The 56,143-nt window shown below is 48.0% G+C and carries 50 protein-coding genes and 5 pseudogenes; 27 read left to right on the top strand and 28 right to left on the bottom strand.

The window, feature by feature from the left end:
* Positions 1 to 362: 362 nt before the first annotated feature.
* On the top strand, positions 363 to 1,592 hold the full coding sequence (locus TW89_RS02730; RefSeq protein ID WP_128580475.1) for a tetratricopeptide repeat protein: 1,230 nt from the start codon (positions 363 to 365) through the stop codon (positions 1,590 to 1,592).
* A gap of 44 nt (positions 1,593 to 1,636) precedes the next feature.
* Positions 1,637 to 2,827: pseudogene (gene coaBC, locus TW89_RS02735) on the top strand (bifunctional phosphopantothenoylcysteine decarboxylase/phosphopantothenate--cysteine ligase CoaBC).
* A gap of 66 nt (positions 2,828 to 2,893) precedes the next feature.
* Here the strand turns inward: coaBC and era are convergent.
* Positions 2,894 to 3,823, bottom strand: a complete 930-nt coding sequence (gene era / locus TW89_RS02740) for a GTPase Era (protein WP_128580476.1) — start codon at positions 3,821 to 3,823, stop codon at positions 2,894 to 2,896.
* Positions 3,824 to 3,887: 64 nt separating this feature from the next.
* On the bottom strand, positions 3,888 to 4,607 hold the full coding sequence (rnc, locus tag TW89_RS02745; protein WP_003683027.1) for a ribonuclease III: 720 nt from the start codon (positions 4,605 to 4,607) through the stop codon (positions 3,888 to 3,890).
* Positions 4,608 to 4,861: 254 nt separating this feature from the next.
* Here rnc and TW89_RS02750 point away from each other — a divergent pair, with 254 nt between their 5' ends.
* The 3 genes from TW89_RS02750 (at position 4,862) to nusB (ending at position 6,308) form a co-directional block, all read left to right on the top strand.
* Positions 4,862 to 5,185: a DUF2185 domain-containing protein gene (locus tag TW89_RS02750; protein WP_003748560.1), complete on the top strand. Its 324-nt coding sequence runs from the start codon at positions 4,862 to 4,864 to the stop codon at positions 5,183 to 5,185.
* 93 nt (positions 5,186 to 5,278) lie between these two features.
* Complete coding sequence (ribH, locus tag TW89_RS02755; RefSeq protein ID WP_128580477.1) at positions 5,279 to 5,758, top strand: 6,7-dimethyl-8-ribityllumazine synthase; 480 nt, start codon at positions 5,279 to 5,281, stop codon at positions 5,756 to 5,758.
* A 121-nt stretch (positions 5,759 to 5,879) separates the two neighbouring features.
* Positions 5,880 to 6,308: a transcription antitermination factor NusB gene (nusB, locus tag TW89_RS02760; RefSeq protein ID WP_049350952.1), complete on the top strand. Its 429-nt coding sequence runs from the start codon at positions 5,880 to 5,882 to the stop codon at positions 6,306 to 6,308.
* 108 nt (positions 6,309 to 6,416) lie between these two features.
* Here the strand turns inward: nusB and TW89_RS02765 are convergent, their stop codons facing one another.
* Positions 6,417 to 6,830: a type IV pilin protein gene (locus tag TW89_RS02765; RefSeq protein ID WP_128580478.1), complete on the bottom strand. Its 414-nt coding sequence runs from the start codon at positions 6,828 to 6,830 to the stop codon at positions 6,417 to 6,419.
* 287 nt (positions 6,831 to 7,117) lie between these two features.
* On the opposite strand from TW89_RS02765, the gene TW89_RS02770 reads away from it, so the two are divergent.
* From TW89_RS02770 to nagZ, 10 genes and pseudogenes are all read left to right on the top strand, one after another.
* Positions 7,118 to 8,299 (top strand): efflux RND transporter periplasmic adaptor subunit, encoded by a 1,182-nt coding sequence (locus tag TW89_RS02770; RefSeq protein WP_128580479.1) that lies wholly within the window; start codon positions 7,118 to 7,120, stop codon positions 8,297 to 8,299.
* Between the two features lie 81 nt (positions 8,300 to 8,380).
* On the top strand, positions 8,381 to 10,318 hold the full coding sequence (locus TW89_RS02775) for a MacB family efflux pump subunit (RefSeq protein ID WP_128580480.1): 1,938 nt from the start codon (positions 8,381 to 8,383) through the stop codon (positions 10,316 to 10,318).
* Positions 10,319 to 10,381: 63 nt separating this feature from the next.
* Complete coding sequence (locus TW89_RS02780) at positions 10,382 to 11,764, top strand: TolC family protein (RefSeq protein ID WP_128580481.1); 1,383 nt, start codon at positions 10,382 to 10,384, stop codon at positions 11,762 to 11,764.
* A 112-nt stretch (positions 11,765 to 11,876) separates the two neighbouring features.
* Positions 11,877 to 12,743: a DUF808 domain-containing protein gene (locus tag TW89_RS02785; protein ID WP_128580482.1), complete on the top strand. Its 867-nt coding sequence runs from the start codon at positions 11,877 to 11,879 to the stop codon at positions 12,741 to 12,743.
* 55 nt (positions 12,744 to 12,798) lie between these two features.
* Positions 12,799 to 14,346 (top strand): apolipoprotein N-acyltransferase, encoded by a 1,548-nt coding sequence (gene lnt / locus TW89_RS02790; RefSeq protein WP_128580483.1) that lies wholly within the window; start codon positions 12,799 to 12,801, stop codon positions 14,344 to 14,346.
* A 280-nt stretch (positions 14,347 to 14,626) separates the two neighbouring features.
* Positions 14,627 to 15,490, top strand: a complete 864-nt coding sequence (rpoH, locus tag TW89_RS02795; RefSeq protein WP_128580484.1) for an RNA polymerase sigma factor RpoH — start codon at positions 14,627 to 14,629, stop codon at positions 15,488 to 15,490.
* Positions 15,491 to 15,638: 148 nt separating this feature from the next.
* Positions 15,639 to 16,891 (top strand): annotated as a pseudogene (hemA, locus tag TW89_RS02800) (glutamyl-tRNA reductase).
* A gap of 246 nt (positions 16,892 to 17,137) precedes the next feature.
* Positions 17,138 to 18,637 (top strand): DegQ family serine endoprotease, encoded by a 1,500-nt coding sequence (locus TW89_RS02805; RefSeq protein ID WP_128580485.1) that lies wholly within the window; start codon positions 17,138 to 17,140, stop codon positions 18,635 to 18,637.
* Positions 18,638 to 18,770: 133 nt separating this feature from the next.
* Positions 18,771 to 20,291 (top strand): Na+/H+ antiporter NhaC family protein, encoded by a 1,521-nt coding sequence (locus TW89_RS02810; RefSeq protein WP_128580486.1) that lies wholly within the window; start codon positions 18,771 to 18,773, stop codon positions 20,289 to 20,291.
* A gap of 97 nt (positions 20,292 to 20,388) precedes the next feature.
* Complete coding sequence (nagZ, locus tag TW89_RS02815) at positions 20,389 to 21,474, top strand: beta-N-acetylhexosaminidase (RefSeq protein ID WP_128580487.1); 1,086 nt, start codon at positions 20,389 to 20,391, stop codon at positions 21,472 to 21,474.
* Positions 21,475 to 21,553: 79 nt separating this feature from the next.
* On the opposite strand, the gene TW89_RS02820 is transcribed toward nagZ, so the two are convergent.
* Positions 21,554 to 22,300, bottom strand: a complete 747-nt coding sequence (locus TW89_RS02820; RefSeq protein ID WP_128580488.1) for an amino acid ABC transporter permease — start codon at positions 22,298 to 22,300, stop codon at positions 21,554 to 21,556.
* Between the two features lie 327 nt (positions 22,301 to 22,627).
* Between TW89_RS02820 and yegQ the strand changes: the two genes are divergently transcribed.
* Positions 22,628 to 23,983, top strand: a complete 1,356-nt coding sequence (yegQ, locus tag TW89_RS02825; protein ID WP_003679384.1) for a tRNA 5-hydroxyuridine modification protein YegQ — start codon at positions 22,628 to 22,630, stop codon at positions 23,981 to 23,983.
* A gap of 62 nt (positions 23,984 to 24,045) precedes the next feature.
* Here the strand turns inward: yegQ and hemC are convergent, their stop codons facing one another.
* Positions 24,046 to 24,981, bottom strand: a complete 936-nt coding sequence (gene hemC / locus TW89_RS02830) for a hydroxymethylbilane synthase (RefSeq protein WP_128580489.1) — start codon at positions 24,979 to 24,981, stop codon at positions 24,046 to 24,048.
* Between the two features lie 118 nt (positions 24,982 to 25,099).
* Here hemC and ybeY point away from each other — a divergent pair, with 118 nt between their 5' ends.
* The 5 genes from ybeY to TW89_RS02855 all read left to right on the top strand — a co-directional run bounded on the left by ybeY (position 25,100) and on the right by TW89_RS02855 (position 28,990).
* Complete coding sequence (gene ybeY / locus TW89_RS02835; protein WP_128580490.1) at positions 25,100 to 25,615, top strand: rRNA maturation RNase YbeY; 516 nt, start codon at positions 25,100 to 25,102, stop codon at positions 25,613 to 25,615.
* A gap of 1 nt (position 25,616) precedes the next feature.
* A complete protein-coding gene (locus tag TW89_RS02840) occupies positions 25,617 to 26,459 on the top strand; it encodes an HlyC/CorC family transporter (RefSeq protein ID WP_128580491.1) in 843 nt (280 codons plus the stop codon).
* A complete protein-coding gene (locus TW89_RS02845; RefSeq protein ID WP_128580492.1) occupies positions 26,456 to 27,193 on the top strand; it encodes a methionine ABC transporter ATP-binding protein in 738 nt (245 codons plus the stop codon). Before TW89_RS02840 ends, TW89_RS02845 begins: the two co-directional genes overlap by 4 nt.
* Position 27,194: 1 nt before the next feature.
* Complete coding sequence (locus TW89_RS02850; RefSeq protein ID WP_128580493.1) at positions 27,195 to 27,881, top strand: methionine ABC transporter permease; 687 nt, start codon at positions 27,195 to 27,197, stop codon at positions 27,879 to 27,881.
* Between the two features lie 197 nt (positions 27,882 to 28,078).
* On the top strand, positions 28,079 to 28,990 hold the full coding sequence (locus TW89_RS02855) for a MetQ/NlpA family ABC transporter substrate-binding protein (protein ID WP_070606802.1): 912 nt from the start codon (positions 28,079 to 28,081) through the stop codon (positions 28,988 to 28,990).
* A gap of 309 nt (positions 28,991 to 29,299) precedes the next feature.
* Here TW89_RS02855 and TW89_RS02860 read toward each other — a convergent pair whose 3' ends face one another.
* The 11 genes from TW89_RS02860 to TW89_RS02915 form a co-directional block, all read right to left on the bottom strand.
* Positions 29,300 to 29,527 carry a hypothetical protein gene (locus TW89_RS02860; protein WP_128580494.1) on the bottom strand — a complete coding sequence of 76 codons (228 nt, stop codon included), beginning with the start codon at positions 29,525 to 29,527 and terminating at the stop codon, positions 29,300 to 29,302.
* Positions 29,528 to 29,581: 54 nt separating this feature from the next.
* Entirely contained in the window at positions 29,582 to 30,607 is a 1,026-nt protein-coding gene (locus TW89_RS02865) for an FAD:protein FMN transferase (protein ID WP_128580495.1), read from the bottom strand.
* Between the two features lie 118 nt (positions 30,608 to 30,725).
* Positions 30,726 to 31,220 carry a nitrous oxide reductase accessory protein NosL gene (locus TW89_RS02870; protein WP_004519674.1) on the bottom strand — a complete coding sequence of 165 codons (495 nt, stop codon included), beginning with the start codon at positions 31,218 to 31,220 and terminating at the stop codon, positions 30,726 to 30,728.
* Positions 31,217 to 32,047: an ABC transporter permease gene (locus tag TW89_RS02875; RefSeq protein WP_004519673.1), complete on the bottom strand. Its 831-nt coding sequence runs from the start codon at positions 32,045 to 32,047 to the stop codon at positions 31,217 to 31,219. Before TW89_RS02875 ends, TW89_RS02870 begins: the two co-directional genes overlap by 4 nt.
* Positions 32,044 to 32,943: an ABC transporter ATP-binding protein gene (locus TW89_RS02880; protein ID WP_049331188.1), complete on the bottom strand. Its 900-nt coding sequence runs from the start codon at positions 32,941 to 32,943 to the stop codon at positions 32,044 to 32,046. The genes TW89_RS02875 and TW89_RS02880 overlap by 4 nt, the downstream gene beginning before the upstream one ends.
* 56 nt (positions 32,944 to 32,999) lie before the next feature.
* The gene (locus TW89_RS02885) at positions 33,000 to 34,379 is read right to left on the bottom strand and encodes a nitrous oxide reductase family maturation protein NosD (RefSeq protein ID WP_432757668.1); all 1,380 of its coding nucleotides are present in this window, start codon (positions 34,377 to 34,379) and stop codon (positions 33,000 to 33,002) included.
* Positions 34,380 to 34,577: 198 nt separating this feature from the next.
* Positions 34,578 to 36,545 carry a TAT-dependent nitrous-oxide reductase gene (gene nosZ, locus TW89_RS02890; RefSeq protein WP_036493194.1) on the bottom strand — a complete coding sequence of 656 codons (1,968 nt, stop codon included), beginning with the start codon at positions 36,543 to 36,545 and terminating at the stop codon, positions 34,578 to 34,580.
* Between the two features lie 106 nt (positions 36,546 to 36,651).
* A complete protein-coding gene (locus tag TW89_RS02895; RefSeq protein WP_283114355.1) occupies positions 36,652 to 38,925 on the bottom strand; it encodes a NosR/NirI family protein in 2,274 nt (757 codons plus the stop codon).
* Between the two features lie 488 nt (positions 38,926 to 39,413).
* Positions 39,414 to 40,475, bottom strand: a complete 1,062-nt coding sequence (gene porB, locus TW89_RS02900; protein WP_128580497.1) for a trimeric porin PorB — start codon at positions 40,473 to 40,475, stop codon at positions 39,414 to 39,416.
* 313 nt (positions 40,476 to 40,788) lie between these two features.
* Complete coding sequence (gene truA, locus TW89_RS02910; protein ID WP_128580498.1) at positions 40,789 to 41,634, bottom strand: tRNA pseudouridine(38-40) synthase TruA; 846 nt, start codon at positions 41,632 to 41,634, stop codon at positions 40,789 to 40,791.
* Positions 41,635 to 41,861: 227 nt separating this feature from the next.
* Entirely contained in the window at positions 41,862 to 43,847 is a 1,986-nt protein-coding gene (locus TW89_RS02915; RefSeq protein WP_128580507.1) for a FimV/HubP family polar landmark protein, read from the bottom strand.
* A 353-nt stretch (positions 43,848 to 44,200) separates the two neighbouring features.
* Here TW89_RS02915 and TW89_RS02920 point away from each other — a divergent pair, with 353 nt between their 5' ends.
* The 6 genes and pseudogenes from TW89_RS02920 to dtd all read left to right on the top strand — a co-directional run bounded on the left by TW89_RS02920 (position 44,201) and on the right by dtd (position 47,584).
* Positions 44,201 to 44,734 (top strand): septation protein A, encoded by a 534-nt coding sequence (locus tag TW89_RS02920; protein ID WP_049350972.1) that lies wholly within the window; start codon positions 44,201 to 44,203, stop codon positions 44,732 to 44,734.
* A complete protein-coding gene (locus TW89_RS02925) occupies positions 44,734 to 45,024 on the top strand; it encodes a YciI family protein (RefSeq protein ID WP_004519663.1) in 291 nt (96 codons plus the stop codon). Before TW89_RS02920 ends, TW89_RS02925 begins: the two co-directional genes overlap by 1 nt.
* Entirely contained in the window at positions 45,021 to 45,293 is a 273-nt protein-coding gene (locus TW89_RS02930; protein ID WP_070460214.1) for a BolA family protein, read from the top strand. Before TW89_RS02925 ends, TW89_RS02930 begins: the two co-directional genes overlap by 4 nt.
* A gap of 51 nt (positions 45,294 to 45,344) precedes the next feature.
* A pseudogene (locus tag TW89_RS02935) lies at positions 45,345 to 46,216 on the top strand (peptidyl-prolyl cis-trans isomerase).
* Between the two features lie 44 nt (positions 46,217 to 46,260).
* Complete coding sequence (locus TW89_RS02940) at positions 46,261 to 47,025, top strand: peptidyl-prolyl cis-trans isomerase (RefSeq protein WP_128580499.1); 765 nt, start codon at positions 46,261 to 46,263, stop codon at positions 47,023 to 47,025.
* A gap of 97 nt (positions 47,026 to 47,122) precedes the next feature.
* The gene (gene dtd / locus TW89_RS02945) at positions 47,123 to 47,584 is read left to right on the top strand and encodes a D-aminoacyl-tRNA deacylase (RefSeq protein WP_128580500.1); all 462 of its coding nucleotides are present in this window, start codon (positions 47,123 to 47,125) and stop codon (positions 47,582 to 47,584) included.
* Positions 47,585 to 47,644: 60 nt separating this feature from the next.
* On the opposite strand, the gene TW89_RS02950 is transcribed toward dtd, so the two are convergent.
* From TW89_RS02950 to hisH, 12 genes and pseudogenes are all read right to left on the bottom strand, one after another.
* Positions 47,645 to 48,163 (bottom strand): gluconokinase, GntK/IdnK-type, encoded by a 519-nt coding sequence (locus TW89_RS02950; RefSeq protein WP_049336727.1) that lies wholly within the window; start codon positions 48,161 to 48,163, stop codon positions 47,645 to 47,647.
* Positions 48,164 to 48,253: 90 nt separating this feature from the next.
* Positions 48,254 to 49,659 (bottom strand): annotated as a pseudogene (locus tag TW89_RS02955) (GntP family permease).
* Between the two features lie 542 nt (positions 49,660 to 50,201).
* Positions 50,202 to 50,978: a twin-arginine translocase subunit TatC gene (tatC, locus tag TW89_RS02960; protein WP_128580501.1), complete on the bottom strand. Its 777-nt coding sequence runs from the start codon at positions 50,976 to 50,978 to the stop codon at positions 50,202 to 50,204.
* Between the two features lie 15 nt (positions 50,979 to 50,993).
* Positions 50,994 to 51,656, bottom strand: a complete 663-nt coding sequence (gene tatB, locus TW89_RS02965; RefSeq protein ID WP_128580502.1) for a Sec-independent protein translocase protein TatB — start codon at positions 51,654 to 51,656, stop codon at positions 50,994 to 50,996.
* Positions 51,657 to 51,659: 3 nt separating this feature from the next.
* On the bottom strand, positions 51,660 to 51,863 hold the full coding sequence (tatA, locus tag TW89_RS02970) for a Sec-independent protein translocase subunit TatA (protein WP_003679438.1): 204 nt from the start codon (positions 51,861 to 51,863) through the stop codon (positions 51,660 to 51,662).
* A 35-nt stretch (positions 51,864 to 51,898) separates the two neighbouring features.
* Positions 51,899 to 52,222: a histidine triad nucleotide-binding protein gene (locus tag TW89_RS02975; RefSeq protein WP_128580503.1), complete on the bottom strand. Its 324-nt coding sequence runs from the start codon at positions 52,220 to 52,222 to the stop codon at positions 51,899 to 51,901.
* A gap of 118 nt (positions 52,223 to 52,340) precedes the next feature.
* A complete protein-coding gene (locus TW89_RS02980; protein ID WP_003679440.1) occupies positions 52,341 to 52,664 on the bottom strand; it encodes a phosphoribosyl-ATP diphosphatase in 324 nt (107 codons plus the stop codon).
* A gap of 32 nt (positions 52,665 to 52,696) precedes the next feature.
* Positions 52,697 to 53,104 carry a phosphoribosyl-AMP cyclohydrolase gene (gene hisI / locus TW89_RS02985; RefSeq protein WP_063075327.1) on the bottom strand — a complete coding sequence of 136 codons (408 nt, stop codon included), beginning with the start codon at positions 53,102 to 53,104 and terminating at the stop codon, positions 52,697 to 52,699.
* Positions 53,105 to 53,148: 44 nt separating this feature from the next.
* Positions 53,149 to 53,915 (bottom strand): annotated as a pseudogene (hisF, locus tag TW89_RS02990) (imidazole glycerol phosphate synthase subunit HisF).
* Positions 53,916 to 53,955: 40 nt separating this feature from the next.
* Positions 53,956 to 54,273: a hypothetical protein gene (locus tag TW89_RS02995; RefSeq protein ID WP_004519651.1), complete on the bottom strand. Its 318-nt coding sequence runs from the start codon at positions 54,271 to 54,273 to the stop codon at positions 53,956 to 53,958.
* Positions 54,274 to 54,450: 177 nt separating this feature from the next.
* Positions 54,451 to 55,188, bottom strand: a complete 738-nt coding sequence (gene hisA, locus TW89_RS03000; RefSeq protein ID WP_128580504.1) for a 1-(5-phosphoribosyl)-5-[(5-phosphoribosylamino)methylideneamino]imidazole-4-carboxamide isomerase — start codon at positions 55,186 to 55,188, stop codon at positions 54,451 to 54,453.
* Positions 55,189 to 55,261: 73 nt separating this feature from the next.
* Positions 55,262 to 55,906 carry an imidazole glycerol phosphate synthase subunit HisH gene (hisH, locus tag TW89_RS03005; protein ID WP_128580505.1) on the bottom strand — a complete coding sequence of 215 codons (645 nt, stop codon included), beginning with the start codon at positions 55,904 to 55,906 and terminating at the stop codon, positions 55,262 to 55,264.
* Positions 55,907 to 56,143 lie beyond the last annotated feature (237 nt).

The raw sequence follows: 56,143 nt of genomic DNA on the forward strand, positions 1-56,143 counted from the left end.
TTAGCAAATGTCAACTAAAATTATCGAAAATTTTAACCAACTGTGTTATACTGTCTGCTTCGTTTTCTTCACCGCGTCAGCAGCGAAGAACCGAACTATACGCCCCCAAACAAAACCAGTCAACACCCAATTTCAAAAAAATTAAATTTTTCACAACTATCTGTATTTAAATAATTTAAAATTTATTGAATTTTATCGTTCGATAGAACAGATACCCTAAAGATAAATAGTCCTGCAGCTTTGCTCTTATTTGCCACATTCAAACACTCTATATCTCTATATTACTGGCGCTTTAGTCCCATCTACTCTTACAATCTCTACTTTCTCCAATAAAACAATTATAAATTTAGAATGTCCCTATTATGAGTAACGAAAAGATTCAACAAAAATTTGAACAAGCATATCACTCTTTTATTGAAGAGGAAAATTACGAGGAAGCTCTAAAACGTGCCGAGATTCTTTGCCTTCTCAATCCACAATCTGTCGAATTTCATCATAAAGTTGCTTATGCCTATCTGAAGCAATTGAAATGGGAAAAAGCCATTGAGGCTGAAATGAAAACGCTAGAGCTGGATAGTACCTATATTCCTGCTTTGGATTTACTTGCGCATGCTTATGGCGCTCTAGATAATTGGGAAAAAACCGGGTTTTACGGTCATCAGGCTTTGGTTCTAAAAGACAAAGCCATCCTAGATCTAGAACATGAAATCATTCCGACACCAGCTCCAAAAAACGGCAAACGGATTATCTCCTTTTCTTTATTTGGCAATAATTCCAAATATATTGAGCCTGCCGTCTTGAATACCCAGCTTGCGCCTGTGCTTTTCCCCGGTTGGACATGTCGTTTTTATGTTGACGATTCTGTATCGGCTGAAGCTATTCAACGATTTAGAAATAACGGTGCAGAAGTGATTAAAGTTGGCGCTCCATTGGACAACTGGCCGGGTACAATGTGGCGTTTTCTTGCCATTAATGATCCCGAGGTTGAATACGTTATTTTCCGTGATGCAGATTCTATTATTTGTTATCGTGATGCAGCGGCCGTATCCGAATGGATAAAAAGTGGCACCCTATTCCACACTATTCGCGACTCAGGCTCGCATACTGCCCTGATTCTTGCGGGTATGTGGGGGGCTAAAGCGGGTGCAGTCCCAGATATGCAGGAAAGGATTCAAAACTTTGTCGACGAGGGCTATCCTTCCAGACATTTTGCCGACCAAGATTTTCTAGAAAAAGAATTGTGGGCCTATATCCGTCAGAATCTGTTTGCACATGACAGATTATTTGATTTCTGTAATGCACACGAAATTCCCGGCGAGTTCTACTCTAATTATCAAATCGCTTTCAGCGAAGGGGTTACCAGCTTTAATGCAACGACTGATTATGAAGACGGCAGTCTGGCAAGATGGACGCTGTACTCCAGTGCTTCGCCTTTGGTCAATCCGGACTACTCGCTCAATGTTGTTCCTGAATTTAAAGTCTGCAGTTATGTGACTGAAGTGAAAAACGGGGTGGTTTCAGCGTTCTTGCCGAAGAGATATGGCAATGCAATTAAAGCAAAACTGGCCAGAATCAACATCGAACAAATCTAATTTGATTTGATTCCTATATCTCTCATTTCATGAACCCATTATTTATGAGCAAACACATTCTCCTCGGCATTACCGGCGGTATTGCGGCATATAAATCTTGCGAACTGGTCAGACTACTGAAAAAGCAAGGACATTCTGTATCAGTGGTAATGACAGATTCTGCGACAGAATTTATCTCCCCGCTGACTTTCCAAGCTTTAACCGGCAATCCTGTTTTATCGGATACCTATTCAGGTGCTTCCAATAATGGCATGGCACACATCAACCTGACGCGTGAAGCTGACGCATTTCTTATTGCACCTGCAACTGCCAATACAATTGCCAAAATTGCCAACGGATTGGCTGATAATCTACTGACCAACTTGGTAGCAGCCAGGAAATGCCCTTTGGCTGTTGCTCCTGCAATGAATGTCGAAATGTGGAACAACCCTGCCAATCTGCGCAATATTGAGCAGTTGGTTTCAGACGGCATTACCGTGTTTTACCCAAACAGTGGTGAACAGGCTTGCGGAGAAACAGGCACTGGCAGAATGGTCGAAGCGGTCGATCTGGCAGATTTGCTAGAGGATTTATGGACACCCAAGCTACTGAGCGGCAAAAAAGTTCTGATTACAGCCGGTGCAACGTTTGAAGCCATCGATCCTGTCCGCGGCATTACCAATATTTCCAGCGGACAAATGGGCATGGCTTTAGCACGTGCGTGCCGTGCTGCCGGAGCGAAAGTCACGCTGATTTACGGTCAAATTCAGACGGCCTTGCCAGCAGGCTTGGCTCATTCCGAACAAGCTGTCAGCGCAGAAGCCATGTATCAGACGGTTCATCGCCATATTCCGGAACAAGATGTCTTTATTTCCGTTGCAGCTGTTGCAGACTATAAAGTCAAAAACAGCAGCAACGAGAAACTGAAGAAAAACGGCAATCAGCCCCCGGTTATCGAACTGGCGGAAAATCCGGATATTCTTGCATCCGTTGCCGCCCTACCTTCTCCACCGTTCTGCGTCGGCTTTGCAGCGGAAAGCCATCAGGTTTTGGAATTTGCTCGGGCAAAACGTTTGCGCAAAAACGTTCCAATGCTGGTAGCCAACCAAGTTTCCGTTTCCAGTAGGGTAACGCCAACCAATACAAATCACCATTATTGATCGACCTTGCTAGAAACCTCTACTTTCCGGAAACATACCAAACGCCAAGCAGCGGATAGAAATCGTACAAACGTCTGGCTAGAATTGTTGGCTTAGAATAAAAACAAAAAACAAAGGCCGTCTAGTAAATTTTCAGACGGCCTTTTGTTTGAATACATTAAATTACAGCCCCAATTCGCGCAGAAAACGAATATCGTCTGCCCAACCGGATTTCACTTTCACCCAAATCTTCAAAAAGATTTTGGTATCAAACAATTTTTCCATATCAAGGCGGGCTTCAGTAGAAATTTTCTTCAATTTCTCCCCACCCTTGCCAATCAAAATCGCCTTTTGGCTGTCTTTATCGACCAACACCGCGATATAAATGCGGAACAGTCCGCTTTCCTCTTCCTCAAACTGCTCCACTTCAACATTCATCGCATACGGCAACTCTTCGCCCAAATAGCGGAACAATTTTTCGCGCACAATCTCCATCGCTAGGAATCGGCTGGATTTATCCGTCACCATATCTTCCGGATACATCGGGATACTTTCCGGCAGATACGGCTTGAGCAGTTCCAACAGATTGGCAATACGCAGGCCATGTTTCGCGCTGACTGCCTCACTGGCAGCAAATTCAAACTCTTGGCGCACTTCATTGATAAAAGCCTCAAGCGCAAATTTGTCTTTAGCTTTATCTTTATCGATTTTATTGACCACCAATACCACAGGCGTATGTTTAGGTAATTGCTTCAACACCACGCGGTCGGCATCGGTAAAGCGCATGGCTTCCACCACAAAAACCACCACGTCCACGCCGCTCAGCGCTTCGGTTACGTTTTGATTAAGACGGTCATTCAAGGCATTGCGGTGATTGGTTTGAAAACCCGGCGTATCGACAAACACAAATTGCGCCGTGTCGTCGGTGTAAATACCTGTTACACGGTTGCGCGTGGTTTGTGCTTTTTTACTGGTAATACTGATTTTCTGACCGATTAAATGGTTCATCAGCGTGGATTTGCCGACATTAGGACGACCTACGATGGCCACAAAGCCGCAACGATAATCCGTCGGGTGTTGCGACTCGTTTTGCAAAAAGGTTTCGATATCCATTTATATATGACTTTCATGATTGTTTCAGACGGCCTTTGCATTTTCTCAAAGGCCGTCTGAAATATTATTTTTTAGCTTTTTTCAAAGGAAACTTCTGTTCCAACCACTCCAAGGCTTCACATGCCGCTTTTTGCTCGGCCACTTTCCGACTGCTGCCGCGTGCATTGCAGATAAAACCGAGTTCGCCCAAATCACAGGAAATCACAAACATCGCATCAGCCGTCTGCTCCGCCTGCTCTTCGATTCGGTATTTCGGCAGGGCAAAGCGGCGTGCCTGCAAGGCTTCCTGCAAAGCGGTTTTACTGTCTTTCTTGCCGATATTCAAATCCGCACGCTTCACGCGTTCCGCAAACAAATGGCGAACCACTTTTTCCGCCGCAGAAAAATCCGCATCAAAGCTGACCGCCGCAAACATCGCCTCCATCGCATCCGCCAAAATCGAAGGCCGTCTGAAACCGCCGCTTTTCAACTCTCCGGCACCCAAATACAAACCGTCGCCGACATTCATTTCCAACGCGATTTCAGCCAACACGCCTTCATTTACCAAAGCCGCGCGCATCCGCGACAGCTCGCCTTCCGACAATTTCGGAAACGCGTCAAACAACATCCGCGCCACGGAATAGTTCAAAATCGAATCACCGACAAATTCAAAACGCTCATTGTGTTTGGCATTGTAGCTGCGGTGGGTCAAAGCCTGCTGAAGCAGCTCCATATTGCGGAACTCATAGCCCAGACGCTTTTGAATCGCTCGATGCGCCTGCTGTTTGAGCAAATCAGGTTTCATTCCATACTTTCAAAAAAACAGCCGGAAAGCACGCTTCATCCGCAGTGAAACAAAATAAAAAGGCTACACCGGCAACTTTTTTATTTTGGCTCATTGTTTCTTGCGTCCCTCAAGCCGATAAACAATCAAAAGCCGTCATGTTCAAACCTGACGGCACTTACCGACATTGTACCATCAAACCGCCCCTGCACACATCCGTGCGGAAAAGCAGCGAATCGTGTAAAATCATGCCAAATCATCTCTTTGTCAACTCCATGAACAAATTTGCCCAAGCATTGGCCGCAGCGCTCGACCGCTGCATCGTTACCAACACCGTTGCCGAACAAGGCGAGCCCGTCGGCTTCCTCTACCGCGAAGCCCCCGTATTTGAAAACGACAGTGGCTGGCGTATTTTCAGCGGCGACGAAACCGACGAATACACCGACAATCCCGACAATTTCAGCATTGTCAGTCTCTCCGCCATTACCGCAGACAATCCCGACATCGCGCCCCTGCTAACTCAAGCAGAAGGCAGCGCGTGGGAATTGAACGAAGACGGCGAGTTCCAAGCCGTTGCCGATTGGCAGCCGCAAGAATAACCCATCCCAATTTCATTTCAGACGGCCTTCTTTATAACAAGGCCGTCTGAAACCGAGCCGAATCCCTATTTCACAAATATTGAAGGAATCATCATGAACATTATCGAACCACGCCTCGATGGCACCAACCTGCGCATCGGCATCGTTCAAGCCCGTTTTACCAACGAAATCGGCAGCGAAATGGTCAAAGTTTGCTGCCGCACCTTAAAAGAATTGGGTGTATCCGAAGACAACATCACGCTTGCCTCCGTTCCCGGCGCGCTTGAAGTGCCTATCGCGCTGATGAACCTTGCTTCATCCGAACAATTCGATGCCCTGATTGCTATCGGCATTGTCATTCGTGGTGAAACTTACCACTTTGAATTGGTATCCAATGAGTCCGGCGCAGGTGTCAGCCGCGTTGCCCTTGACTACAACATCCCTATCGCCAACGCCATCCTGACGACTGAAAACGACGAACAAGCCGTTGCACGCATCGAAGAAAAAGCCTCCGATGCTGCCAAAGTTGCCGTAGAATGTGCCAACTTGGTCAACCATCTTTTGTCAGAACAATACGAAGACGACGAAGAATAAGCTTCTCCCCGTATTGAATACCGCATATTTTCAGACGGCCTCTCAATCATGATATTGAGGCCGTCTGAATCATTCAATATTCAGCCGATAACCATCGGCTCTCTCTTCACAAGGAATACCCATGAAAAGCCCACGCCGCCGCGCACGCGAGCTTGCCGTACAAGCCATTTATCAAGCAGGCATCAACAAAACTGCCGCTCCCGAAATCGCCAAAAACATCCACGAACTGTCCCAAACATCCAATATGGATGAAGAGCTGTTCAACAAACTGTTTTTCGGCGCACAAACCCATGCCGAAGAATACATGGAAAAAATCAGCCCCCTGCTCGACCGCGACGAAAAAGACCTCAGCCCTATCGAACGCGCCGTTTTGCTGGTTGCCTGCCACGAATTGAGCACCATGCCTGAAACCCCTTACCCTGTCATCATCAACGAAGCCATCGAAGTCACCAAAACTTTCGGCGGCACCGATGGCCATAAATTCGTCAACGGCATCCTCGACCAACTGGCTTCCCGCATCCGCCCTGACGAACCACGCCGCAAAGGCTAAGCTGGGCTTCACATCGGGTTGAGATTACCAATCTTTGCCCTGTATAAGCTAATGTACTTATGCAGCCAAACCATCAAAAAGGCCGTCTGAAATTCAGACGGCCTTTGTTTATTTCTCATCTGGGAGCGTTTCATAACCGGGGCAGTTTTGTTTATCGCTGTTTGCCCAAATGATACCGCTGTCGTTGTAATAAACAGTACAAGTTTCATCGGCATTGGTTTCTTTATTGGGTACAGCCTTCAAAATATAACCTGAATCAGAAGGATCTGCACCTTTGGAAAAACTAATATCGAAATATTGATTTTGCTGCAAATTTTCGGCAGGAAAATCCTTAAAAGTACTTTTTTGAGTATAGTAGCGTTCAAGTTGTTGGGCATTATGCAGCATCTGTGTGCGGACGGATGCGAGACGCGTTTGGCGGATGTAGTTTTGATAAGACGGATATGCGATGGTAGCAAGAATGGCTGCAATCAAAACGACTATCAGCAGCTCGATAAGCGTGAAGCCTTGTTGGTGTTTCATTTTATTTGTGTCGTTAATAATTGGAATAAGACATGAATATTATAGTCGTTTTCTTGCGGCTTAAATGTTCAGATTCGGAGGGAGTTTGGGAATTTATGTAAACGAGGTACAAGTTCTGAAAAATATTTTTATTCTTTTATTTTTATTTCAATAAGTTAAACTTCAATTTGAGCCGACCGTCTCTTGGTTGGCCTTGGTCTTTACAGTAAAATCCAGTTGTTTTTTGTTTCTATCAATACATTTGTTGCTTGTCTGCGACGTTATTTTATTGAATTGGTTCCTTTTATATGTCTAAAGTTTTCAAGTGGGCGGCCGGTACGGCTGTTGTGGTAGCAGCGGCTTTCGGCGGCTGGTCTTTGATGAAGCCTGAGCCTCAGTCTTCTTTTATTACAGAAGTGGTCAAACGCGGCGATATCCGTCAAACCGTGTCGGCAACCGGCGAAATCTCTCCTTCCAATTTGGTATCCGTGGGCGCAGAAGCTTCAGGTCAGATTAAAAAACTGTATGTGAAACTGGGCCAACAAGTGAAAAAAGGCGATCTGATTGCAGAAATCGACTCAACCAATCAGATCAATACCTTAAATACCGAGAAATCCAAACTGGAAACCTATCAGGCAAAATTGGTTTCTGCAGAAATCACGCTTTCCAGTGCGGAGAAAAAATATAAACGCGAACTTGCCTTATGGAAAGAACAGGCAACTTCCAAGGAAGACTTGGAATCTGCACAAGACTCTTTAGCCGCAGCCAAAGCGAATGTCGCCGAACTGAAGGCCGCCATCAAACAATCAAAAATCTCCATCAATACGGCCGAATCCGAACTGGGCCACACGCGGATTACCGCCACCATGGATGGCACCGTGGTCGCCATTCCTGTTGAAGAAGGCCAATCCGTCAATGCGGCGCAATCTACGCCGACCATTATCCAGCTGGCAAATCTGGAAACCATGTTAAACAAAATGCAGATTGCAGAGGGCGACATCACGAAAGTTAAAGCCGGTCAGGATATTTCGTTCACCATTTTGTCCGAGCCGGACACCCCGATTAAAGCGAAATTAGACAGTGTCGACCCCGGCCTGACCACCATGTCTTTGGGCAACTACACCAGCAGCACGGACACGACTTCCAATGCGATTTACTACTATGCCCGCGCACTTGTACCGAATCCCGAAGGCAAACTTTCTATCGGTATGACCACTCAAAACACGATCGAAATCAACGGCGTGAAGAATGTTTTACTGGTACCGACGCTGACCGTGAAAAAACATAACGGCAAATCCTATGTCAGCATTTTGGGCGCAGACAATAAAGCGGTAGAACGCGAAGTAACCGTCGGCTTGAAAGACAGCATGAATACCGAAATCAAAAGCGGCTTGAAAGAAGGCGAAAAAGTGATCGTTTCTGAAATGAGCGCAGATGAAAAGAATAAGAGCAGCGAACGCGCGATGATGGGTGGCGGCCCTCCTCGCTGATTGATTAAGGCCGTCTGAAAGGTTTGGCTGTGTTTCAGACGGCCTTAGTTCCTGTATTTCTATTTTTCGCCCGGAAAGATTATGAGTTTAATCGAATGTAAGAATGTTAACCGTTTTTTCGGTAGCGGTGAAAACCGTGTACACGTATTGAAAGATGTCAGCCTTTCTATTGAGAAAGGCGACTTTGTAGCGATTATCGGACAGTCCGGCTCAGGCAAATCGACGCTGATGAATATCTTGGGCTGTCTGGATACCGCCACCTCCGGCTCTTATCAAATCGACGGCATCGAAACATCGCAAATGCAGCCGGATGAGCTGGCGGCTTTGCGCCGTGAGCGTTTCGGCTTTATTTTCCAGCGTTACAACCTGTTAAGCTCGTTGACCGCCCGAGACAACGTTGCCCTGCCTGCCGTCTATATGGGCATGGACAGCAAAGAACGCGCAGAACGTGCGGAAAAACTGTTGGGCGATTTGGGCTTGCAAAATAAAGAAGGCAACAAACCCAGCGAACTTTCCGGCGGTCAGCAACAACGCGTTTCGATTGCCCGCGCGTTGATGAACGGCGGCGAAATTATCTTTGCCGACGAGCCGACCGGCGCATTGGATACCGCCAGCGGTAAAAATGTGATGGAAATCATCCACAAGCTGCACGAAGACGGGCATACCGTGATTATGGTTACCCACGATCCGGGCATTGCGGCAAACGCAAACCGCGTCATCGAAATCCGCGACGGTCAGATTATTTCGGATACGTCTAAAAATCCCGATATTCCGCCAAGCAAAGTAGAGAGGATTAAAGAAAAAGCTTCCTGGTCGTTTTATTACGATCAATTTATGGAAGCATTCAAAATGTCTGTGCAGGCGATTATGGCGCACAAAATGCGTTCGCTGCTGACCATGCTGGGGATTATCATCGGTATCGCCTCGGTGGTATCGGTAGTGGCCTTGGGTAATGGCTCGCAACAAAAAATCTTGGAAGACATCAACTCGATGGGCACAAACACCATCAGTATCTTCCCCGGCCGTGGTTTTGGCGACCGCCGCAGCGGACGAATCAAGACACTGACGATTAATGACGCAAAAGCCATCAGCCAACAAAGCTACGTCGCCTCTGCCACCCCTCAAACCAACTCCAGCGGCACCTTAACCTACCGCAACACCGACCTGACCGCCTCACTTTACGGCGTAGGCGAACAATATTTCGACGTGCGCGGTTTGAAATTGGAAGAAGGCCGTCTGTTTGATGATGACGATGTAAAAACCGATGCCCAAGTCGTCGTCATCGACCAAAACACCAAAACCAAACTCTTCGGCGAAGGTGTCAATCCTTTAGGCAAAACCATCCTTTTCAAAAAACGCCCGTTAACCGTCATCGGCATTATGAAAAAGGATGACAACTCATTCGGCAATTCCGACTCGCTGATGCTTTGGTCGCCGTATACAACGGTCATGCACCAAATTACCGGCGAGAGCTATACCAACTCCATCGTTGTCAAAATCAAAGACGATGCCAACACGCAAGTTGCCGAAAAAAGCCTGACCGAGCTGCTGAAAGCACGCCACGGTACAGAAGACTTCTTTATGAACAACAGCGACAGCATCAAAGAAATGGTTGAAAGCACGACCGGCACCATGACACTGCTGATTTCTTCCATTGCGGTCATCTCTTTGGTGGTCGGCGGTATCGGCGTGATGAACATCATGCTGGTTTCCGTTACCGAGCGCACCAAAGAAATCGGCGTCCGCATGGCAATCGGCGCACGCCGCAACAATATTTTGCAACAGTTCCTAATTGAGGCAGTCTTAATCTGTATCATCGGCGGCCTGTCAGGCGTATTGTTGTCCGCAAGCATCAGCCTGGTATTCAACTACTTTGTTACTAACTTCCCGATGAGCATTTCCATGACTTCCGTCATCGGTGCAGTTGTCTGCTCTACTGCCATCGGCGTCGCGTTCGGCTTTATGCCCGCCAACAAAGCTTCCAAGCTTAACCCGATTGATGCGCTGGCTCAGGATTGATTATGTTTCAGACGGCCTATTATTTTAGGGCCGTCTGAAATGCTGTTACCCGAAAGATTTTTTATGAAGACGAAACCTTTTTCCCAAGCTGCCTTATCCTTGGCTGTTGCCCTTGCCTTAAGTGCGTGCGCCGCACCTAAAGCCAATCCGAATCTGACGCTGGAAGCGACCGGCCAAGTCATGAGCGCGGCGGAAACTGCCGAACGCTACGATGTAAACGGCAACTGGTGGGAAATCTACCAAAGCCAGCAGCTCAACGCGCTGATGGAGCAGGCGCTGGCGAACAATGTCGATTTGAAACAGGCAGCCATCAGCGTCAACAAGGCTTTGTATCAAGCCAATATTTTGGGTGCGGATTTGGTGCCTTCGTTCAGCGGCTCGTTGGGCGCGAACGCTTCTAAAAACCTGAAAACCGGCAGCCACGGCAATACCTTCAGCAGCCAGCTTGGCTTGAGCTATGAATTGGATTTGTGGCGCAAACTCAGTGCCACTGCCGATGCGCAGGTATGGGAATACCAAGCCACGCATGAAGACATGGCCAACACACGCCTGACTTTGATTAATAATATTGCCGATGCGTATTTCAATATCGCCTACCTGAACGAAGCCATCGAGTTAGCGCAAAAATCGTTAAAGCAATATCAGGAAATCAACCGCATTGCGAATGCCAAGTTCCGCTATGGCCGGGCCGATTCAAGCCAGCCGACGCAAGCCAAACAGTCATTACTGAGTGCGGAAAACAGCCTGTTGTCTTTGCAAAACAATTTGGATACGCAAAAACAGGTTTTGCGTAATTTGTTGAATTTAAGGCCGTCTGAAAACATGGCCGCCGATCCGGCACAATTCCGCCTACTGCCAGTCAAAGGCGTGAACTTGGATGTACCGATTACCGTTTTAGCCAACCGCCCCGACCTGCGCGCCGCCGAATACCGCCTTCAAGCGTCGCAACAATCGGTCAATGCGCAAAAACGCAGTTGGTATCCGTCGATTACTTTAGGCGCAAGTTTGAGTACGTCTTCCGATAAAGCGAAAAGTACGTTCAATATCCCCATGTTGGGCGGTTCGGCCACCATCAATCTGCCTTTTCTTAATTGGCAGACCATGAAATGGAAAGACAAAACCGTACAGGCGGAGATGGACAGTGCCAAGCTGAATTTTGAAAAAGCCCTGACCACCGCGCTCAACGAGGTCAACACCAACTACCTTGCCTACAAAAACGCGCAGGCCAGCCTTGCCAATCAAGAACAGCGTTATCAGTTGGACAAGAAAAACAGCCATTACTATCAAGTACGCTACCAACACGGTAAAAACGAACTGAAAGACTGGCTGGAGGCTTTGAATTCGGAATACAGCTCGGCTCAAAACCTGCTGAACCAACGCTATGAAGCCTTAAAATACGAAAATATGGTGTATAAAGCCATGGCGGGACGTTATACGCCGAAATAGCATTTTCAGACGGCCTTTGGTTAATTTCCGTCAACGGCCGTCTGAAAAACATTCAAGCAACTGAATTTTCATATATAATCGCGCGTTTATTTGATTTTATCCGGACAACATTATGGCCTTCGCCTCTCTCTTTACGCTTTTGGACGACATCACCGCCGTTTTGGACGATGTAGCGATGATGACCAAAGTCGCCGCCAAAAAAACCGCCGGCGTGGTCGGTGACGATTTGGCGCTCAATGCCAATCAAGTAACCGGCGTATCCGCCGAGCGCGAATTGCCGATCATTTGGGCGGTGGCAAAAGGCTCTTTGGTCAACAAGCTGATTCTGGTGCCGCTTGCGCTGTTGCTTTCCGCTTTCGTTCCTGCGCTGATTACGCCCTTGCTGATGATCGGCGGTGTTTATTTGTGTTTTGAAGGCGTGGAAAAACTGTTGCACAAATTTCTACACCGCAATGAACACGAAGACGGACATGATGCCGAGCCTGAAGTCACAGACGAAAAAACAAAAGTTAAAGGCGCGGTCCGTACAGATTTCATCCTCTCAGCCGAAATCATCATTATCGCGCTGGGCGTTGTTGAAAAATATGACCTGATGACGCGTTCTTTGGTTATGGCCGCCATCGGTGTCGGCATGACGGCATTGGTCTATGGTTTGGTCGGCATTATCGTCAAACTTGACGACCTCGGCATGATGTTGATGCGCCAAAAAAGCGTTGCTGTGCAAGGTATCGGACGCGGTTTGATTTCATTTATGCCTTGGTTTATGCGCGGCTTGAGCATTGTCGGCACGCTGGCGATGTTCTTGGTTGGCGGCGGACTGATCGCCCACAACCTTGGCTTTTTGCACGATTTCCTCCACGCGCAACATTGGGACAGCGGCATGATGGAACATATCGCCAACTTGGTGGTCGGAGTAGCCGCCGGTGCATTGGCTTGCGCAATCGTCCTGCCTGCAATGAAATTGTTTCAAAAAGACTGATTTTGTTTCCCTGCCGTCTGAAAATTTTTCAGACGGCCTCAATACCATTTAAAGCATGAATATTTTCCGTAAACTCGAACAATATTGGCAACATCCGCTGCTTTACTGGCCGCTGGTTATCTTGATTGCCGCCGCGACACCGTTCACTTTCGCCCCGTATTATCATTTCTGGCTGATGCCGCTGTTGTTTGGCGCGCTAATACGCCTGATTGAGTTACGTCCGCGCTTTGCCGTCATGACAGCCTATCTGTTCGGATTAATCGGTTATACGGCGCAGTTTTATTGGATACACACTGCCTTGCATGATATTTCGGGTTTGCCGGATTCATACGCTATCCCCCTCACCTTCCTGCTGCCGGCTTTTCTCGCGCTTTATCCGGCCATCTGTTTTTGGGTGTGGAAAAAATGCAACCTGGCGCGCTGGGCCAAAACCGGCCTCCTGCTGCCGATTTTGTGGACGCTGGCAGAATTTGCCCGCGAACGTTTCCTGACAGGATTCGGCTGGGGTGCAATCGGCTATTCTCAAATCATCAAAGACAGCCCGTTGGCAGGCTTCGCGCCTTTGGGCGGCATTCATATGGTCACGCTGGCAACCGCTTTCCTCAGCGCATGGCTGGTGTTGCTGATTGACAACCACGGCCGTCTGAAACACCGCCTCCTGCCCTTATTCCTTATCGTTGCACTCTGCTCCGTCGGCTACATTTCCCAACAAACCGAATACACCCGCCCTGACGGCAGCACCAGCACGGTTGCCCTGATTCAAGGCAATATCGAGCAAAATCTGAAATGGAAAGAAGAACAAATCATTCCGACCATTCAGAAATACTACGAACAAATCAGCAAAACCAGTGCCGACATCGTCATCCTGCCCGAGACCGCTCTGCCACTGATGCGCCAAGACCTGCCCGAAGGCATCTTGGAACAATTCGCCGAACAGGCGCAAAGCAACGGCAGTGCATTGGCCATCGGCATCAGCCAATATACGCCCGACGGCAACGGCTACGAAAATGCCGTCATCAATTTGAGCGACTATCACAACAGCACTTCCGATACCATCCCCTACTACGCCAAGAACCACCTCGTTCCCTTTGGCGAATACAAGCCCTTGCCCGCCATTACCGAGCGTCTCTATAAAATGATGGATATGCCTTTGGCCGACTTTCAAAAAGGCGGCGACAACCAGGCGCCTTTGGTGATGAAAGATCAAAAAGTCGCCTTCAATATCTGCTATGAAGACGGCTTCGGCGACGAACTCATTGCAACGGCGAAACGCTCCACCCTGCTCGCCAACATCAGCAATATGGCGTGGTACGGCAAATCCAATGCCATGTATCAGCAGCTTCAACAATCCCAAGCGCGTGCAATGGAACTGGGCCGCTACATGGTTCGCGCCACCAATACCGGTGCGACCGCCATTATTTCCCCTAAAGGTACGATTGTTGCCGAAGCCCAACCGGACACAGAAACCGTCCTCGAAGGCCACGTCAAAGGCTATATCGGCGAAACGCCTTATATGAAAGCAGGCGGCTCAACATGGCTTATCAGCATTTTGGCCGTTATCGGCGTATTCCTTATCCTGATTGGCCGGAAGAAACCAGAATAAAAAATTTTAAGACCTTGTTATACAAGGTCTTTTTTTATTGATAAAACTATTTACATACAGAAATGTTTGTAATATACTTACCCAAAACCTAGCAAATCACTCAAATTTTTTAAAACAATCAAACCTTGCAATTTAAGCAGTAAAAACTATTGAATCTATCGTTAATTTACAGAAAAAATCCAACCCATAACAAAACAAACCACAGGCAGTGTTATACTGCTTGTCACACAATAAACAAAAAGCCGTTTTCAGACGGCCCAATCAAGGAGAGTATCCTTTTATGAATAAAGCTTTTGCATTACCCGTTATCCACAGCGGCAACGGTAGCCTCGAGCAATACATTCATACTGTCAACAGCATTCCCATGCTGACTGCCGAAGAAGAAACACAACTGGCCGAACGTCAACAAAAAGGCGATCTCAATGCCGCCAAACAGCTTATTCTGTCCCATCTTCGCGTCGTCGTATCCATTGCACGCGGCTACGACGGCTACGGCCTCAACCAAGCCGACCTGATTCAAGAAGGCAATATCGGCCTGATGAAAGCCGTCAAACGCTACGAACCAAGTCGCGGCGCGCGCCTGTTTTCGTTTGCCGTGCATTGGATTAAAGCCGAAATCCACGAATTCATTTTGCGCAACTGGCGTTTGGTTCGCGTTGCCACAACCAAACCGCAACGCAAACTGTTCTTCAACCTGCGCAGCATGCGTAAAAACCTGAATGCCTTGTCTCCAAAAGAAGCGCAAGAAATCGCCGACGATTTGGGCGTTAAATTGTCCGAAGTCTTGGAAATGGAGCAACGCATGACCGGTCACGATATCGGCATCATGGCAGAAAACAACGATGACGAAGACAACTTCGCCCCTATCGACTGGTTGGCCGATCACGATGCAGAGCCTAGCCGTCAGTTGTCCAAACAAGCCCACTACGCCCTGCAAACCGAAGGTCTGCAAAACGCCTTGGCGCAACTGGACGACCGCAGCCGCCATATCGTTGAAAGCCGCTGGTTGCAAGACGATGGCGGTTTGACCCTGCACGAATTGGCTGCCGAATACGGCGTATCTGCCGAACGCATCCGCCAAATCGAAGCCAAAGCCATGCAAAAATTGCGCGGTTTCTTGGCAGAAGAAGCGGAAGTCGTTTAAGCCTTTCTTGATAAAAAGGCCGTCTGAATCTTTTCAGACGGCCTTTTCGATGGCAAACCTCATTGTATCTTCTCCCCCAACACATTCATTTTAAAGCCCACTTAAGCTATAATACCCACCACGCACACTACCCAGTCATACCATAACCATGCAACTTACCGTCGTCGGACTTAATCACCAAACCGCGCCCTTGAGCATACGCGAAAAACTGGCATTTGCAGCTGCAAATCTGCCGGATGCCGTGTCCAACCTTGCGCGCAGTGAGGCGGCGGAAGAAGCAGTTATTCTTTCTACCTGCAACCGCACCGAGCTTTACTGCGTCGGTGAAACCGAAAAATCATCGACTGGTTGGCGCAATATCACGACCTGCCTGCCGAAGAAATCCGCCCTTACCTCTATACCTTGGATAACAATGAAACCGTCCGCCACGCCTTCCGCGTCGCCTGCGGTTTGGACTCCATGGTCTTAGGTGAACCGCAAATTCTCGGTCAAATCAAAGATGCTGTCCGCGTTGCACAAGAACAGGAAAGCATCAACACCCACTTAAACGCCCTGTTTCAAAAAACCTTTGCCGTTGCCAAAGAAGTGCGTACCGACACTGCTGTCGGCGAAAACTCCGTATCCATGGCCTCTGCATCGGTCAAAATGGCAGAGCAAATTTTCCCTTCCATTTCCGATCTGAACGTCCTCTTTATCGGCGCAGGCGAAATGATTGAACTGGTGGCAACTTATTTTGCTGCCAAAAATCCCAAGCTCATTACCGTTGCCAACCGCACACACCAGCGTGCGCAGGAATTGTGCGACAAACTCGGTGTCAACGCCGAAGCCTGCCTGCTGAACGAATTACCCGATATTCTTCACGATTACGACGTGGTTGTTTCTTCCACTGCCAGCCAACTGCCCCTCGTCGGCAAAGGCATGATCGAGCGCGCATTGAAAAAACGCCACAACATGCCTGTTTTCCTGCTGGATTTGGCCGTTCCGCGCGATATCGAAGCCGAAGTCGGCGAATTGGAAGACGCATATCTCTATACTGTAGACGACATGATGGACATCGTCCAAAGCGGTAAAGATGCGCGCAAAAAAGCAGCGGCGGCGGCTGAAAGCATGGTGGAAGAAAAAGTCAGTGAATTTATCCGCCTGCAGAAAAACCGTCAAAGCGTTCCGCTTATTCGCGCCTTGCGCGACGAAGGCGAACGTGCGCGCCGCCAAGTATTGGAAAATGCCATGAAGCAACTGGCAAAAGGCGTATCCGCCGAGGATGTCCTCGAACGCCTCTCCATTCAGTTGACCAACAAACTGCTCCACTCTCCGACACGCACGCTCAATAAAGCCGGCTCGGACAACAGCGAATTAATCGATGCCGTGGCGCAGATCTACCATTTGGATCAACACGACTAACCACAATTTAAAGGCCGTCTGAAAGAAGCGAACCGACCGACAGGTCATATTCCAAAGCTTTCAGACGGCCTTAAAACAATAAAATCCCAATCATCATTTTTTCATTTAAAATGAAATGCTTGAAAAAAAACCGTTAAAAATGTAAAAATCCTATTTTATACATTTTAACAGCATTCAAACAATAAAACTGCCTGCCGGCTCAAACTCATGCCGACAATACGATAGGCACCGGCAAAAGGAACTTTCGTGAATATTAAAACAAACACATATCTGGCCCTTGCTGTTCTCTCAGCTTCCCTTCTTTCAGGTTGCGACAAAGTCAGCACCTTTTTCGGCAAAGACGAAAACAAAGAACTCGTTCAACGCATAGAAACCAATACCGATGACGGAAAAGTCGGCATGTTGTTGCCCGACTTCGCCCAACTGGTGCAAAACGAAGGACAGGCCGTCGTCAATATTCAAGCGACACCGGCGAAACGCACTGCGACACCGGATGACGACCACAGCATGGACCTGAGCCAATTCCCCGACAACGATCCGTTTTACGAGTTCTTCAAGCGCCTTGTTCCCAATATGCCCGATATGCCGCAAGAAGATACTGAAAGCGACGATTTGAATTTCGGTTCCGGCTTCATCATCAGCAAAGACGGCTATATCCTGACCAATACCCACGTGGTTGCCGGCATGGGCAATATCAAAGTCCTGCTCAACGACAAACGCGAATACACGGCCAAACTGGTCGGCTCAGACGCCCAATCCGACGTTGCCCTCTTAAAAATTGAGCCGCAAGAAGACTTGCCGGTTGTCAAAATCGGCAACCCGAAAGATTTGAAACCGGGCGAATGGGTAGCCGCCATCGGCGCACCTTTCGGCTTTGACAACAGCGTAACTTCAGGCATCGTCTCCGCCAAAGGCCGCAGCCTGCCGAATGAAAACTACACGCCGTTCATCCAAACCGACGTTGCCATCAACCCCGGCAACTCAGGCGGCCCGTTATTCAACCTCCGCGGCCAAGTAGTCGGCATCAACTCGCAAATTTACAGCCGAAGCGGCGGTTTCATGGGCATTTCGTTTGCCATTCCGATTGATGTTGCCATGAATGTGGCCGATCAATTAAAAGCCAACGGCAAAGTCCAACGCGGTCAATTAGGCGTGGTTATCCAAGAAGTTTCTTACGATTTGGCCAAATCTTTCGGTTTGGACAAAGCAAGCGGCGCGCTGATTGCCAAAATCATGCCGAACAGCGCAGCGCAACAAGCCGGGTTGCAAGTCGGCGATATTGTCCGCAGCGTAAACGGAGAAGAAGTCCGCGCCTCCAGCGATTTGCCGGTCATGGTCGGCTCGATGATGCCGGGAAAAGAAGTGACTTTGAGCATTTGGCGCGGTGGCAAACAAACCGATGTCAAAGTCAAACTTGGCAGCGCAGCCGAACAAACGGAAACTTCTGCAAAAGAAGCCGAACACCCGCAACACGAAGGCGGCCATGACGGATTTACCGTTGAAAATGCAGGCGTTACCCTGCAGGTTGAAAACGCAGACGGCAAACAACGCTTAATCGTTCTGCGCGTTAGCGGTGCGGCCGAACGTGCCGGCCTCAAACGCGGCGACGAAATCATTGCCGTCAGCCAAATCAGCGTCAATGACGAATCAACTTTCCGCAGCGCATTGGAAAGCGCAGGCAAAAACGTACCGCTTTTGGTACAACGCGAAGGCAATACTTTGTTCCTTGCGTTAAATCTGCAGTAGTCCGATTTTTCAGACGGCATGATGATGTGTTAGATGATAAAATACCCATCTGTCAGAGGCGGTGGGTATTTTGTTATCCGTCTTCCAGTTTAGGCCGTCTGAAAATATTTCACCGCTTATATACAATATAATTATGCAACTTATTAATTATTCAAATTCTATTTTATCCATCGTCCCGGCAGCCATTGCGCTCGCTTTGGCCATTGCCACGCGCCGTGTATTGCTGTCCCTAGGTGTCGGCATTATCGTCGGCTCATTCCTGCTGGTAGGCGGTAATCCACTTGATGCCTTGGTTCACTTAAAAGACATGGCTGTCAGCCTGACTTGGTCGGATGGCGATTGGTCTTTGGGCAAACCAAAAATCCTGCTCTTTTTGGTGCTTTTGGGGATTTTCACTTCCCTGCTGACACATTCCGGCAGTAACCAAGCATTTGCCGATTGGGCAAAACAGCACATCAAAGGCCGCCGCGGTGCGAAGCTGCTGACCGCCTGTCTGGTATTCGTTACCTTTATTGACGACTATTTCCACAGTCTTGCCGTCGGTGCGATTGCCCGCCCTGTAACCGACAAATTCAAAGTTTCCCGCGCCAAACTGGCTTATATCCTAGACTCCACTGCCGCACCGATGTGCGTTTTGATGCCGGTATCAAGCTGGGGCGCATCGATTATCGCTACTTTGGCCGGCCTTTTGGTAACTTACAACATTACAGACTACACGCCAATGGGCGCATTCGTGGCCATGAGCCTGATGAATTACTACGCCGTCTTCGCATTGATTATGGTGTTTGTCGTGGCTTGGTTCTCCTTCGATATCGGCTCCATGGCCAGTTTGGAACGCGCCGCTTTGAATGAAATTCATGATGAAACCGTTGAAACAGGCCATCCCAACGGCCGTGTATTCGCACTGATTGTGCCGGTTTTGGTACTGATCGTCACCACTGTTTCCGCCATGATTTACACTGGCGCACAAGCTTCTGAAACCTTCTCTTTGCTCAGCGCGTTTGAAAATACCGACGTGAACACTTCCCTCGTGTTCGGCGGTACTTGCGGTGTATTGGCCGTCATCCTCTGCACCATCGGCACCATCAAAACTAACGATTACCCTAAAGCCATTTGGCAGGGCATCATCTCTATGCGCGGTGCCATTACCATCTTGATTTTGGCATGGATCATCAGCACCGTTGTCAGCGAGATGCACACCGGCGAATACCTCTCCACTTTGGTGGCAGGCAATATCCACGCAGGCTTCCTGCCCGTGATTTTGTTTATGCTCGCAGGCGTGATGGCCTTCGCTACCGGCACAAGCTGGGGTACATTCGGCATCATGTTGCCGATTGCCGCCGCCATGGCCGTCAAAGTCGAACCATCGCTGATTATCCCTTGCATGTCTGCCGTAATGGCCGGTGCCGTATTTGGCGACCACTGCTCGCCGATTTCCGACACCACCATCCTCTCTTCTACCGGCGCACACTGTAACCACATCGACCACGTTACCTCGCAATTCCCTTACGCGCTGACCGTAGCCGCGTCTGCCGCCTCAGGCTACCTCGTGCTGGGCATGACTGGCTCTGCACCTTTAGGTTTTGTGGTAACCGGTATCGTGATGGTTGTGTTGATTTTGATCTTAAAAGACAAGAAAAAAGCAACTGCCTAATTCAAAACCAATATTCAGACGGCCTGAGATATTCCTACACTCTCAGGCCGTCTGAACATAACGATTATCCAATATATACATTATTCAGGACAAAACAATGAATACGCCTCATCTTCCACGCGGCCCAGTCATGGCCGACGTCGCTGCCTATCATCTGACCGAAGAAGAAAAACAACGCCTGCTCGACCCTGCCATCGGTGGCGTTATTTTGTTCCGCCGCAACTTTGAAAACGTTTCCCAGCTCAAAGCTTTGGTTCAAGAAATCAAAGCCGTCCGTACACCTGAACTCATCATCGCCGTCGACCACGAAGGCGGACGGGTTCAACGTTTTATTGACGGCTTTACCCGCCTGCCGGCCATGAACGTATTGGGCGAAATTTGGGACAACGAAGGCAAAGAAGCCGCCTGCGCCCAAGCAGAACAAGTCGGCTGGGTTTTGGCAACCGAACTCTCCGCCTGCGGTATCGACCTATCCTTTACACCTGTATTGGATTTGGACTGGGGTCAATGCGCCGTCATCGGCAACCGCAGTTTCCACCGCGACGCCAACATCGTGACCCAGCTTGCCCTTGCCCTGCAAAAAGGCCTGAACAAAGGCGGCATGAAATCTTGCGGCAAACACTTCCCCGGCCACGGCTTTGTCGAAGGCGACAGCCATCACGTCCTGCCTTGCGACGAACGCAGCCGCGAAGCGCTCGAAGCCGCCGACCTTATCCCCTTCCGCGCACTGAGCCAAGCAGGCATGGCCGCAGTCATGCCTGCCCACGTCGTATACCCGCAAATCGACAGCCAACCTGCCGGCTTCTCCGAAAAATGGCTGAAACAAATCCTGCGCCAAGAAATCGGATTTAACGGCGTTATCTTTTCAGACGACCTGACCATGGAAGGCGCATGTGGTGTCGGCGGTATTAAAGAACGCGCCCACCTTTCTTTTGAAGCAGGCTGCGATATTGTACTGGTGTGCAACCGCCCTGACTTGGTAGATGAATTGCGAGACGGCTTCCACGCACCGGCAAACGCCGACTTGGCAGCACGTTGGCAATACATGGCCAATACATTGACCGTACAAGAAGCTGCCGACATCATGGCAACCGAAGCATTCCAAGCCACCCAACAAGCAACTGCCAAACTGGCAACGCCTAAAGACATCGCAGGCGGTGTCAAAGTAGGCGAAGCATTCTGATTCAAGGCCGTCTGAAACATTGACGGCAAATAAAAAAAGGAAGACTTGAAAAAGTCTCCTTTTTTTTGATTTAAAGCGATTAGCGGTGTTGCGGATTGTAACGGCTTTCCAATCGCAGGAATACCCAACCCAAAAAGCTTGTCAGCACCAAATAAATCAACGCGATTGTATAAAGCGGCTCTTCATAAACAGAATAGCGGCCGGTAATCGTGCTTTGTACATAAGCCAACTCTGCCACGCCGATGACAGAAAGCAATGAGCTGTCTTTCAACAACGTAATAAACTCACTGGCCAATGGCGGCAACATACGGCGCAAAGCTTGCGGCAAAATCACATAACGCATCGCCTGAGTATAGGTCAGACCCAAAGAACGCGCAGCTTCCATTTGACCCTTATCAATCGATTGAATACCGGCACGGAAAATTTCACAAATATACGCACCCGAGTTCGCAACCAAAGCCAAAGAGCCGGCAATCAGCGCACCATAAGAACGGCGCAGATCAACAGCTGCTTCGCCGCTAATCAGCACACCATCGGCCGGGTGAACGAAAAATGGGAACCAAACATAAGCCCAAATCACAATTTGTACAAACAATGGCGTACCGCGAAACAACGTCACATACCAAAAGGAAATCTTACGCAAAACCCAAGCCAAGGCACGCATCGGTGCACCGGCTTTTTCCGGATTGATCAAACGCGCCAATGCCAGCAGCAAACCCAAAACCGAGCCACCTGCCGTTGCAACCACCGTCAGTCCCAGCGTTGTCAACACGCCGTATAAAAACATCCAGCGGTATTCATAAATAATGTCAAAACGAAAATCCATAACCCTTCCGTCGGTCAAAATCGGTAACTAATCCGAATATTTTTTAAAATGAAGCTTGATATTTTACAAGAAAATACATTGCTTGAACGGTTTTTTGTTAAATTATTCCGCCCAACCCTGCTTTTTTTACATTTCCAATGAATTGCAGCCCCTTTTTGCCTTTGCCCATACAGGACATTTTCCGTATAAAAAACAAAGCGCAAACCCGACACAAAATTGACCGAAACACAAAAACAGCGGATAATCCGCCCATTCTTCAAACATCTTTCAGACGGCCTTCCCTCTTCCCTTAAAGGCCGTCTGAAAACATTTTAAAAAGCATAAAACATGAAAGCACCCGAACTCTTATTACCGGCAGGCGGCCTCGAACGTATGCGCGCCGCCTACGATTACGGCGCAGATGCCGTTTACGCCGGCAGCCCGCGTTACTCCCTGCGTGCCCGCAACAACGAATTTGCCAAACTCGACGTCCTCGAACAAGGCATTAAAGAAGCACACGAGCGCAACAAAAAATTCTTCCTGACCGTCAATACGCTGCCGCACAACTCCAAACTCAAAACCTTCGTTTCCGATATGGAACCCTTGATTGCCATGAAACCCGACGCGCTGATTATGGCGGATCCAGGTTTGATCATGACCGTGCGCGAAAAATGGCCGGAAATGCCGATCCACCTGTCCGTTCAGGCAAACACCACCAACTACTGGGGCGTAAAATTCTGGCAAAACATCGGTGTCGAACGCATTATTCTGTCACGCGAATTGAGCATGGAAGAAATCGCTGAAATCCGCCAAGAATGCCCCGATATCGAACTCGAAGTCTTCATTCACGGCGCGTTGTGCATCGCCTACTCCGGCCGCTGCCTGCTCTCCGGTTATTTCAACCACCGCGACCCCAACCAAGGCACCTGCACCAACTCCTGCCGTTGGGACTACAAGGTTCACAACGCCACTGAAAGCGATGCGGGCGACGCCCAGCTTCTGCAAGGTTTCAACTTTGAAAAAGCCCAAGAAGAAGCCAACCAAAACTTTGAAGGCATCAACGGTCAAAAACGCCACCCCTACGCCGACAAAGTTTTCCTGATTGAAGAGTCCAACCGCCCGGGCGAAATGATGCCGATTATGGAAGACGAACACGGCACCTACATCATGAACTCCAAAGACCTTCGCGGCATTGAAGTGGTTGAGAAACTGGCCAAAATCGGCGTGGACAGCCTCAAAGTCGAAGGCCGTACCAAGTCGCTCTATTATGTTGCACGCGTGGCTCAGTCCTACCGCAAAGCGATTGACGATGCCGTTGCAGGCCGTCCGTTTGATTACAGCCTGTTGAGCGAACTCGAAGGCCTCGCCAACCGCGGCTACACCAGCGGCTTCCTTGAGCGCCACCAAACTCAGGATTACCAAAACTACCTGACCGGCCACTCCATCGCCAAACAAAGCCAATATGTCGGCCACGTTACCGAAATCGATGAAAACGGCTGGGCGACCATCGAAGTCAAAAACCGCTTTGCCATCGGCGATTCACTCGAAATCATCCACCCGAGCGGCAACCAAACCATCAAATTGGAACAAATGACCCGCAAAGGCCAGCCTGTCGATGTTGCCCCAGGCAACGGCATTCAGGTCAAAATCCCGAATATGCAAGGCAAAGAAAAAGCTTTGGTTGCTCGGATTATGAATCCTTAAGCATCAACAAAATAAAGGCCATCTGAAAGTTTCAGACGGCCTTTTAAATGATCTATGTTGTTTTAAGCCTGTTCTTGCAATACGACGGCAATCAATTCTTCCGCACCATCATCCGCCAGTTTTTTGGCGATCGCGCGACCCAAAGCATCGGCGTATTCGGCTGGGGCTTGCGCGTCTGCCTGCAAAATAACCGAACCGTCAGGATGACCGACCAAGCCGCGCAAGGTCAGCAAACCGTTTTCTTCAGTGCAATATGCGGCCAGCGGCACTTGGCAGCTTCCGCCCAAAGCGCGCGCCAACGCGCGTTCGGCAGTCACGCAGGCGTGTGTGGTATCGTGGTTCAAAGGCTTCAAGACTTCGTACAAATCTTCGCGATGCGCTGCAATTTCAATACCCAATGCGCCTTGTCCGGCGGCAGGCAGGCTGTCGGATTCCGACAAAATCATGCGGATGCGTTCGTCCAATTCCAGACGCTGCAAACCGGCGGCAGCCAAAATAATCGCGTCGTATTCGCCGTTATCGAGTTTAGACAAACGGGTTTGCACATTGCCGCGCAAAGGTTTGATGACCAAATGCGGATAGCGCGCGCGCAACTGGGCTTCGCGGCGCAGGCTGGATGTGCCTACGACAGCGCCTTTGGGCATTTCTTCCAAACGCGCGTATTGGTTGGACACAAACGCGTCAAACGGATTGGCGCGTTCGCCGATGGCTGCGAGCGCGAAACCTTCAGGCAAATCCATCGGTACGTCTTTAATCGAATGTACGGCCAAGTCGGCCCTGCCGTCATACAAAGCCTGTTCCAACTCTTTGACAAACAAGCCTTTACCGCCGACTTTTGACAAAGTTCTGTCCAAAATCTGGTCGCCGCGCGTGGTCATGCCCAAAATCTCGACTTCGCAATCGGGATACAGGGCTTTCAGACGGCCTTGGATATGTTTTGCCTGCCACATGGCAAGCAGGCTTTCGCGACTGGCGATAACGAGTTTTTTCGGGTTCATAATGGTTGCCTGAAAGATAGAAAACGGCATGAAGTCTATCATATTTTGGGCGGTTTTTCAGACGGCATGGAGGTGAATATGTTATATTTACGCCTAAAAACCAAATTTTCCGGACAACATGAAACGCGCCAAACAATATCCTTTTTTATCCTTACAGCAGCAACGTTTTCATCTGAACTTTGAAAACGCCTCTTCCGCCGCCGGCCTTCCGAGCGAACGCGATTTTTACCGCTGGGCATGGTCTGCCTTGAAAAACGAATACCACCGCGCAGACATCAGCCTGATTCTTCTAGACGAAGAAGAAGCCCGAGCTTACAACCGCGACTACCGCGGCAAAGATTACGCCACCAATGTATTGAGTTTCGCGCTCAACGAAGGCGAAATCCTGCCTGACCAGTTTTCAGACGGCCTGTATGGCGATTTGGTGATTTGCCCGCAAGTGGTTTTGAAAGAAGCCGCCGAACAAGGCAAAACACCCGAGCAGCATTTTGCCCACCTGACCATGCACGGTACTTTACACCTGATGGGCTACGACCATATCGAAGACGATGAAGCCGAAATAATGGAAGCCGAAGAAATCCGCCTGATGCTGGCGGCAGGCTTCCCCAACCCCTACCAAGAGGACGAATATTAAAATGGACGGTACGCAGTCGAAACCCAAGTTTTTCGAACGCCTGATCTCCCGACTTGCCGGCGAGCCCGACTCCGCCGAAGACGTATTGACCCTGCTGCGCCAAGCGCACGAGCAGGAAGTTTTTGACGCCGATACACTGACCCGGCTGGAAAAAGTATTGGACTTTGCCGAGCTGGAAGTTCGCGACGCCATGATTACGCGCAGCCGCATGAACGTATTGAAAGAGAACGACAGCATCGAGCGCATCACGGCCTACGTCATCGAAACCGCCCATTCGCGTTTCCCCGTCATCGGCGAAGACAAAGACGAAGTTTTGGGTATTTTGCACGCCAAAGACCTGCTCAAATATATGTTCAACCCCGAGCAGTTCCACCTGAAATCCGTCTTGCGCCCTGCCGTTTTCGTTCCCGAAGGCAAATCACTGACCTCCCTTTTAAAAGAATTCCGCGAACAACGCAACCACATGGCGATTGTCATTGACGAATACGGCGGCACATCCGGCCTGGTAACCTTTGAAGACATCATCGAGCAAATCGTCGGCGACATCGAAGACGAGTTTGACGAAGACGACAGCGCCGACAATATCCACGCCGTTTCTTCCGAACGCTGGCGCATCCACGCGGCTACCGAAATCGAAGACATCAACACCTTCTTCGGCACGGAATACAGCAGCGAAGAAGCCGACACCATCGGCGGCCTGGTCATTCAAGAGTTGGGACACCTGCCCGTACGCGGCGAAAAAGTCATCATCGGCAGCCTGCAATTTACCGTCGCACGCGCCGACAACCGCCGTCTGCACACCCTGATGGCCACACGAATTAAAGAAAACACGGATAAACCATGATTATTCTGGATCACGTCTCCAAACACTATCAAACACGCGACAAAAAAGACTTTGTCGCCGTCGAGCCGACCAGCCTCGAAATCAAACAGGGTGAAATCTTCGGCCTGATGGGCTACTCCGGTGCAGGCAAATCCACCCTACTGCGCCTGATTAACTTATTGGAACGTCCGGATACAGGTACCGTCAACGTATGCGGCCAAGAACTAACCGCGCTCAACGCTACGCAACTGCGCCACGCCCGACAAAACATCGGCATGGTATTCCAACAGTTCAATCTTTTAAGCAACCGTACCGTTGCCGAAAATGTCGCTTTTCCTTTAGAAATTGCCAAATGGCCGTCTAAAAAAATCCAAGCGCGTGTTGAAGAATGTTTGGAAATCGTTGATTTACAAGACCGTGCCAACCATTACCCTTCCCAACTTTCCGGCGGTCAAAAACAACGTGTCGGCATTGCCCGTGCGCTGGCACCGCAACCTCAAGTCATCCTCGCCGACGAACCCACTTCCGCCCTCGACCCCGCCACTACGCGCAGCGTTTTGAAGTGTTTGGAAGACATCAACCGACGTTTCAACGTAACCATCGTCATCGTTACCCACGAAATGAGCGTTATCCGCCGCCTGTGCGACCGTGCCGCCCTCTTGGACAAAGGCCGTCTGCTGGAAATCGTTGAAGTACACGGCAACCAAATCCATGCCCAATCCGAAATCGGGCAAGAGCTGATTCGAGAGGACTAATATGGCAAATTTGACATTTGAACGTGCTGTTGAGACTATCGTCGGCATGAAGGGCGAAATTATCCAAGCCTTGGGCGAAACCTTTATTATGGTCGGCCTATCGACTACTTTCGCCGTTATCTTCGGTACGATTTTGGGCGTATTGCTGTTTGTGACATCTAGCCATCAGTTGCACTACAACAAACAGCTGAATTTGTTTTTGAACAACATTGTCAATCTGGTGCGTGCCTTCCCTTTCGTCATCCTGATGATTGCCATGATTCCTATTACACGCGCCATCATTGGCACGAGCATCGGCCCGATTGCCGCCTCATTGGTATTGAGCATATCCGGCCTGTTCTACTTCGCCCGTCTGGTCGAGCAAAATCTACGCGAAGTGCCCAGAGGCGTGATTGAAGCGGCCTCCGCAATGGGTGCCTCGCCCATGAGCATCATCTACAAAGTGCTTTTGAATGAAGCGCGCGCAGGTATGGTTTCCAGCATTACCGTACTGTCTATCAGCCTTCTGTCGTACAGCGCGGCGGCAGGTATGATTGGCGGCGGCGGCTTGGGCGACTTTGCCATCCGTTACGGCTACTACCGCTCTCAAACGGAAGTTATCATCTTTCTTGTCGCCATCCTGGTTTTACTCGTTATCCTGATTCAAGGTATCGGCAACAGATTGGCACGCAAACTGGACAAACGTTAAGCAAACAGGCCGTCTGAAATGGACTTACTATTTTTCAGACGGCCTGTTATCTGTTTAGAACATATTAGGATATATATTCCAAATAAATTTACAAAAAACATCCTCATATTCCTAAAATAGATTTACAATCCCTCTTTTTTTAACGGCGGCAGCTTGAGGCCGTCTGAAACCGTTTTATCATCCATCAGGAGAAAAATATGAAAACCAACACATTCTTCAAAACCCTTTCAGCCGCTGCGCTCGCCATCGTACTGGCTGCCTGCGGTGGTCAAAAAGACAGCGCTCCTGCTGCTTCTGCCGCTTCTTCTGCCGACAACGGTGCAGAGAAAAAAGAAATCGTCTTCGGTACAACTGCCGGCGACTTCGGCGATATGGTAAAAGACCAAATCCAACCGGCTTTGGAGAAAAAAGGCTATAAAGTCAAACTGATCGAGTTCACCGACTATGTGCGCCCCAACCTTGCTTTGGCTGAAGGCGAATTGGACATCAACATCTTCCAACACAAACCTTATCTGGACGACTTCAAAAAAGAACACAAGTTGGACATCGTTGAAGCCTTCCAAGTACCGACTGCACCTTTGGGCCTGTATCCTGGCAAATTGAAATCTTTGGACGAAGTGAAAGACGGTGTCAGCGTTTCTGCACCTAACGACCCATCTAACTTTGCCCGTGCATTGGTTATGTTGAACGAATTGGGCTGGATTAAACTGAAAGCCGACGTTAATCCGCTGACTGCTTCTAAAAACGATATTGCCGAAAACCCAAAAAACATCCAAATCGTAGAACTTGAAGCCGCCCAACTGCCACGCAGCCGTGCCGACGTTGACTTTGCCGTCGTTAACGGCAACTACGCCATGAGCAGCGGCATGAAACTGACTGAAGCCCTGTTCCAAGAGCCAAGCTTTGCCTACGTTAACTGGTCTGCCGTCCGCACCGCCGACAAAGACAGCCAATGGCTGAAAGATGTAACCGAAGCCTACAACTCTGACGAGTTCAAAGCCTACTCACAAAAACGCTTTGCCGGTTACAAATATCCTGCTGCATGGGGTGAAAACGCAGCTGCAGGTGCTCAAGCCGAAGCTGCTTCTACTGCTTCTGCAACCAAATAAGTAACTTTTTGAAAAAAGGCCGTCTGAACATTCAGACGGCCTTTTTCTATTGATTATCTCTTCTCAAAGCTCAAAACAAGTTTTTTTATTAACACCAAATACTTACGTAATTCCCTTTTTAAAACCAAATCAATATGTTGTAAAAAAGTTCAATAAGAAATCATGTTTTTATTCAATATAATCAATCACTAAATGAATTATTCTACTTTTTTATAATATTCACTAGTAATGCTCCGCTTATCCTGATATTATACCGTTCATCTAAAGACATCCGGTTATCTGAATTACAGACCGTTCATCTGAATTGCTTCAAACCACTTTGTCGGATTTTTCCATATATGTTGTGTTTCTCCGTATCGAAGGGGTTTGAGCGGTCGAAATACCGTTTTGCTTAGATATTAAAGCTTCGTGCTTTGAAATGAGTGAATTTTTGTTTAAGTGTCGTAATCTCTTGCTAATTACTCCCAGCTGCAAGAGTTTCAGGGTTGCCCCCTTGGGCAGCCCTTCTTTTTTATCCTCCATTTTTTCAGCAATCAAGCCTTCCCTGCCCTATACACATAGTCAAAATCACAGGCAAGGCCGCCCTTCTCCTCAACTTCCAATCTTCTTCAATTCATTATTCGGCATCACCAGCCAAACCTGTGCCTTTTTAACTTGGGCCGCTGCTCGGATGGCCGCTTCATCCATAATAGAAAATGCGGTAGAAAAAGCATCGGCAACTGCCGCACTTTCCGCCATGACGCTCATGCTTTTATAGCGCGGCTGGCTTCCGCCTGTACGCGGATCAAAAAGATGGGTAAATTTACCAGCTTCGTCCATTACCGTGCCATAGCCGCCCGATGTGGCAAAGGCTTGGTTTTTCATGGCGATGGTGGTCAGGATTTGGTCTTCTTGGTCGGGATTGCGAATGCTGACATTCCACTCGCGCTGGTTGGCATTATCAAAGCCGTAAATCTCCCCCATATCAATCAATGCCTGGGTAACGCCTTGCTGCTTCAACAATTCAGCTACTTTGTCGGTGATATAGCCTTGGGCAATGCCGTTAAGCGACAAGCCCATGCCTTTTTGGGCAAAACGGATTTCTTTGGTATCAAAATCGACTTTGTTGAAATCCACTAATTTGAGCGTGTCTTTGATACTGCGCTCAGATGGTGGCGTTTCGGTTTTTGGGTTTCGCCTGAAATGATCGGCATACAGATTCCACAATGGCTGAATGCTGGGATCAAACGCACCCTGCGTCAGCTGATGGATATCTCGGCTGGTACTGAGCAGCTGCAAAAAATCGGATGGCGGATTTTTCAGACGGCCTTCTCGGTTTAAACGGCTGATCAGGCTGTCGTCCCGATACAGGCTGAAGATTTTTTCCAACCGTAAAACTTCCGCCAATACTTTGTTGACCAATATTTCTGCCTGCTTGCGCTCAACGCCGAACAAACGCAACTCCGCGCCCGAACCCAATGCAATGCCTCTCCAAATAACTGGCTGCTCTTCTTGATTTGGGCTGGCCGGATGAGTCGGTTGATTGGTTTTGCGGCTGATGGCAAAGGGAATGCCGGCACCGGCGGCAAGTGTGGTGGCGATGGCAATGAAGCGGCGACGCGTTAAAGGGGTGGACATAAAGTATTCCTTAGATTTTTTATCTTTATATTGAAAGCAGCATTCATTAAATCAGCAATCGGCAGCTTCCAACACAAAGGCCGTCTGAAACTGTTTCAGACGGCCTTTATTGGTTGTTTTATTTGAAAATGTATTCGTCGGGCATCTCTGCAAAACCGACTACTCTGCCGCCTTTTTCTTTGGCGAATTTTTCAGCCTGAGCCTTGTCGGCAAACGGAAGCGCATCTTCCGCACCCATGCCGCCGATAAAGCTGCTTTCAATAACGTAATAGGCCTTTTTCGCATCTATCCATTCAGTGTCGGCATTGGGTTTTTCCCAATCTTTGACTTTACCCATATCGGTAACATAGATGGCATGAATGCCTTTAGGCTCTTCGGGCAGTTTGGTGTAACCGAACATCTGCTTGATAGTGGAAAACCAAACCGGTTTGTCAGGTTTGCCGTTCAAGAAGATTTGCGCTTTAGGGCCGTTGTGTTCAGTCAAATTCATGCTGCAGTAATGACCGACTGCGCTGTCGCTGATTTGTTGGGGCGCAGGCGGAGGGCTGTTATCCTGCTTGCTGCAGGCTGCCAATGCGATGAGTGTGAAGGTTGTCAATAATATTTTTCTCATATTTGTCGCTTTCCGAAAATCCAGGCGGCTAAAATCAAAGGAATGATAACCCATAATACCTGAGCCGTCAGCAAAATAGGCATACTCAGGCTGATTTGTTCGCTCAAACCTGCCATGCCGGCATACATGGCTGTATTTTCGTAACCCGTCAGATTCAGCAGACGGTAAATGTCTGCGGGGTTGAACAAAAGAACGGTTTCCACTACAGGCGCGGTAATGACTTGTTCGGTATCGGCAACCAAAACACCCAAAAGCGCCATATCGAAAATAACGACAAAAAACAGCCATACGCCGATGGCGATACCGGCGGCGGTACCGCGTTCTTTAACTTTTGCGCTGATCAAATAGCCCATGGACAAAAAGGCTGCGCCAAGAATCACGCTGGCAGCAATCAAAAGAGCGAAAGGCTGCCATGCGGCAATATCAAAACCGCCGTTGGCAAGCTGAAGGGTAATACCTGCCAATCCGTAGCCTGCCGTGGTAGCAAGGGCAAGAATGATGAGATGGCCGATAAATTTACCGGCAAGGATTTGGTTGCGCGAGATGGGGTAACTTAGCAGCAACGCCATTGTACCACGCTCGATTTCGCCAATCAGTGCATCATAAGAGAGCAACATCGCAATCAGCGGGATCAAGAAGATAGACAGGCTGGACAGACTGACTACGGTTACCGTCAAGGGATCAACCTTGACCGAACCGGTAGGCGAGCTGCCGAGAAAGCCTAATGACAGTGCCAATGCGGCAAGCAAAAGTGCGGCGGCAAGAACCCAACGGTTGCGCAGGCTGTCTCGGACTTCTTTGCCGGTAATAATCCAAACGGGGTTCATACGTCTTCCCTCTTCAAGAATTGCGCGTACATATCGTCAAGTGTAGGCGTGTGGATATCGATGTAGGCAAGACTGCCCAAATCACCCAATTCGCTCAAAAGAGCCATGCGCTCTTCTGCTTTACATTGTGCTTGGTATGACAGGCCGTCTGAAAGCGGATGCCAACGCTCGCTCAACGGGCGCGCTTCTTTCAAGCGGACGTTGACGGTCAGCGGCAGGCCGCTTTGAACATGTAACTCATCCATGCTGCCGTCGGCAACTTTCACGCCGTTTTTCATAACGATGATGCGGTCGGCGTGGCCGTCAAGCTCGGCCAGTGCATGGGTGCTGAGCAATACGGTTGCACCGCGCCCATTGAGTTCGCGCACAACTTCGTAAAACATTTGACGCGAAGCCGGATCAAGGCCGGTAGTCGGCTCGTCAAACAATAAAACTTTAGGCTCGCCCAACAAGGCTTGTGCCAAAGCGAGGCGTTGACGCATACCTTTAGAGTAAGTGCCGACACGGCGGCGTGCGGCCTGGGAAATGCCGACACGCTCGAGCAATTCGCGGTTTTTACTCAGGGGCTGTTTTTTCAGCTTGGCATAGAAATCCATGGTTTCGATACCGGTCAATGAAGGGTGCAATGCAACCGTTTCAGGCAGGTAACCGATTTGGCTGCGACGCTGCGCCCCTGCTTTACTGCCGGTCGGCTCTCCCAAAAGCATCACTTCGCCCTTGGTCGGCGTAATCAGGCCGAGTATCAGCTTCATAATGGTAGATTTGCCTGCACCGTTGTGTCCTGCCATGCCGACGCTCTCGCCAGCCTTGAGAACTAGATCGACTTGGTTGACGGCCTTTTGGCTGCCAAACTGCTTGGTCACGTTTCTTAATTCAACGTGGTTGGTACTGCTCATGGATATTCCTCTAGTGAATGTTTCAGACGGCCTTTGATATTGGGCCGTCTGAAAGGTTACATATTGGCATTTCCGCCTGTCAGCGCACCGTTTTCGGCATTACCCCATTCGGATTGGTGCGTTTTTGCTTCATGCAGCAATTCGTCCTTCATGGCTTCGTATTTGGTTGTCGTTTTATTGCGGACGGGGTTCATCAAAGGCTTGCTGTCAATTACGCCGCCAGGCAGGATGGCGGGAAATTGCGATTGCGCCCATTTGACAATGCTGATGGCAGGGCTGTTCATCAATAACCGGGCGACAGGTGCGCGCCAGATGATTTGGTCGATAATCCCGTTGGGACGGTAGGCACTGTCGCCGAAGCCGTCGCCGTCAAGGTCAAAGGCGCTGTTATCACTCCAATAGTTGCCGCGACCACCCTCGCCCCAATCAAGGAAACGGGTGCTGACGTATTTGACTTGGCTTTCGTTGTTGATAAACGAATTATTGAACAGGCTTGTGCCTTCAATGGCCGCGGTAAAGTGAATACCGATTTGACAGTTTTCAAAATGGTTGTCGAAAATTTTATTGTAGTTGGCATTGTAGGCAAACACGCATTTGCCTGCCTTGTTGATCACATTATCGTGAATTTCGGAATAATTGACGTAGTTGAGCATAATGCCTTGGTCGCGGCTGCCAACGGCAATGTTGCCATACACTTTCAGGCGTTCGGAAAACATCAGCACATAACCCATGTTGTTGCCGACGGAGATATTGTTGCTGACTTCGCTGTCATTGGTGTACATATAATGGACGGCAAAGCGCAAGTCGCTAAAACGGTTGCCTTTGTAGGTATTATGAGTACTGGTATTTGAAAAAATACCGTCACGGCCTTTGGAAATATCGTTATCGACCACTTGCGCACCGGGCGCATTCCAGACGGTTACGCCGTTGCCGCGTTCGTTGACGCGCAGGTTTGCATCGCCGATGATTTTATTTTCCCGCACCATGGATTCTGCCGCACCGTGAATATACACGCCGACGGAATTGTCGATTATGTTGTTATGCTCCACCAGCGCGCGCGTTGCCGTCTCTTCTAAATAGATACCGGCATCCATTGCCGGCAAACTCATGCCGGAATGGGAAACGGTCAGATTGTGCAAAGTTACATCAGGCGCATGAACGGCAACCGTCCTCCCGCTCCGGTCGCCGACAATCTTGGCGGAACGGTCGGCAGGGCCTTCGATGGTAATGGGTTTGTCGATATAGAGTTTGGTTTTGTATGTACCAGAGGCAAGCTTGAGCGTATCGCCGGCCTGGGCGCGCGCCAAAGCATCATTGAGATTGTCTTGTGCGGATACGTTGATGACTGCGGCAAAGGCCGTCTGAACCATGCTGCCAAGCAGCAATACGAGTGCGGCACGTTGCCATTTGGAACGATGGATTTGTGTGTGCGTCATAATCATATCTCTGTTTCAGACGGCCTGCTTGCCGCATGATAAACCGATGCGGAAACAGGTATTTTGGTGTTATAGCAAAGCTGTCTGATGATGGCTTTCATTTTGTGGCCATATCGGCCGACAAACAACTTTGCTATAAAGGCCGTCTGAAAGAATGTTTTTTCAGACGGCCTGAAGAATTAAATCATCAAACCGAAATTATTTTGGTTTAACAATCATTTGGCCAGACATTTCCATGTGCAATGCGTGGCAGAACCATTGGCAGTAGTACCAGTGTACACCTGGACGGACAGCCTTGAAGGTTACAGAAGATGTCGCTTGCGGGCCAATCTCCATAGCAATACCATAACCTTCCAAAGTAAAGCCGTGAGTCAAGTCTTCAATGGTCTCAACGTTGGTTACATATACGGTAACTTCGTCGCCTTGGTTCACTTCAAATTGAGGAACGCTGTAAGCAGGCGCAACGGCAGTCATGTACACGCGTACTTTGTTGCCTTCACGTACGACTTTGGCAGCTTTTTCCAGCTCAACACCGTCTTTTTGAGCTTGTTCCAAAGCTTCTTGCCAGAACCATGGGTCTTTGCGGTCCCAAGTTTTGCTTGGGTTCACTTTAGACGCGGCAACCAAGCACAAGTCGTGTGGTTCAGCAAAAGTCGGATTGTCATGCACCAGACGCATTTCGTCGCCGGAGATATCGATCAATTGGTCACACTCAGGTTTCAAAGGACCGGCATTCAAGAAGCGGTCTTTAGAGAACTTGTTCAAAGATACCAACCATTTACCGTCGGCTTCTTTGGTTTCGCCCATGGTAGTGTGGTTGTGGCCCGGTTGATAGTGAACGTCGAGTTTTTGTTTGATCGGATCGATTTTCTCGCCTTTATAGGCTTTAATCGCATCGTCGATGTTCCATTTCACCATTTGGCTGTCGATAAACAATGTAGTATAGGCATTGCCGCGACCGTCAAATGCAGTGTGTAATGGGCCAAGACCCAGTTGAGGCTCGGCTACGACAACATCGCGCTCTTTGATTTTACCTGCAAACAAGTCATCCAGTTTGCTGACATCCAATACGGTAACGGTTGGAGACAGTTTACCGTTGAGCATAATGTATTTGCCGTCAGGGCTTGCATTACAGCCGTGAGGAGAGTTAGGAACCGGGATGTAACGAGTGTATGGAGAGTTGGCTTCCGCACGACCGTCCAACATTTTCACGCCGTTAACTTCTTTGAAGTCGCCTTTTTTGATGCCTTCTTCGATGGCGGCCAGGTTAAATACCACACACCAGTCTTGTTCGTTAGAAGATGCACCTTGTACAGTCAGAGCGCGCTCAGAGTTATAGCAGGTAGAGAAAGAGTATTTACCTTGGTAGTCGGCATCGCCATTATCCAAGTTACCGTCTACCAATACTTGCCATGCGATGTCCATGGTTTCGCCATCAACTGCAGTATAAACGGCATTCCAAGTTTTAGGATCATCCCATTTGCCTACGCCGTCAACAGGAACGATATGCTCACCGTTGGCAAATACGTAGCCAGTTTTCGGATAGCGTTGAGGACGCAGACCGTGAACACCTGAAACGTTTGGAATTTCAACGATTTTATCGGTTTTCATCACATCCAAGCGGATACGGCAAACGCGGTTGTTTGCTTTATCGTTGGCATATGCATAGCGGCCGTCGTAAGTTTGATCGGTAAAAGACAAGTGCGGGTGGTGCAAGTCGCCGTTAGGGTAGCAGCGCAGACCGCTGTCTTGCAGGAATTTACGGGTTTCCGGCGTAATTTTTTCATTCAAAATACGCAGGCTCTCGTTGGTACGACCCCAACCGGTAGCGCTGTCCATATTGAACACAGGGATACGCATCAACTCACGCATAGAAGGTACGCCGATCAAGCGCATTTCGCCTGATTGACCGCCTGACAAGAAACCGTAGTATTGGTCAAGTTCGCCTGGACCGACTTCGGAAGTTTGTTTGCCCGGTTCGGCAGAATGAGCAGCGGCTTTTTCGGCAGGTGCAGCACCGGAAGCAGCAGCTTTATCACCCTCGCCGTTAGAGCAACCGGCCAAGCCCAACAAACCGGCACCGGCAATACCTGCACCGGAAGCAGCGGCAGTACCTAAGAATGAACGACGGCTTAAGCCGTTTTGTTCTAATTTTTCGTCTGACATACGACACTCCTTGGATAAAATCTGGCGGCCGATTTTCAGACGGCCTGCCGATGAAAAATTTTCTAAGTCGGGCTGCCGATACAGCCCTCTTTTTTATTTAAAATTACTACTTGTCGACACTGATTGCCGATTCTTTTTTAACAAACTGGACGACTTGTTCTTGGGCATTTTGCGTCGCTGCCGCATCATGCTGCTCAGCTTTTGCCGCCGCTTGTTTTTGTTTTTTCTTATTCGTTGCCACTACTTGAGGACAACGCGTATCGTGATGATACATTACCTGACAATGCAGACATTGGATACATTCGTTCGGATGAATGTCGCCTTCAGGTGCGATTGCCTGTACTGGGCATTCGTGTGTACAAATCTGGCATGGGTTACCGCACATTTTATAACGGCGCAGCCAATCAAACACACGGAAGCGGCCTGGCAATGCAATACCTGCACCCAAAGGACACAGATAACGGCAGAAGAAACGTTCGATGAACAAGCCTGCAATCAGCAAAGCGGCGGCGAACAGAACAAACCACCATTCACGCATGAATTTCAAAATAATTGCAGTTTTGAAAGGCTCAATTTCAGCAAATTTTTCAGCCGTACCCAAATCGTACAGGGAAATTGCCAGCAAAGCGAAGAAAATTACATATTTAATCGCACTCAGACGGGTATGCAACAAGTGCGGCACTATAATCTGTTTCAGACCCAATTTTTTAGCGATACGGTTGGTTAACTCTTGCAATGCACCGAAAGGGCACAGCCATCCACAGAATGTACCGCGGTTCCACAACAGCATGGTCGCCGCTGTAAAGAGCCACAGAATGAATACCAGCGGATCCATCAGGAAAAATTCCCAGTGGAACTCAGTCAAAACAGCTGAGAACAACGTCAAAGTATTCACTACCGATAATTGTGCCTGAGCATACCAGCCGATATAAAACAGCGTAAAGGTCAGGAAACAAAGACGGAATCGGTCATACCATTTTTCGTAACGGACAATCCAATCTTGGAACAGGAATACCAACAGAAGAATTGTCAAAGCAATACCGACAACCACGATTTGACCTTGTTTGGCTTTCCAAACCTGTTTCCAAAGTTGGTTGGATACGCCTTCCTCAGCCGTTGCATCTTCTGCAATACCTGTACTTTCTTCCGGAGCAGAGGCTGCCACAGCCACCGGCTCAACCGGTGCACTAATTTCAACCGGCGGTGCTTTAGGATCGTCAACGTAGTAGCCTTTTGGCAATTCATAATCCAAATCGGCAGTTACAAATGCCTTATCATTTACGCTCAATACGCGTTGAATCATCAATTGTAAACGCCATGGCTCAGCACCATCAAATTCCACACCTTCGGGAATAGTGAACCAAGAAACTTCTTTAAATGCAGGCGCACCTTCGGCGGATAAAGCAACTACACGTTCATGTTGCGCATCGGTAAAGCGGAAGCTGGTATCGCCTTGAATCATTTCAATACGGTCAAAGATACCGCCACGGACATAACCCGAACCTTTCCAAGAATAGCGACCCTCGCCGGCCACCATCACGGCTTCTTGGCCAGGTTTCAAACGTTTTTGCAGGTTGTTCCAACCGGCTTCACCTAAAAGGCTTTTACCGATGGAAGGTTGGCTGACCAAGGCAACATACAGATCAATAAATGTATCATTACCATCGCCCTGCTCTGCATGATCTGCCACACCTGCTTTACCGCTTTTCTCAAACAGTTTATTGATTTCGTCGATAGAAATATGCAGATGGCCGACGGCTTTTTGTTCCAAAAGCGCATTCCATGACAGGATATCTTGTTTGTCTTGATTGGCAACACGACGCGGACGAGTTTGAACGGCAGGTTCGGCAGACTGTTCACCGGAAGCAGCTGCTGTACCGGCTTGAACTGCTTTATCTGTACCCAAATGATATTGATGGATTACTGCTTTAACAGAGCGCTGAATACTATCATTGATGACCATCAGGGTTACAGTCGCACCACTAATAATATCCCCCGGTGCAACACCTGGTTGAGGTGGGTTTTTAATAAAATTTAAGCCAATATATTTATCAATGAATTTATCAACACGGGATTGCGGGATACCGATCAGCATAATCGGCTCATGGTGCTCAACCAATTTTGCTCCGGCAATAGTGCCATCATTGGCCAATGCAACCATCGTATCGATCGGTTTACTCGAATAACCGCGCGTATTGACCACGTCAGTCGTGATATAAACCAAGCCAAGCTGCTCTTCGCCCTTGTACACGCGAGCAACCAAAGGCTTACCTTCCGGTTTGCCATAGCGGTCAGCACCTGGGAAAATTTCAGACGGCTGAACTTTTGCCAAGAAATCAGGCAAGCGCTCCGCGTAAGCAGGCAGGCTTACTATCATCATAGAAAACACAGCAAAAAGCACAAGGATTCGTTTCCAAATGCCACTTAAGCACTTCATTTCAAGACAGGACATGGCTATTCCCGATATATCGATACTCTAAACACTTATATTATATGAATCATCTATCGGCAATAATTTGATTAAAATCAAGTTTACAAATCTTAAAACCAGATTCTACATACTAATAATACTTTAGAACTACATTAGATGAACCTTTTATTATTAGGCATGAAACATAGGAAAATCAACTCAATCCAAGAATCATCCCTATATTATTAACTTATTTATAATAATACTCAAAACAATTTCTGAAATTTCATTTAGCATATATTAAATAGAATAGAACCTGACTTAAATTTCCATAGACCGTCTGAAAACGAATATCGAAAATACTTTAACCTACCCCTGCAATGACAAAATACATTTCTTATAAAACAAAAAGAGCCTGTATAAAACAGGCTCTTTTTTCAGACTAATCTTAAGTCAGATTAGAATTTGTGACGCAGGCCAACAGTACCAGCAGTTTTCTCGTATTTGTAGTCGCCTTTGCCTTCTTTCAACCAACCGGCAGACAACAGGGCAGAAGTACGTTTAGAGAAGTCGTAGTCAGCACCAACGATAACTTGGTTGTAAGCGCTGTTCTTTTGTTTCAGGCCTTTTTCTTTAACTTTAAAGCCGTGAGCGTAAGAAACACGAGGAGTTACGTTACCGAAGCGGTAAGCAGCAGTTGCACCAACTTCAGTACGTTCGTTTTTCTTAGCACCAGCTACGTCAGCTTTGAAGCCTTCGTATTGACCTACAACAGCAACCATCAGGTTGTTAGCATCGTAACCAGCAGTCAGACGGTGAGCTTGGTGATCTTTGTAAGTACCAGCAGCCAAAGTAGTATTGTGGTTGAATGCATCCAAGTAGCCAGCATCCAAGACAGCATGTTTAGCGTAAGAACCAGCATAGCGACCAAAGAAGCCAGAGTTTTCGTAGTTCAGACCTAAATCGTAAGACGCACGGCTTTTCACAGCGTGATCGTATTTGTCGCCAGGGTTAGCATTGTCGCGAGGTTGGAATTGTACGCTTGCGCTGAAACCACCCAATACAGGAGTGTCGTAACGTACAGATACTTTACGTTTATCTACACGTTTGATTTTACCCAATTGCAGAGCGTCTGCGTTAGCTGCACTAGATTCCCATGGGTCAAAGCTATCGCTGCTGTCGTTCAGAGCAGTATTCAAGTTACCGGCACGAACTTTACCGAAACCGCCTTCCAAGCCCAAGAAAGATTCACGGTTTGCGAAACCAGAGTCACCACCGGCGATAGAAGTTTTTTGTTCAACTTGCCAGATAGCATTCAGGTTGTTACCCAAGTGTTCGTGGCCTTTGAAACCGATGCGAGAGCCGTAGTCAGCAATCTCAGTAGCAGTTTTAGAAGAAGTCTTACCCTCTTTTACTTTAGAAATTTCTACGCCAGCTTTGATTTGACCGTACAGAGTCACATCAGCCATAGCTGCAACAGGCAGAGCTGCCAAAGTCAGAGCAATCAGAGATTTTTTCATTGCTGTATTCCTTTTCTATTGTGAAGAAATAACTTAAGCAGACCGGACAATCCGCTTAGGCTTACTTTATCGCTGGAATCAGCGATTCCATGACTGTCACTATAATTGTTCCTCTCTAAAAAAACAAACTTTATTCAATTCCCTCCCACTACCGCAGAAACCAAATAAAGGTAGAGACAACCCAAATAATGGAAATTTATTATTTAAAATCAATGATAAATTTCTTCAAAACCAAGATTTGCATTTTTACAACACTTTATCAATTTACACATCAATCACGCTATTTTGTTGCTTTTATACCAACAATCCGTAGTTAGGCCGTCTGAAAATCATTACCTAGAACGCTCATCCACTCGGGCAAAGATAGCTGCGTCACTCCAAACTCATCAGGATAGTCAACACCTGTTAGATACAGGCCATCTGACATAAAAGTTGGCGGAGCCTTCAATCTACTTTTTGCATGGAAGACCGACTCAAACTCATCCACACTGATTCTGCCACTACCCACATACACCAATGCACCCATAATATTGCGTACCATATGATGTAAGAATGCGTTCCCATGCAAATCAAGGCACAGATAGCGAGAAGTTCCACTAATACTTGCACTATATAGTGTCTTTATAGGGGACTTCGCCTGACATTCAGCAGCTCGAAAACTGGAAAAGTCATGTTCGCCCTCCAATAAGGCAGCAGCCTGCCTCATCAGATTTAAATCCAATTTCAAATGCGTCCACCCTACCCTGCCAACCAATAATGGAGAACGAACCGGTGAAGACTCCAATAAATAACGATAATGGCGGCCATAAGCATCAAATCGGGCATGAAAATGAGATACAACTTTTTGCGCAACCAACACAGCAACACCATCAGGTAAATGTGCATTGACACCCCGCACCCATGCTTGCTCCGGACGACTTACTGATGTATCAAAATGCACTACCTGGGCAGTTGCATGCACACCCGTATCCGTCCTTCCCGCAACAATAGTATTAATTTGCTCCCCTGCTATTGAAGACAATGCCTGCTCTAAGGCCGTCTGAACAGTCGGCAAATCTCCCGCCTGCTTTTGCCAACCATAAAAACGACTACCATCATAAGAAAGGGTCAAAGCCCAGCGCTGCACGAGATGCCCTGTTGTATTTACTTGTTCAGTCATTTCTTATACTTCTTGTAAATTGATATTGTTGCCTACGTTCAAGCAACAAATATTAAAAAGGCGTGATCAACACACGCCTCCATTATGTATTTCAGACGGCCTTCTTCTTCAACCATCATATAAAGCTGAAATCTTACCCAACTGACAACAAACTCAGCCAAAATCTTGCTTTTTAATTTACCATAAAAAAGATGCCGTCTGAAACGGCATCTTCATTTTACTGGCACTTATGCGCCAAGTTCTTTCATCAGTTTTTGGGCTTTATGCAGAATATCGCCTTCAGCCTCTTCGATCAGCCCTTGCAATGTTTCTCGAGCTGCTTCAGGATCACCAATTTCGATATACATCTTAGCCAAATCATATTTAGCTTCAAGCGGTGCAGTCATGCCGACTGATTCTGAAACAAAACCTCTTTCACTATTGCTTTTATCGGCGGCTACTGAAACATCTTCAGATCCCCATTCCAATGCACCTTCTTCAATCACAAACTCAGAAGCAGCTTCTTCTTTCTCTACTTCTTCTTTGGTTTCTTGAATTTGCAAGTCTTGATCTTGCTTGACATCGAATGGCAGCGCATGGCCGTCTGAATTTTCAGGGGTATCTACCGTAAACTCGAGTGGCTCTTCATTTCTTGACTCGGAGACTTTTTTCTCTACCGCCACATCAAACTCAGCAAATGTATTTGCCTGCTCTTCTTTACGTTCCGGCATAACAACAGATACCGGCTGATATGGATTTTCTGGTTCGGGCTCGTACACGCTTTCCGTTGATTCGATATTGTCCCAATCAGCATGGCGGCGTTGCTCTGTCTCAACATCATGCGTTACTGCACCTGAAAGAATACCTGCCTGACTATTGTCAATCTTACCTAAATCAAGTTTGACATCATCGATATTGGAGGACTCTTCTACTTCATTGATAACCACATCATCTTCGAAATCATCTTCGATAAACAGACCGTCTTGAGTTTTTTCTGACGGCATTACTTTAGTTGCAGCGACCGCAGCAGCTGAAGCAGCAACATTTTTCTGTACAACCTTCTCTTCATCCTTACGGCTTACAGGCGCTGCTTCCGGCTCGTCTTTACGTTTGCCGGCAGCTTTCAACAACAACCAAACAGCAATAAGGGCTGCACCGCCTGCCAATAACCATTTCCATAAATTGCCGTCTGATTCGCTTTCTGTTTGCTCCTCGACAGAATCCGTAGTTGCAACAGGCTCAGAAGCCACTACATCCTCTTGAGCATCAGAAGCCATAGCTTCTTGAACATCGGATGCTGGAACAGTCGATGCGGCATTTTCATTAACCGCTGCAGATGCTGTTTGCGCTGTTTGTTCAGCTGAAGCTTGTTTCACTTCTTCCTGTTGCTGTGTATTTACACCAGCATCTTTAACCTGGGCTTCAGTTTGAGCTTCAGGCTGAACAACAGGTTTTTCTGTTTTAGCTTCTGTTGCATTAACGGTTTCATTAGCTTTTTCTGTCGCCGTATTGGTTTTAGCAGGAGCAGATGCAGCCAAGCGTTGCAATTCGCTACGGTTTGGAATATTCAGCACTTTACCTGCCAACATACGGTTGGCATTGTTATCGATAAACACATCCGGATTGGCATTTACCAAAGCCTGGATAGTTTGATCCAAGGTCATACCTTGCGGACGGATGCTAGACGCAATGGCAATCAGGGTTTCACCCGTACGCACCAAATGCTGTCTGCCTGAACGTGCAGACGTGTCGTTTTTAGCAGGGGCCGTCTGAACTTGTTTTTTCTCAGCCTTACGCTGCACATCCTTACGCACTTGAGCTGCCTGATTACCTACTGCTTTATTGTTTTTCGTTGCAGGCTGTTGGGCATTGCGTGTCGGCTCGGAGGATTGAGATTCAGTAGCCGGACGGGTACGAACAGATGCAGCATCCTTAGAATCATATCCGGCCGGATCGATAATAGCGGTGTATTCACGCGATTGCGCACCAACACCTACTTGAAAAACCAAAACAGGATCTTTGATGGCTTTAGAAGAGCGGATGGTAACGACAGCCTTATCGCCTGATTTGCGTACCGCCGCGCGCAAATTACCATTTGAAATAGTGGCTTTACCGCCATTAAGCAGAGCCTGAGCTTCCTCGCCAGTCACAGTGATACTGCCTGTAAAAGGCTCACCTAAATGAGATTGAACGTTCAAGCCGCCCAAACCTGCAGAGGCACTGAGCGATGTCATTAAAGCGATAGAAGCTGTAATTAATTTAATATTGTGATGTTTTTTCAAAACTGATCCCCTGTTCGGAAATTATGGTACTAACCAATGTGCGCGCATTTAACCATATATTTACTAGATATTACGTCATGATATATTTTTAACCCATTCCTGCCAAGCAATAGAGGCTGTTCAGCCTAAAATTCCTTAGCAAATCTATTACTTTTGCATGCTTGTGTTTCTTTTTTACAAATTTCGCCAACCCAAAACAAATATTTTATATAAATATATGTGGTATTGAAGTCATGGGGAAAGGTGCAAAAAAACACATCTCCCTGTATGATTAGCATTTACTCAATTAGTTTCATCATTAACATATGAAGATTTTGAGCGACTTATTCGCCGTATTCTTATTTTTCATCACATACATCATCACCAAAGACATGATTGCCGCAACGACTGTTGCGGTTATCGTCGGCATTGCCCAAGCTGCGCTGACCTTTTGGAAACACCGCAAACTGGACACCATGCAATGGGTCAGCCTGATTTTGATTGTCTTTTTTGGCGGCGCAACGATTCTGCTGAAAGACAACCGCTTCATCATGTGGAAACCGACCGTTCTGTTTTGGATCGGCGCGATTGTCATGCTGTTCAGCCACCTTGCCGGTAAAAACGGGCTTAAAGCCGTCATGGGCAAAGAAATGCAGCTCCCTGATTTTGTATGGACACGCCTGACTTATGCATGGATTGGCTTCCTAATTTTTATGGGTGCGGCCAACCTCTTTGTCTTTACGTATTTCCCAGACCAATGGGTCAATTACAAACTGTTCGGCACATTGGGTTTCACAATCATTTTTTCCATCGCACAAGGTATGTATCTGATGCGTTTCCAGCCTAAGGAGGATCAATAATGGAATATTTCATGCTTTTGGCCACTGATGCCGAAGATGTCCACGAAGCACGCATGGCGGCCCGCCCTGCTCATTTGGCACGCTTGGAAGAGTTGAAAGCGCAAGGCCGTCTGCTGACTGCCGGCCCCAACCCTCTACCAGATAATCCGGAACGCGTTTCCGGCAGCCTGATTGTGGCTCAGTTTGAATCTTTGGACGCTGCACAAGAATGGGCAGAACAAGACCCTTACGTCGATGCCGGCGTATACGCAGAAGTATTGATTAAACCCTTTAAAGCCGTGTTCAAATGAGCAATATGCGTCAAATTATCGAGGAACGCCTGCAGGCGCTTGAGCCCGAGTTCTTCGATTTTGAAGATGAAAGCCATCTGCATGCCGGCCATGCCGGCAATAAAGGCGGCGGGCATTACGCCATAGTGGTGGTCAGCAACGCATTTGAAAATATTGGTCGCCTCCAGCGACAACGTATGATTAAACAGCTTTTGCAGGACTTGTTTTCAGACGGCCTGATTCATGCACTCAGTATCAAAGCAGCCACGCCGGACGAATACTTCCATTAAGATTACTGCCCAAACTTGGATTTCCAATCATTAATTTAAAAGAGAAATACGATGAAAAAAACCTACTTTGCTTCAGCCTTGATGCTTGCCCTGACTTCCGGCACACTGCTTGCCCAAACTTTGGTAACCGTCAACGGTCAAGCCATTGACAGCAGCGTTATCGATGACCAAGTTGCTTCCGTACGCGCCAGCAACCCGAACGTTCAAGACACTCCTGAATTGCGTCAAATGCTGACTGAACGCCAAGTTATCAGCACTGTTGTTACCCAAGAAGCTAAAAAATTAAAACTGGATCAAAGCGCTGAATTTAAAGCTGCATTGGAGCAAGCGCGTGCCGATGCCGCCAAGCAAGGTGCAGATAAAAAAGCCACATTCAAAACCGAATGGGCAGTTTTCGAAAATGATTTGCTAGGCCAAGCTTTCGCGGCACATATCGTCCGTCAATATCCTGTTCAAGAAAAAGATGTCAAAGCCGCTTACAACGACTTTAGCAACTTCTATAAAGGTACTCAGGAAGTTCAACTGGGCGAAATCGTAACCGACAGCAGCAGCAATGCCCAAAAAGCCATTGCCGATTTGGATGCAAAAAAAGCTTCGTTTCGGTATTGAACCAATACTCAATTGACGAAACGGCCAAAAAAGCCGGCGGCATCCCTAAAGCTTATGTTCCGCTTAAAGATTTGCAAGAATCAGCGCCTCCGCTTTACGTCGCTGTCAAAGACCTGAAAAAAGGTGCACACACTAAAACACCGCTGCAAAACGGTAATTTGTACGCCGTTTTCTACGTCAATGACCGCCGTAACGTTACCGTACCTTCTTACGAAGCCGCTAAAAACGAGATTGGCAGCGACTTACAGGCAGCCCGTGTTGATGCGGCCATTCAATCATTACTGAAAAAAGCCAGCATCAAAGTCAACAAATAATATAACGTGCCCGCCGTGATGGCGGCGGGTAATAAGGAACTCACATGAACATCAAGCCCAAAACTGCCGTTTTGGCTATCCTTGCCCTATCAACCGTCGGCTTGGCAACTGCCAAAGCACCTGAAATCGATCCCGCCCGTATCGACAGCATGGTCGCCGAAGTATTGAGACAAGCCGATCAACATCCCAACCAGACTGCCAAACCCGATGGTCAGGCAATCCGCAAAGATGTGGTTACACGTTTGCAGACTTTGGAAATTTTAAAAAATGAAGCCATCAAGGCTGGTTTGGACAAAGATGCGGAAGTGCAGAATCAGTTAAAAAATGTGGAAGCTGAGTTTTATGCCAACCAATACGCAGCTTATCTAGAACGCCAAACCACGGTTGACGATGCCGAGTTGCGCCGTTTCTACGACCAGCAAACACGCATTATCAAGCTGCAACAAGTCAGCTTTGCTTCAGCCGACGAAGTACGCGCCGCACAAGAACTGCTGCTCAAAGGCTTGTCATTTGAAGAACTGATGAAACGCTATCCCAACCCCGAACAAAAATTCGACGGCTTCATCTCTCCGCAGCAGCTCTCACCTCAACTGGCTACCGCTTTTGCCGACTTGAACCGAGGCGATGTAGCGCATGAGCCGATTCAAATAGAAAACCGTTTTTATCTGTTTAAACTCAGTGCAGTAGAACGCGATCCTAAAGCAAAACCTTTCGAACTGGTGCGCAATCAGCTTGCCCAAGCCGTTAAACGACAAAAAGTCGAGAATCAGATCGAACGTATCTTGAAAGAAAACGGCATTAATCCGTAAATTGATTCAATGGTTTCAGGCCGTCTGAAACCATATTTGAACTCAGAGGGCGTATCTTGCGCCCTTTTTCTACAACTCCTTGTATTCAAAAAATATTATGCGCGCTGTTATCCAAAAAGTTACCCAAGCCAAAGTTGACGTTTTGTCCGAAGATTCCCGAGAAACCTGCGGCGAAATCAACAACGGATTTATGATATTGCTCGGCGTTACACATACCGATACAGAAGCGGACGCCAAATACATTGCAGATAAAACCGCCAACCTGCGTATCTTTGAAGATGAAAACGGCAAATTAAATTTATCGCTCAAAGATGTCGGCGGCTCGATATTACTGGTTTCCCAGTTTACCCTTTACGCCGATGCGCGCAGCGGTCGCCGTCCTTCTTTCTCCAATGCTGCGCCTGCAGAACAAGCGGATAAACTTTATCAATACACCGCGCAACTTCTACGCGAACATGGCTTGACTGTCGAAACCGGCAGATTCCAAACCCATATGCAGGTTTCCCTTTGCAATGACGGGCCAGTTACCTTATTGCTTGACTCGCAAAAAATATTCTAAATCTCATCAAAAAAGGCCGTCTGAAATCTTTCAGACGGCCTTTTCCATTTCTGATCATTACTAAATCAAGCCTTGCGCTTTTACCCAGTTCACAATATCTGCCTCAACGGCTTCAGGCGAACCCGGATTATCAATTTTGACACCATACTCATCAGCACCAAGCTCTTCCAAAATCTCCAGCTGCGAATCCAGCATTCCGGCTTTCATATAGTGCCCCTGACGCGACAGCATACGCTCAAGATTGATTGCTTGAGGCGGAGTCAAATGGATAAAAGCCACCTTTCCTTCCGCACCACGCAGAATATCTCGATAGTGATGCTTGAGTGCGGAACAAGTAACGATGGAATATTTTTCCCCGTTTTTTGCCTGCTCTGTCATCCAGTCACGCAAATTGCCCAGCCAAGGATAGCGGTCTTCATCCGTCAACGGAATACCGGCACCCATCTTATCGCGGTTGGCTTGAGTATGGAAATCATCGCCTTCGGCATATGGGCATTGGTTGAGATGTTTTTGCAATGAGAGTGCGGCCGTGGTTTTACCGCAACCGCACACGCCCATCATAACAAAATGTGTCGTCATTTTTCTACTCCTTGTTTATCTAGATTTTAACGGTATTTAAAAACGGGCGGATTGTGTTATCTCAAAAACACTATCCACCCATTCTTCCGATTAAACCAAAACAAACAACACTGACGATAAAGCAAAACCGATGAGTGCGATAAGTGTTTGGTTGACCGTCCATGTCTTCAAGGTCGTCGGCACATCCATATTCAACAGACGGCCGACAAGCCAGAAACCGGAGTCGTTAAAGTGGCTGCAACCAACGGAACCTGCCGCCGTAGCCAATACCACGCAAGTAATCTGCCAATCGCTGAAACCTGCCGCTGCAACGGCCGGTGCCATCAACGCAGCAGCGGTAGTCAGGGCAACAGTTGCAGAACCTTGCGCAAAGCCAAAGCCACCAAGAAACAACCCAGCAAAACAGGAATACCCAAGTCCGCCATGCTGTCTGCCAAAGCCTTACCGATACCGGAGGCACGCAACACGCCGCCGAACATACCGCCCGCACCGGTAATCAAAATGACCGAACAAACCGGACCCAATGCGCCATCGATGGTTTTCTCCAAAGCGCTGGCTTTTTCGCCACGTTTACTGCCCAATACATACAGGGCCACCAAAACAGAAATCAGCAAAGCAATCGGTGTCGAACCGAGCATTCGTGCAAACTGCACCCAGCCTTCATCCGCACTGACCATTTTCTCGCTGATCAGGGTAGACAAATCAGTATTCAAGAAAATCAACAACATAGGAATCAGCATAATGCCGATGACCGTAGATGCCTTTGCAGGCGCTTTTGGTTGGTCGTTATCTTGCGTACCGCCGCTGAGCAGATCAGGAACGGGCACATGAATGCTGCGACCCAAAACTTTACCCAATAAATAGCCGCTGAAATACCAAGTAATCAAGGTAACAGGCAAACCCAAAATCAGCAGTTGACCAATATTTGCGCCATAAAATTCAGAAGCGGCAATCGGGCCGGGATGAGGTGGCAGGAAAACGTGCATGACGGAAAATGCGCCAATAGATGCCAGCGCATAGGGCAAAACAGTTTGCTTCATGCGGCGTGCCGTTGCAAACACAATCGGTAACATCACCACCAAACCAGCATCAAAGAAAATCGGAAAACCGAAAATCAAAGAAGCCACGCCTAAGGCAAACGGCGCACGTTTTTCACCAAAAATCCGAATCAGCGCATCTGCCAAAGACTGGGCTCCGCCGGAAGTTTCCACCAAACGGCCGAGCATTGCGCCCAAACCGACCAGCAACGCCACGCTGCCAAGCGTGCCGCCAAAGTTTTTGACCAACACATCATTGACGATACTGCCCATAGGCAGGCCTGTTACGATAGCAGTCAGCAGGCTGACCAATACCAACGTCAGCAAGGCATGAACGCGCAGTTTTACAATCAAAATCAAGATCAGCAAAATCGCTGCCGCAGCGATACCGAGCAAGGTGCCGGCACTCAGCGTTTGAGTCCATCCATTTTGAAGCCTTTCTCTGTAAGAAAAATACAAACTTATTAATGTTTCTTAACATACGTAGATAAGATAACACATTTCACTATGGATTCATACGGCTGGATTTAGTCAAAATATAAACTTCTCTTTTTCAAAACCCTTTTTACAGATGCTTGATAACTAAGGATAGCAAAGAAAAAATAAGGGCAATAAAAAGGCCGTCTGAAACGTAGTTAATTTTCAGACGGCCTGACATCATACTTTTTAATAAAATAGAAACGAATATTTCTTCAATTACCTAAAATCAAGTATTTTCAGCTTATGTATTGGTACAAATTACCTCATTTTCCAAACGGAATTCCAGCAGTTTGGTATTAAAATCATCTTCAGAATACCAGCCCACTGACGCATAAGGGACTGTTACGCATTACTGCTTCGATTTCGGCAAAATCCTCGGTCGAAATTTTTAGTCACATCAAAAGAATTTAGGGCTGTAGCGTTTTTGTACGATTCCCCGAACATTCATCATACTTTTTCTTAAAAACTGAAGTGCCATGATACAAAGGCCGTCTGAAAAATTCTTCAGACGGCCTTGATTCTTAAACTTCTGACGGTGATTGCGGTGTATCCTCATCTTCCTGCTGCGTTTTCGCTTTGGCAAAACGGCTGAACCAAATACCGGCTTCGTAGAGCAGAATCAGCGGAACGGCAAGCAGGGTTTGAGAAATTACGTCCGGCGGCGTGATGATTGCAGCCACGACAAACGCACCGACAATCACATACGGACGCGCATTCTTAAGCTGTGCAGTCGAAACAATGCCCATTTTGGCAAGCAACACCACAACGACGGGAACTTCAAACGTCGTACCGAATGCGACAAACATGCCCAAAATAAACGACAGGTATTTGTCGATATCGGTCGCCATATTGACGCCGACAGGAGTTACCCCAGCCAAGAATTTGAAAATAACGGGAAACACCAAAAAATAGGCAAATGCCATACCGACGAAAAAAAGCGTCACGCTGGACAACACCAGCGGCGTAATCAAACGTTTTTCGTTTTGGTATAAGGCAGGGGCAACAAACGCCCAGACTTGATACAGCGTGTGCGGCAACGACAGCAGAAACGCCGCCATCAGAGTAACCTTGACCGGCACAAAAAACGGCGCAATCACATCGGTCGCAATCATGCTGGTATCTTTAGGCAGATTGGCCATCAATGGTTCGGCAACAAAGGTATAGAGCTGCTGGGCAAACGGCATCATACCCAAAAAGCAGACAACAATACCGATGACGATCCACATCATACGGCGGCGCAGCTCTAGAAGATGCTCGATAAGCGGTTGGACGGGTTGTTCGTGTTGAGGTTCGGACACCGGTTGACTCACTTTTTACTTACGGACGCGCAGTTTGGGCTTGGCGTGAAATTTCGGGCGCATATCGCGTTTGCGGCTCATCGCCTGCTTACGCAAAGAAGTCGTATGCAGCGGAGGAACATCGGCAGCAGGAGATTCGATATAGCTGACTTCAACCGCAGGAGCTGGGGAAACCGAAGCCGTCAAATACTCACGCCAAGCGCGGTCTTGCTCGGACTCGGCATTTTCAGCCTCGACAAGCTCTTGGGTTTGCACTGCCCCACCCTGCTCAGAAGCTTGGATTGCACTTTCATGCTCAGTGCTATTTGAAGCCAGATCAGGTAAAGGATTGCCAAACTCATCCACACCAAAATCGGCAGGCGTTTTCTGTTCGGGCAGGCGTTCCCACGGCTTAAGGCCGTCTGAAATATCGCTCAGATTTTTTTGTGCATCGTTGCCCAAGTCTTTGATACCGTCACGAAACTCGGATGCGGCGGTTTCAAATTCCTGCTTCACCTTGCGCAATTCGTCCAACTCAGCCTGAGTATTGAGCTCCTGCTTGACGTTATTGACGAATCCTTGCAATTTGCCGACCAAACGCCCGGCCGTGCGCGCAGCTTGCGGCAGACGTTCGGGACCAAGCACTATTAGGGCGACAACACCGACCAGCAGCAGCTCGCCCAAACCGAAATCAAACATGGATTATGCTTTGTCTTCGTCTTTTTTGTGTTCGATGACTTCGTCTTTTTTGGCATCTTTGCCGTCAGTACCTTCGTTCAGGCCTTGTTTGAAGTCATGCACGGCGCCGCCAAGGTCTTTGCCGACGTTGCGCAATTTTTTGGTACCGAATACCAAAACGACGATAATCAGTACGATAATCCAGTGCCAGAGAGAGAAGCTACCCATGATAAATCCTTGAATTTGTTAAAAATAGATAATAGTTATGCAGGCGTACCCATGATATGGATATGCAGATGGAAGACTTCTTGTCCGCCGCCTTTGCCTGTGTTGATCAGGGTTTTGAAACCGTCGGTCAAACCTGCCTCATGGGCGATTTGAGGAACTTTCAACATCATTTTGCCCAATAGGGTTTGATGTTCGGCGGTTGCGTGTGCCAGTGAATCGAAGTGCACTTTCGGAATCAGCAGCAGATGCACCGGCGCAGCAGGACGGATGTCTTTGAAACAAAACATCTCGTCGTCTTCGTAAACGGTTTGTGCTGGAATATCTTTGGTTGCGATTTTGCAGAAAATACAATTATCCATAATGGCTCCGATGGCCGTCTGAAAACGGGCGTAACGGGTTTCAACCAAAAAAGGGAAATCGTTTTTGCCCCAAGAGACGGATTCTGAAACAGGTCAAATACGGGATTGTAATATAAATTCAAGATTCTTTGCGAGAAGCTTTTTCCACTAATCCCGACAAACCTTGACGGCGCGCAAGCTCGTTGACCACATCTTCGGCACGCAATCCGTGATGCGCCAATAAAACCATGGTGTGAAACCACAAATCCGCCACTTCGTAAACCAAATGTTCACCTCCGCCATCTTTAGAGGCCATCAAGGTTTCACCCGCTTCCTCGATGACTTTTTTCAAAATCTTGTCTTCGCCTTTGTGTAACAGTTGGGCAACATAAGAAGCATCGGGATCGCCGCCTTTGCGCGAATCGATGACGTTTTGAATTTGGGTAAGGATAGTATCGGTCATGGTCGGTTTCTCTTATTTTCTTTCAGACGGCCTTAAGGATGTTTATGTCCATAAATCGCCTCTTCGTCTTTCAACACGGCATCGACTGTCTGCCATGCCCCGTCTTGCCAAACTTTGTAAAAACAGCTTTCGCGCCCAGTATGACAGGCAATGCCGCCGTTTTGTTCAATCAGCATGACCACAGCGTCGCCATCGCAATCCAGGCGTAATTCGTGTACTTTTTGCGTATGTCCGGACTCTTCGCCCTTCATCCATTGTTTCTGGCGGGAACGGCTGTAATAGTGGGCAAACCCGGTTTCTACGGTTTTTTGCAGGGCTTCTGCGTTCATCCAGGCAACCATCAGCACACGGCGTGTCTGCCAATCTTGGGCAATCGCGCAAACCAAACCTTTTTCATCAAATTTTACGGCATTCAGCAGCGTTTCGTTTATGTTCGACATTCGCGTTTTTTCTCCCATATTTTCAGATGGCCTTTGGATAGCAATCACAAACGCACTTCAATTCCTGCTTCACGCATGACCAGTTTCGCTTCGCGGATACTCGCTTCGCCAAAGTGGAAAATCTAGCGGCCAATACCGCATCTGCCTTTCCTTCTTTAATGCCGTCCACCAAGTGTTGAACCGAACCGACGCCGCCGGAAGCAATGACCGGAATATCGACCGCTTCGCTGACCGCGCGTGTCAAAGGCAGGTTGAAACCTTGCTTGGTACCGTCCCGGTCCATACTGGTCAGCAAAATCTCGCCCGCACCGCGCCGCTGCATTTCGACAGCCCATTCCACCGCATCCAAACCGGTCGGATTACGTCCGCCGTGAGTAAAGATTTCCCAACGGGTGTTTTCAGGGTTGACCGCTTTGGCATCCACAGCAACAACAATCGCTTGCGAACCAAAAAAACCGGCCGCTTCATTTACCAAATCAGGATTGGTTACAGCGGCCGTATTGATGCTGGCCTTATCGGCACCGGCATTAAGCAGACGACGGATATCGGCAACTGTGCGCACGCCGCCGCCGACCGTCAATGGAATAAAAACTTGCGAAGCGACTGCCTCAATAACGTGCAAAATAGTATCGCGATTGTCGCTGGAAGCGGTAATGTCCAAAAAGGTCAACTCATCCGCGCCTTCATCGTTGTAGCGTTTGGCAACGTCAACCGGATTGCCTGCATCGCGTAAACCCAAAAAGTTGACACCTTTTACCACGCGACCGTCTTTTACATCCAGACAAGGAATAATTCGTTTTGCCAATGCCATACTCAATACCTCTTATCCGTTATCAGGCCGTCTGAAACCGTCAGGCCAAAAATTTGCTCAACCAATCCGGCAAATGTTGCAACAGCTGAAAATAACCAATGCCGGCTATCATCGCCAAAACACAGGAAATAATGAAATTGCTGTCGATGCGGCCGACGATGGAAAAAATCAAACCGGCAAATGCCCATATTATCCCGTTGAAAATCATCCAATAGGTATCGATAATCGGCAAATCAAACGCCGTCAGCTGCCGCAGTATCACTGCAATCAGTGTAAACCACAAACTTTCGCTTAGCGGATACACTTCGCGATCGGATGACCAGATAATCCAAAAACCCAAAACAAACGCTTCAAGCATACCAATCCCTTAATAAAATAAGATATTGAGTGAGTTGTTTTTTATAATTATTTCAGACAGATTTTAAGTCTAAGGACTTTGCAAAATGCCGCTTTTGAAGGTATTTTCAGCTATACGCCAACTCCTGCGCTGTTACACCTTGCAAAGCCTTAATCTGCATAATTAAACGCACTTAGGTCAAGCCAAAGAATCGGCCAGTTTTTGAGCCTGTGCGAAATCAATACTTCCCTCATAAATTGCGCGGCCGGTAATCGCACCGCTCACACCCTCTTTTTCAACGGCACACAATGCGTGGATATCGTCCAAATTCGTCAAGCCGCCGGAAGCGATAATCGGGATATTCACTGATTGGGCCAATTTGACGGTAGCTTCGATATTCACGCCGCTCATCATGCCGTCGCGACCAATATCAGTATAAATAATGCTGTTGACCCCATCGTCTTCAAAACGCTTGGCCAAATCGACGACATGATGCTCCGTTACCGTTGCCCAACCGTCTATCGCCACCATACCGTCTTTGGCATCCAAGCCGACGATAATCTGACCTGGAAATGCCTTACATGCTTCGCGCACAAATTCAGGATTTTTTACCGCGGCCGTACCGATAATCACATCAGTCAGACCCAAATCCAAATACTTTTCAATGGTGCCCAAATCACGGATACCGCCGCCAAGCTGTACCGGAATATCTTTAGCCACGGCGGCCAAAATTTCTTTAATCGCCGGAAAATTTTGAGGAACGCCTGCGAATGCGCCGTTCAAATCAACCAAATGCAAACGGCGTGCGCCTTGATTGCGCCAATGTAAAGCCATCTCTGCCGGCGAGTCGGAAAATACCGTCGCCTGATCCATCAAGCCTTGTTTTAAGCGAACACAGCGGCCTTCTTTCAAATCAATGGCAGGTATCAACAGCATTTTCTTCTCCTCTATTCAATTTCAGTATATTTTACACAAATTAGCGATTTTTAGCAGATTTATGTTAAAAGCCTCAAATCTGCCAATTTAAAAAATTACGCAGCAGCAGCAATCCTGCCTGATGGCTTTTTTCCGTGTGGAACTGTGTGGCAAACACATTGTCCTTACCGACAATGCAGGCAAATTCATTCGGATATTCACTGACACCTAAAACAATCTCTTCATTTTTCGGCGCAAAATAATAGCTGTGAACAAAATAAAAATACTCGTTCTGCCCAATGTCTTGAAATAAAGGGTGCGGACGGGTTTGACGCACTGTATTCCAACCCATATGCGGCACCTTCAGACGGCCTCCCTGTGCATCGGTTTGATTGGGCAAAAACCGTTTTACTTGTCCTTCAAACCAACCCAAACCATCTGTATCGCCTTCTTCGCTGTGTTCAAACAATAATTGCGCACCTACGCAAATTCCAAAAAACGGCTTGTTTTTCAGGCCGTCTGAAACCGCCTCGCCCAAACTGCTTGCCTTCAGCGCAGACATACAGTCCGGCATGGCGCCCTGCCCCGGAAAGATAACCTTATCCGCCGCTATCACTTCTTCGGGCCGCGAAGTCAGATAAACCTCGGCATTTTGCTTGGACAAGACCTGCGCCGCCTGAACAGATTTCAACACTGAGTGCAGGTTTCCCATTCCATAATCGACAATCGCTACTTTCATTGCTTCTCCTCAGGCCGTCTGAAAACATTTAATGATTAATATAATAATAAGAATGATTGTAGCAAAAGATGGTTTAAAACAAAATATTGCCACCATACAAGATGAATAATAAAGGCCGAGACCTTTGCAAAAAAGTCCTTCCCCCAACAGCCAAAATCCAAACACAGGTTTTCGGCTGTTCCTATTCCAAATCACTCCTGACTCTACTCAAATACCCCCTTAATCCTCCCCGGACAC

Origin of the sequence: Neisseria flavescens (assembly GCF_001618065.1) — a bacterium.
Lineage (GTDB): Bacteria > Pseudomonadota > Gammaproteobacteria > Burkholderiales > Neisseriaceae > Neisseria > Neisseria flavescens_A.

Bases quoted from the DNA above. Each gene is read 5' to 3' on its own strand.
- hisH (WP_128580505.1), bottom strand. From the start codon at position 55,906: ATGAAAGTAGCGATTGTCGATTATGGAATGGGAAACCTGCACTCAGTG.
- tatA (WP_003679438.1), bottom strand. From the start codon at position 51,863: ATGGGTAGCTTCTCTCTCTGGCACTGGATTATCGTACTGATTATCGTC.
- TW89_RS02995 (WP_004519651.1), bottom strand. From the start codon at position 54,273: ATGCTTGAAGCGTTTGTTTTGGGTTTTTGGATTATCTGGTCATCCGAT.
- dtd (WP_128580500.1), top strand. From the start codon at position 47,123: ATGCGCGCTGTTATCCAAAAAGTTACCCAAGCCAAAGTTGACGTTTTG.
- hisI (WP_063075327.1), bottom strand. From the start codon at position 53,104: ATGTCGAACATAAACGAAACGCTGCTGAATGCCGTAAAATTTGATGAA.
- TW89_RS02940 (WP_128580499.1), top strand. From the start codon at position 46,261: ATGAACATCAAGCCCAAAACTGCCGTTTTGGCTATCCTTGCCCTATCA.
- TW89_RS02870 (WP_004519674.1), bottom strand. From the start codon at position 31,220: ATGAGAAAAATATTATTGACAACCTTCACACTCATCGCATTGGCAGCC.
- nusB (WP_049350952.1), top strand. From the start codon at position 5,880: ATGAAAAGCCCACGCCGCCGCGCACGCGAGCTTGCCGTACAAGCCATT.
- rnc (WP_003683027.1), bottom strand. From the start codon at position 4,607: ATGAAACCTGATTTGCTCAAACAGCAGGCGCATCGAGCGATTCAAAAG.
- TW89_RS02975 (WP_128580503.1), bottom strand. From the start codon at position 52,222: ATGGATAATTGTATTTTCTGCAAAATCGCAACCAAAGATATTCCAGCA.
- nosZ (WP_036493194.1), bottom strand. From the start codon at position 36,545: ATGTCAGACGAAAAATTAGAACAAAACGGCTTAAGCCGTCGTTCATTC.
- era (WP_128580476.1), bottom strand. From the start codon at position 3,823: ATGGATATCGAAACCTTTTTGCAAAACGAGTCGCAACACCCGACGGAT.
- tatB (WP_128580502.1), bottom strand. From the start codon at position 51,656: ATGTTTGATTTCGGTTTGGGCGAGCTGCTGCTGGTCGGTGTTGTCGCC.
- ybeY (WP_128580490.1), top strand. From the start codon at position 25,100: ATGAAACGCGCCAAACAATATCCTTTTTTATCCTTACAGCAGCAACGT.
- TW89_RS02915 (WP_128580507.1), bottom strand. From the start codon at position 43,847: ATGACATCGCTCAGTGCCTCTGCAGGTTTGGGCGGCTTGAACGTTCAA.
- TW89_RS02980 (WP_003679440.1), bottom strand. From the start codon at position 52,664: ATGACCGATACTATCCTTACCCAAATTCAAAACGTCATCGATTCGCGC.
- TW89_RS02865 (WP_128580495.1), bottom strand. From the start codon at position 30,607: ATGTCCACCCCTTTAACGCGTCGCCGCTTCATTGCCATCGCCACCACA.
- TW89_RS02840 (WP_128580491.1), top strand. From the start codon at position 25,617: ATGGACGGTACGCAGTCGAAACCCAAGTTTTTCGAACGCCTGATCTCC.
- TW89_RS02950 (WP_049336727.1), bottom strand. From the start codon at position 48,163: ATGACGACACATTTTGTTATGATGGGCGTGTGCGGTTGCGGTAAAACC.
- hemC (WP_128580489.1), bottom strand. From the start codon at position 24,981: ATGAACCCGAAAAAACTCGTTATCGCCAGTCGCGAAAGCCTGCTTGCC.
- TW89_RS02845 (WP_128580492.1), top strand. From the start codon at position 26,456: ATGATTATTCTGGATCACGTCTCCAAACACTATCAAACACGCGACAAA.
- yegQ (WP_003679384.1), top strand. From the start codon at position 22,628: ATGAAAGCACCCGAACTCTTATTACCGGCAGGCGGCCTCGAACGTATG.
- hisA (WP_128580504.1), bottom strand. From the start codon at position 55,188: ATGCTGTTGATACCTGCCATTGATTTGAAAGAAGGCCGCTGTGTTCGC.
- TW89_RS02750 (WP_003748560.1), top strand. From the start codon at position 4,862: ATGAACAAATTTGCCCAAGCATTGGCCGCAGCGCTCGACCGCTGCATC.
- rpoH (WP_128580484.1), top strand. From the start codon at position 14,627: ATGAATAAAGCTTTTGCATTACCCGTTATCCACAGCGGCAACGGTAGC.
- truA (WP_128580498.1), bottom strand. From the start codon at position 41,634: ATGACTGAACAAGTAAATACAACAGGGCATCTCGTGCAGCGCTGGGCT.
- TW89_RS02855 (WP_070606802.1), top strand. From the start codon at position 28,079: ATGAAAACCAACACATTCTTCAAAACCCTTTCAGCCGCTGCGCTCGCC.
- porB (WP_128580497.1), bottom strand. From the start codon at position 40,475: ATGAAAAAATCTCTGATTGCTCTGACTTTGGCAGCTCTGCCTGTTGCA.
- TW89_RS02730 (WP_128580475.1), top strand. From the start codon at position 363: ATGAGTAACGAAAAGATTCAACAAAAATTTGAACAAGCATATCACTCT.
- TW89_RS02770 (WP_128580479.1), top strand. From the start codon at position 7,118: ATGTCTAAAGTTTTCAAGTGGGCGGCCGGTACGGCTGTTGTGGTAGCA.
- TW89_RS02895 (WP_283114355.1), bottom strand. From the start codon at position 38,925: ATGATGATAGTAAGCCTGCCTGCTTACGCGGAGCGCTTGCCTGATTTC.
- TW89_RS02880 (WP_049331188.1), bottom strand. From the start codon at position 32,943: ATGAGCAGTACCAACCACGTTGAATTAAGAAACGTGACCAAGCAGTTT.
- TW89_RS02885 (WP_432757668.1), bottom strand. From the start codon at position 34,379: ATGACGCACACACAAATCCATCGTTCCAAATGGCAACGTGCCGCACTC.
- TW89_RS02810 (WP_128580486.1), top strand. From the start codon at position 18,771: ATGCAACTTATTAATTATTCAAATTCTATTTTATCCATCGTCCCGGCA.
- TW89_RS02930 (WP_070460214.1), top strand. From the start codon at position 45,021: ATGAGCAATATGCGTCAAATTATCGAGGAACGCCTGCAGGCGCTTGAG.
- TW89_RS02875 (WP_004519673.1), bottom strand. From the start codon at position 32,047: ATGAACCCCGTTTGGATTATTACCGGCAAAGAAGTCCGAGACAGCCTG.
- TW89_RS02765 (WP_128580478.1), bottom strand. From the start codon at position 6,830: ATGAAACACCAACAAGGCTTCACGCTTATCGAGCTGCTGATAGTCGTT.
- TW89_RS02925 (WP_004519663.1), top strand. From the start codon at position 44,734: ATGGAATATTTCATGCTTTTGGCCACTGATGCCGAAGATGTCCACGAA.
- TW89_RS02820 (WP_128580488.1), bottom strand. From the start codon at position 22,300: ATGGATTTTCGTTTTGACATTATTTATGAATACCGCTGGATGTTTTTA.
- TW89_RS02920 (WP_049350972.1), top strand. From the start codon at position 44,201: ATGAAGATTTTGAGCGACTTATTCGCCGTATTCTTATTTTTCATCACA.
- TW89_RS02785 (WP_128580482.1), top strand. From the start codon at position 11,877: ATGGCCTTCGCCTCTCTCTTTACGCTTTTGGACGACATCACCGCCGTT.
- lnt (WP_128580483.1), top strand. From the start codon at position 12,799: ATGAATATTTTCCGTAAACTCGAACAATATTGGCAACATCCGCTGCTT.
- TW89_RS02775 (WP_128580480.1), top strand. From the start codon at position 8,381: ATGAGTTTAATCGAATGTAAGAATGTTAACCGTTTTTTCGGTAGCGGT.
- nagZ (WP_128580487.1), top strand. From the start codon at position 20,389: ATGAATACGCCTCATCTTCCACGCGGCCCAGTCATGGCCGACGTCGCT.
- ribH (WP_128580477.1), top strand. From the start codon at position 5,279: ATGAACATTATCGAACCACGCCTCGATGGCACCAACCTGCGCATCGGC.
- TW89_RS02850 (WP_128580493.1), top strand. From the start codon at position 27,195: ATGGCAAATTTGACATTTGAACGTGCTGTTGAGACTATCGTCGGCATG.
- TW89_RS02780 (WP_128580481.1), top strand. From the start codon at position 10,382: ATGAAGACGAAACCTTTTTCCCAAGCTGCCTTATCCTTGGCTGTTGCC.